The organism is Bacillus sp. 0102A, from assembly GCF_036765155.1.
Taxonomy (GTDB): domain Bacteria; phylum Bacillota; class Bacilli; order Bacillales; family Bacillaceae; genus Bacillus; species Bacillus subtilis_G.
Map to the genome: position 1 here is coordinate 510,491 of NZ_JBAIZW010000001.1, position 57,671 is coordinate 568,161.

The 57,671-nt window shown below is 44.1% G+C and carries 55 protein-coding genes, 1 tRNA gene, 1 pseudogene and 3 other annotated features (1 of these 60 cut by a window edge); of the genes and pseudogenes, 8 read left to right on the plus strand and 49 right to left on the minus strand.

Features of this window, described 5'->3' with window-relative positions; genetic code table 11:
- The 3 genes in view from nadA to nadB are tightly spaced (each overlapping or abutting the next) and all read right to left on the minus strand, a layout consistent with a single transcriptional unit that may run on beyond the window.
- Positions 1–967 carry the 5' portion of a quinolinate synthase NadA gene (gene nadA / locus V6D41_RS02940; RefSeq protein WP_333517225.1) on the minus strand. It extends 140 nt beyond the left edge of the window, so the window shows 967 of its 1,107 coding nt (coding positions 1–967); it begins with the start codon at positions 965–967; its stop codon lies off the left edge, out of view.
- Positions 954–1,823: a carboxylating nicotinate-nucleotide diphosphorylase gene (gene nadC, locus V6D41_RS02945; protein ID WP_333517226.1), complete on the minus strand. Its 870-nt coding sequence runs from the start codon at positions 1,821–1,823 to the stop codon at positions 954–956. Before nadC ends, nadA begins: the two co-directional genes overlap by 14 nt.
- The gene (gene nadB / locus V6D41_RS02950) at positions 1,777–3,369 is read right to left on the minus strand and encodes an L-aspartate oxidase (protein WP_333517227.1); all 1,593 of its coding nucleotides are present in this window, start codon (positions 3,367–3,369) and stop codon (positions 1,777–1,779) included. Before nadB ends, nadC begins: the two co-directional genes overlap by 47 nt.
- Positions 3,370–3,471: 102 nt before the next feature.
- On the opposite strand from nadB, the gene V6D41_RS02955 reads away from it, so the two are divergent.
- Together V6D41_RS02955 and V6D41_RS02960 are read left to right on the plus strand one after the other, a co-directional pair.
- On the plus strand, positions 3,472–4,659 hold the full coding sequence (locus tag V6D41_RS02955) for an IscS subfamily cysteine desulfurase (RefSeq protein WP_333517228.1): 1,188 nt from the start codon (positions 3,472–3,474) through the stop codon (positions 4,657–4,659).
- Positions 4,619–5,161 (plus strand): transcription repressor NadR, encoded by a 543-nt coding sequence (locus V6D41_RS02960; RefSeq protein WP_087992304.1) that lies wholly within the window; start codon positions 4,619–4,621, stop codon positions 5,159–5,161. The genes V6D41_RS02955 and V6D41_RS02960 overlap by 41 nt, the downstream gene beginning before the upstream one ends.
- 24 nt (positions 5,162–5,185) lie before the next feature.
- Here V6D41_RS02960 and pheA read toward each other — a convergent pair whose 3' ends face one another.
- From pheA to spo0B, 4 genes are read right to left on the minus strand one after another with little or no spacing between them, the layout of a single operon-like run.
- Positions 5,186–6,043 carry a prephenate dehydratase gene (gene pheA, locus V6D41_RS02965; protein WP_333517229.1) on the minus strand — a complete coding sequence of 286 codons (858 nt, stop codon included), beginning with the start codon at positions 6,041–6,043 and terminating at the stop codon, positions 5,186–5,188.
- Positions 6,044–6,059: 16 nt separating this feature from the next.
- A complete protein-coding gene (gene thrR, locus V6D41_RS02970) occupies positions 6,060–6,503 on the minus strand; it encodes a transcriptional regulator ThrR (RefSeq protein ID WP_088326658.1) in 444 nt (147 codons plus the stop codon).
- Between the two features lie 57 nt (positions 6,504–6,560).
- Positions 6,561–7,847: a GTPase ObgE gene (gene obgE, locus V6D41_RS02975; RefSeq protein WP_333517230.1), complete on the minus strand. Its 1,287-nt coding sequence runs from the start codon at positions 7,845–7,847 to the stop codon at positions 6,561–6,563.
- Positions 7,848–7,880: 33 nt separating this feature from the next.
- Complete coding sequence (spo0B, locus tag V6D41_RS02980; RefSeq protein WP_333517231.1) at positions 7,881–8,459, minus strand: sporulation initiation phosphotransferase Sop0B; 579 nt, start codon at positions 8,457–8,459, stop codon at positions 7,881–7,883.
- A 62-nt stretch (positions 8,460–8,521) separates the two neighbouring features.
- On the opposite strand from spo0B, the pseudogene V6D41_RS02985 reads away from it, so the two are divergent.
- A pseudogene (locus tag V6D41_RS02985) lies at positions 8,522–8,660 on the plus strand (hypothetical protein).
- A 117-nt stretch (positions 8,661–8,777) separates the two neighbouring features.
- Here the strand turns inward: V6D41_RS02985 and rpmA are convergent.
- The 16 genes from rpmA to valS form a co-directional block, all read right to left on the minus strand.
- Entirely contained in the window at positions 8,778–9,062 is a 285-nt protein-coding gene (gene rpmA / locus V6D41_RS02990) for a 50S ribosomal protein L27 (protein ID WP_003152662.1), read from the minus strand.
- Between the two features lie 12 nt (positions 9,063–9,074).
- Entirely contained in the window at positions 9,075–9,413 is a 339-nt protein-coding gene (locus tag V6D41_RS02995; RefSeq protein ID WP_003229669.1) for a ribosomal-processing cysteine protease Prp, read from the minus strand.
- A gap of 2 nt (positions 9,414–9,415) precedes the next feature.
- On the minus strand, positions 9,416–9,724 hold the full coding sequence (gene rplU / locus V6D41_RS03000) for a 50S ribosomal protein L21 (RefSeq protein WP_087992308.1): 309 nt from the start codon (positions 9,722–9,724) through the stop codon (positions 9,416–9,418).
- Positions 9,725–9,737: 13 nt separating this feature from the next.
- Positions 9,738–9,811, minus strand: a sequence feature (ribosomal protein L21 leader region).
- Positions 9,812–9,868: 57 nt separating this feature from the next.
- Positions 9,869–10,735, minus strand: coding sequence for a stage IV sporulation intramembrane metalloprotease SpoIVFB (gene spoIVFB / locus V6D41_RS03005; RefSeq protein WP_148962236.1), 867 nt, complete (start codon positions 10,733–10,735; stop codon positions 9,869–9,871).
- Positions 10,728–11,522, minus strand: coding sequence for a stage IV sporulation protein SpoIVFA (spoIVFA, locus tag V6D41_RS03010; RefSeq protein WP_333517232.1), 795 nt, complete (start codon positions 11,520–11,522; stop codon positions 10,728–10,730). Before spoIVFA ends, spoIVFB begins: the two co-directional genes overlap by 8 nt.
- 154 nt (positions 11,523–11,676) lie before the next feature.
- Positions 11,677–12,483, minus strand: coding sequence for a septum site-determining protein MinD (minD, locus tag V6D41_RS03015; protein WP_087992312.1), 807 nt, complete (start codon positions 12,481–12,483; stop codon positions 11,677–11,679).
- A gap of 1 nt (position 12,484) precedes the next feature.
- Positions 12,485–13,165: a septum site-determining protein MinC gene (gene minC, locus V6D41_RS03020; RefSeq protein ID WP_087992313.1), complete on the minus strand. Its 681-nt coding sequence runs from the start codon at positions 13,163–13,165 to the stop codon at positions 12,485–12,487.
- Between the two features lie 51 nt (positions 13,166–13,216).
- Positions 13,217–13,735: a rod shape-determining protein MreD gene (gene mreD / locus V6D41_RS03025; RefSeq protein ID WP_333517233.1), complete on the minus strand. Its 519-nt coding sequence runs from the start codon at positions 13,733–13,735 to the stop codon at positions 13,217–13,219.
- Complete coding sequence (gene mreC, locus V6D41_RS03030; RefSeq protein ID WP_333517234.1) at positions 13,732–14,604, minus strand: rod shape-determining protein MreC; 873 nt, start codon at positions 14,602–14,604, stop codon at positions 13,732–13,734. Before mreC ends, mreD begins: the two co-directional genes overlap by 4 nt.
- Positions 14,605–14,634: 30 nt before the next feature.
- A complete protein-coding gene (mreB, locus tag V6D41_RS03035; RefSeq protein WP_087992316.1) occupies positions 14,635–15,648 on the minus strand; it encodes a cell shape-determining protein MreB in 1,014 nt (337 codons plus the stop codon).
- Positions 15,649–15,739: 91 nt separating this feature from the next.
- Complete coding sequence (gene radC / locus V6D41_RS03040) at positions 15,740–16,435, minus strand: RadC family protein (protein WP_333517235.1); 696 nt, start codon at positions 16,433–16,435, stop codon at positions 15,740–15,742.
- Between the two features lie 36 nt (positions 16,436–16,471).
- Positions 16,472–17,041, minus strand: a complete 570-nt coding sequence (locus V6D41_RS03045; RefSeq protein WP_333517236.1) for a Maf family nucleotide pyrophosphatase — start codon at positions 17,039–17,041, stop codon at positions 16,472–16,474.
- Positions 17,042–17,192: 151 nt separating this feature from the next.
- Complete coding sequence (locus V6D41_RS03050) at positions 17,193–18,188, minus strand: SPOR domain-containing protein (protein WP_333517237.1); 996 nt, start codon at positions 18,186–18,188, stop codon at positions 17,193–17,195.
- A gap of 133 nt (positions 18,189–18,321) precedes the next feature.
- A complete protein-coding gene (locus V6D41_RS03055) occupies positions 18,322–19,068 on the minus strand; it encodes a prepilin peptidase (protein WP_333517238.1) in 747 nt (248 codons plus the stop codon).
- Between the two features lie 135 nt (positions 19,069–19,203).
- The gene (locus V6D41_RS03060; RefSeq protein WP_333517239.1) at positions 19,204–20,496 is read right to left on the minus strand and encodes a bifunctional folylpolyglutamate synthase/dihydrofolate synthase; all 1,293 of its coding nucleotides are present in this window, start codon (positions 20,494–20,496) and stop codon (positions 19,204–19,206) included.
- A gap of 59 nt (positions 20,497–20,555) precedes the next feature.
- Positions 20,556–23,198: a valine--tRNA ligase gene (valS, locus tag V6D41_RS03065; protein WP_333517240.1), complete on the minus strand. Its 2,643-nt coding sequence runs from the start codon at positions 23,196–23,198 to the stop codon at positions 20,556–20,558.
- Positions 23,199–23,257: 59 nt separating this feature from the next.
- Positions 23,258–23,480: a binding site (T-box leader), on the minus strand.
- A gap of 165 nt (positions 23,481–23,645) precedes the next feature.
- Between valS and V6D41_RS03070 the strand changes: the two genes are divergently transcribed.
- A complete protein-coding gene (locus V6D41_RS03070) occupies positions 23,646–23,837 on the plus strand; it encodes a hypothetical protein (RefSeq protein ID WP_087992323.1) in 192 nt (63 codons plus the stop codon).
- 18 nt (positions 23,838–23,855) lie between these two features.
- Here the strand turns inward: V6D41_RS03070 and cotN are convergent, their stop codons facing one another.
- From cotN to hemA, 8 genes are all read right to left on the minus strand, one after another.
- Entirely contained in the window at positions 23,856–24,881 is a 1,026-nt protein-coding gene (gene cotN / locus V6D41_RS03075) for a spore coat protein CotN (protein WP_333517241.1), read from the minus strand.
- A 32-nt stretch (positions 24,882–24,913) separates the two neighbouring features.
- Positions 24,914–27,040 (minus strand): LysM peptidoglycan-binding domain-containing protein, encoded by a 2,127-nt coding sequence (locus tag V6D41_RS03080; protein WP_333517242.1) that lies wholly within the window; start codon positions 27,038–27,040, stop codon positions 24,914–24,916.
- Positions 27,041–27,173: 133 nt separating this feature from the next.
- Positions 27,174–28,466, minus strand: coding sequence for a glutamate-1-semialdehyde 2,1-aminomutase (gene hemL, locus V6D41_RS03085; RefSeq protein ID WP_148962248.1), 1,293 nt, complete (start codon positions 28,464–28,466; stop codon positions 27,174–27,176).
- Between the two features lie 29 nt (positions 28,467–28,495).
- Positions 28,496–29,470 carry a porphobilinogen synthase gene (gene hemB / locus V6D41_RS03090; protein WP_148962249.1) on the minus strand — a complete coding sequence of 325 codons (975 nt, stop codon included), beginning with the start codon at positions 29,468–29,470 and terminating at the stop codon, positions 28,496–28,498.
- Positions 29,467–30,255, minus strand: a complete 789-nt coding sequence (hemD, locus tag V6D41_RS03095) for a uroporphyrinogen-III synthase (RefSeq protein ID WP_333517243.1) — start codon at positions 30,253–30,255, stop codon at positions 29,467–29,469. Before hemD ends, hemB begins: the two co-directional genes overlap by 4 nt.
- Complete coding sequence (gene hemC, locus V6D41_RS03100; protein WP_333517244.1) at positions 30,245–31,186, minus strand: hydroxymethylbilane synthase; 942 nt, start codon at positions 31,184–31,186, stop codon at positions 30,245–30,247. The genes hemD and hemC overlap by 11 nt, the downstream gene beginning before the upstream one ends.
- Before the next feature lie 36 nt (positions 31,187–31,222).
- Positions 31,223–32,053: a cytochrome c biogenesis protein gene (locus tag V6D41_RS03105; protein ID WP_087992330.1), complete on the minus strand. Its 831-nt coding sequence runs from the start codon at positions 32,051–32,053 to the stop codon at positions 31,223–31,225.
- A 7-nt stretch (positions 32,054–32,060) separates the two neighbouring features.
- The gene (hemA, locus tag V6D41_RS03110; RefSeq protein ID WP_148962252.1) at positions 32,061–33,428 is read right to left on the minus strand and encodes a glutamyl-tRNA reductase; all 1,368 of its coding nucleotides are present in this window, start codon (positions 33,426–33,428) and stop codon (positions 32,061–32,063) included.
- Positions 33,429–33,655: 227 nt separating this feature from the next.
- On the opposite strand from hemA, the gene V6D41_RS03115 reads away from it, so the two are divergent.
- Positions 33,656–34,153: a hypothetical protein gene (locus tag V6D41_RS03115; protein ID WP_333517245.1), complete on the plus strand. Its 498-nt coding sequence runs from the start codon at positions 33,656–33,658 to the stop codon at positions 34,151–34,153.
- 26 nt (positions 34,154–34,179) lie between these two features.
- On the opposite strand, the gene yihA is transcribed toward V6D41_RS03115, so the two are convergent.
- The 13 genes from yihA to ilvB all read right to left on the minus strand — a co-directional run bounded on the left by yihA (position 34,180) and on the right by ilvB (position 51,271).
- Positions 34,180–34,767, minus strand: coding sequence for a ribosome biogenesis GTP-binding protein YihA/YsxC (yihA, locus tag V6D41_RS03120; RefSeq protein WP_087992333.1), 588 nt, complete (start codon positions 34,765–34,767; stop codon positions 34,180–34,182).
- Positions 34,764–37,088: an endopeptidase La gene (gene lon, locus V6D41_RS03125; RefSeq protein WP_333517246.1), complete on the minus strand. Its 2,325-nt coding sequence runs from the start codon at positions 37,086–37,088 to the stop codon at positions 34,764–34,766. Before lon ends, yihA begins: the two co-directional genes overlap by 4 nt.
- Before the next feature lie 179 nt (positions 37,089–37,267).
- Positions 37,268–38,926 carry an ATP-dependent protease LonB gene (gene lonB / locus V6D41_RS03130; RefSeq protein ID WP_333517247.1) on the minus strand — a complete coding sequence of 553 codons (1,659 nt, stop codon included), beginning with the start codon at positions 38,924–38,926 and terminating at the stop codon, positions 37,268–37,270.
- 152 nt (positions 38,927–39,078) lie between these two features.
- A complete protein-coding gene (gene clpX, locus V6D41_RS03135; RefSeq protein WP_087992336.1) occupies positions 39,079–40,341 on the minus strand; it encodes an ATP-dependent protease ATP-binding subunit ClpX in 1,263 nt (420 codons plus the stop codon).
- Between the two features lie 271 nt (positions 40,342–40,612).
- Complete coding sequence (gene tig, locus V6D41_RS03140) at positions 40,613–41,887, minus strand: trigger factor (protein ID WP_333517248.1); 1,275 nt, start codon at positions 41,885–41,887, stop codon at positions 40,613–40,615.
- A gap of 227 nt (positions 41,888–42,114) precedes the next feature.
- Positions 42,115–43,119: a DNA damage checkpoint antagonist DdcA gene (gene ddcA, locus V6D41_RS03145; RefSeq protein ID WP_333517249.1), complete on the minus strand. Its 1,005-nt coding sequence runs from the start codon at positions 43,117–43,119 to the stop codon at positions 42,115–42,117.
- A gap of 118 nt (positions 43,120–43,237) precedes the next feature.
- On the minus strand, positions 43,238–43,837 hold the full coding sequence (leuD, locus tag V6D41_RS03150; RefSeq protein ID WP_333517250.1) for a 3-isopropylmalate dehydratase small subunit: 600 nt from the start codon (positions 43,835–43,837) through the stop codon (positions 43,238–43,240).
- A 12-nt stretch (positions 43,838–43,849) separates the two neighbouring features.
- The gene (gene leuC, locus V6D41_RS03155; protein WP_333517251.1) at positions 43,850–45,268 is read right to left on the minus strand and encodes a 3-isopropylmalate dehydratase large subunit; all 1,419 of its coding nucleotides are present in this window, start codon (positions 45,266–45,268) and stop codon (positions 43,850–43,852) included.
- 50 nt (positions 45,269–45,318) lie between these two features.
- Entirely contained in the window at positions 45,319–46,416 is a 1,098-nt protein-coding gene (leuB, locus tag V6D41_RS03160) for a 3-isopropylmalate dehydrogenase (protein WP_333517252.1), read from the minus strand.
- A 20-nt stretch (positions 46,417–46,436) separates the two neighbouring features.
- The gene (locus V6D41_RS03165; protein ID WP_333517253.1) at positions 46,437–47,993 is read right to left on the minus strand and encodes a 2-isopropylmalate synthase; all 1,557 of its coding nucleotides are present in this window, start codon (positions 47,991–47,993) and stop codon (positions 46,437–46,439) included.
- Positions 47,980–49,008, minus strand: coding sequence for a ketol-acid reductoisomerase (gene ilvC / locus V6D41_RS03170; protein ID WP_148962257.1), 1,029 nt, complete (start codon positions 49,006–49,008; stop codon positions 47,980–47,982). Before ilvC ends, V6D41_RS03165 begins: the two co-directional genes overlap by 14 nt.
- Positions 49,009–49,031: 23 nt before the next feature.
- A complete protein-coding gene (gene ilvN, locus V6D41_RS03175) occupies positions 49,032–49,550 on the minus strand; it encodes an acetolactate synthase small subunit (protein ID WP_003222543.1) in 519 nt (172 codons plus the stop codon).
- A complete protein-coding gene (gene ilvB / locus V6D41_RS03180; RefSeq protein ID WP_333517254.1) occupies positions 49,547–51,271 on the minus strand; it encodes an acetolactate synthase large subunit in 1,725 nt (574 codons plus the stop codon). Before ilvB ends, ilvN begins: the two co-directional genes overlap by 4 nt.
- Before the next feature lie 123 nt (positions 51,272–51,394).
- Positions 51,395–51,642, minus strand: a binding site (T-box leader).
- 423 nt (positions 51,643–52,065) lie between these two features.
- Between ilvB and V6D41_RS03185 the strand changes: the two genes are divergently transcribed.
- Positions 52,066–52,368 carry a hypothetical protein gene (locus V6D41_RS03185; RefSeq protein WP_333517255.1) on the plus strand — a complete coding sequence of 101 codons (303 nt, stop codon included), beginning with the start codon at positions 52,066–52,068 and terminating at the stop codon, positions 52,366–52,368.
- Between the two features lie 178 nt (positions 52,369–52,546).
- On the plus strand, positions 52,547–53,002 hold the full coding sequence (locus tag V6D41_RS03190) for a GNAT family N-acetyltransferase (protein WP_333517256.1): 456 nt from the start codon (positions 52,547–52,549) through the stop codon (positions 53,000–53,002).
- A 166-nt stretch (positions 53,003–53,168) separates the two neighbouring features.
- On the opposite strand, the gene V6D41_RS03195 is transcribed toward V6D41_RS03190, so the two are convergent.
- Positions 53,169–54,470 (minus strand): Kelch repeat-containing protein, encoded by a 1,302-nt coding sequence (locus tag V6D41_RS03195; RefSeq protein ID WP_333517257.1) that lies wholly within the window; start codon positions 54,468–54,470, stop codon positions 53,169–53,171.
- Between the two features lie 225 nt (positions 54,471–54,695).
- Between V6D41_RS03195 and V6D41_RS03200 the strand changes: the two genes are divergently transcribed.
- Positions 54,696–55,520 carry a YsnF/AvaK domain-containing protein gene (locus V6D41_RS03200; protein ID WP_333517258.1) on the plus strand — a complete coding sequence of 275 codons (825 nt, stop codon included), beginning with the start codon at positions 54,696–54,698 and terminating at the stop codon, positions 55,518–55,520.
- Positions 55,521–55,584: 64 nt separating this feature from the next.
- On the opposite strand, the gene V6D41_RS03205 is transcribed toward V6D41_RS03200, so the two are convergent.
- The 4 genes from V6D41_RS03205 to rph form a co-directional block, all read right to left on the minus strand.
- Positions 55,585–55,658, minus strand: a tRNA-Arg gene (locus V6D41_RS03205).
- Between the two features lie 136 nt (positions 55,659–55,794).
- Positions 55,795–56,304, minus strand: coding sequence for a YfcE family phosphodiesterase (locus tag V6D41_RS03210; protein ID WP_333517259.1), 510 nt, complete (start codon positions 56,302–56,304; stop codon positions 55,795–55,797).
- A 15-nt stretch (positions 56,305–56,319) separates the two neighbouring features.
- Positions 56,320–56,916 (minus strand): XTP/dITP diphosphatase, encoded by a 597-nt coding sequence (locus tag V6D41_RS03215; protein ID WP_333517260.1) that lies wholly within the window; start codon positions 56,914–56,916, stop codon positions 56,320–56,322.
- 12 nt (positions 56,917–56,928) lie between these two features.
- Positions 56,929–57,666 (minus strand): ribonuclease PH, encoded by a 738-nt coding sequence (gene rph, locus V6D41_RS03220; protein ID WP_333517261.1) that lies wholly within the window; start codon positions 57,664–57,666, stop codon positions 56,929–56,931.
- Positions 57,667–57,671 lie beyond the last annotated feature (5 nt).

A 57,671-nucleotide genomic window follows, 5' to 3' on the forward strand; every position in this document is an offset into this window, starting at 1 on the left:
TTGTCAAGCACGGGCACATGTTCGGATTGAGTGATTCGACTTGTTTATCAGGGTGCTCGTGAATGATCCGCTGAACAAGATTCATTTCTGTGCCGATTGCCCACTTGCTTCCCGCCGGAGCCTGATTGATCGTATCGATAATATATTTCGTTGATCCGCTGTCATCACTTAGCGTCACGACTTCATGTGAGCATTCCGGATGCACAATGATCCGAATGTCAGGGTCACGTTCTTTCACATCATGGATATTTTTTACGGTGAATTTTTCGTGAACAGAACAATGCCCTTTCCACAAAATCACTTTCACATTCTTATGCTCAGATTCAGCCGCTAATTCATCTTTTATCGGATCCCACACAGCCATATCCTCAAGCGCGATACCCAGGTCATAAGCCGTATTTCTCCCTAAATGCTGATCAGGCAAAAATAAAATTCGTTTTTTCTGTGTAAACGCCCATTCAAGCACCTTTTTCGCATTCGAAGAAGTCACAGTCGCTCCGCCATGCTTACCGACGAAAGCCTTGATCTCCGCAGTGGAGTTTACATAAGTTAAAGGTATGATCGTATCTCCGAATGTATGCTGAAGTTTCTCCCACGCCCTATTGGTCTGCTGCATGTCAGCCATGTCAGCCATAGAACACCCCGCTCTCATATCAGGCAGGATGACCGTTTGTTCCTCGCCTGTCAGCATATCAGCGGTCTCTGCCATAAAGTGCACACCGCAAAAAACAATATAATCCGCTTCTTTGTTTTTTTCCGCTATTTGGGCCAGCTGAAGGGAATCGCCTGTTTGGTCAGCAAATTGCACCACTTCGTCTTTTTGATAATGATGGCCTGGTATAAAGAGCCTGCTCCCAAATTTTTTCTTAATGGCTGCAACCCGCGTTTCCATATCCTTTCTTGACATTCCTTTATAACCTTCAGGCATCATATCATTCGATTGTTTGATCACATCAAGAATTGACATAATGGTATTCCTCCATAGATTCATTTGATAATGTAACATCCATGCTGATATCTAAACTTTTGACGGAATGCGTCAGGAATCCTAATGAAATATAATCCACACCCGTCCCTTTAAAAGCAGCTAAAGATTCTAACGTAATTCCGCCTGAAGCTTCAGTTTTTATATGGTCCGGTGTGAGATTTGCAAAATGGCGGACCGTATCAGGCGGACAGTTGTCAAACATAATAACATCCGCTCCTGCTTCAATTGCTTCTCGCAGCTGTTCCTCCGTTTCAATTTCCACCTCGATATTTACCATATGCCCGGCGGCCTGACGCGCTTTTTGGCACGCCTCTGCAATAGAGCCGCATGCTGCAATATGATTATCTTTAATCATGATGCCGTCATACAATCCGAATCGATGATTATATCCGCCCCCGGCTCTGACAGCGTGTTTTTCCAGCATTCTCAGCCCCGGTGTTGTTTTTCTCGTGTCACAGACTTTTATCTGTTCATCATCCAGCCGTCGCACAGCCTCGCTTGTCATCGTCGCAATTCCAGACAGCCTCTGAATAAGATTTAATACAACCCGCTCTCCTGAAAGAAGCGCAGCCGCCGGACCGCGTAAAACGGCAATCACTTCCCCTTTTCGCAACATGTCCCCATCTGATTTATGTAAATGGATTTGAACATTTTCGCCTAATAAAGCAAAGCCTGCTTTTATCACCGCAGCTCCGGCAAAGATGCCGTCTGACTTTGCAACAATCTCCGCTTCACAGCTCTGTTCTCCAAAGATAGCCTGCGATGTTAAATCCCCCGTACCTATATCCTCAAGAAAAAAGTGATTCAGCAATTTTTTCAGGTGTAAATGATTCATTTCTCCAAATCCCCCCGTTTTTTCTAATTTTCGTTCCTTTTTTTGTATGGACAATTTGTCTTCCTTGCCAGCGCTCATCAGCTTGAGGAAAATCGGTGCGAAAGTGCGCCCCTCTGCTTTCCTCCCGCAAAAGCGCGGATGATGTCATTAGCTTTGCAGCCTGCCATAAATGAGAAAGTTCCAGCTGAGATATTGTGATATTTTTCACATTCACTTTCTGAAATGAAAGCGTATGAAGCCAGTTGCTTAGCTCAACCAGGCTGCTTTGTTCCCGCAAGATGGACATGTGGTTCGTCATTCTTATTTGCAATTCATATACCTCTGTATTCGGTACCTCGAAGACTACAGTTTGTGCAGCTGTTTGATATTGGCTGTTATTAACCGGTTTTTGCATAATATGCTCCGCTGCTCTTTTTCCCAATACCAGTGCCTCCAATAAGGAGTTGCTTGCAAGCCGGTTGGCTCCGTGTAATCCAGTGCAGGAAGTTTCGCCAATTGCATAAAGGCCCGGCACTGTTGTTTCCCCCCATCGATTAACTGAGATACCTCCCATCAAGAAGTGCATCCCGGGGGCAACCGGTATTTTTCCACTTAGAATATCAATCCCTGCTTTTTCACAAATAGCGGTGATCGTAGGGAAACGCGCTTTGAAATCCGAAATCGCACTGCAGTCGATAAAAATGCGGTTGCCTTTGGCCATTTCTTCATGTATAACCCGCGATACAATATCCCTTGGGGCCAGATCGCCCAAAGGATGTCGTCCAGCCATAACCCGGCGGCCGTGTTCATCAACTAAACATCCGCCTTCCCCTCTTACAGCTTCTGAAACAAGCCCATAGGAAACACCGTTTTTCACAAGCAGTGTCGGATGAAATTGAGTAAACTCTAAATCAGTTAATTCCGCTCCGGCCCGGTAAGCTAAAGAAAGGCCGTCACCTGTGACGGATGGATCGTTCGTATGGTGAAGAAACAGGCTTCCGCATCCGCCGGCCGCCAGCACCACTTCATCCGTATGCCTCACCTTGATCCGCCCCTGGCTGTCTTTTGTCATGACTCCGATACAGCGTCCATTCTCCATAAGCAAATCTGCCGCTGTTTCATGCTCGATTAACTCAATTTTGCTGTTGATCTGTTTCAGCAAATACTCGACAAGCAGCCTTCCTGTTGCGTCTCCGCCTGCATGAAAAATGCGGTTGTACGAGTGAGCTCCTTCTCTGCCAAGACAAACATCGCCTTGCTCATTTCGATCGAATGGAAATTCATTCTCCAATAAGTTTTGAATCATGATTTTCCCATCGTGTAAAACGTCTGCTGCGATAGCTAGATCGTTATGTCCACACCCGGCGTATAACGTATCCTCCAGGTGGGCTTTAATTGAGTCAATCTCTGCATAAGCTGCAGCAATACCGCCTTGTGCATAGAATGAATTGCTGTTTCTGGCGCTTTTCTTTGTGATGACAGTCACTTCATATGAGGGCGGGAACGCTGACGCTAAGGAAAGTGCCGCCGCCCCTGAACCGATGACTGCAACCGTCTTTTTAGACATATGCCACCCTCCTGTTGTTTACACCTGTCTTGACACCTATATTTACACAAGGATAAAATAAACTCAAGAGTTTTTTATGGAGAACGGATGGAGGACGACCGGATGATTTATTTAGATTATGCAGCGACAACGCCTATTTGCAAGGAAGCCCTTAACGTATATCAGAAGCTCAGTATGGATATGTACGGAAATGCCAGCAGCCTGCATGACGCAGGAGGAAAAGCAAAGCACATACTGGAGTACTGCCGTGAAAAAATCGCTGACATCATTGGCGGAGATGCAAGTGGCATCTATTTTACCAGCGGCGGCACGGAATCCAATTTTCTGGCCATTCAATCATTGCTAAACGGCCTGCCAAAAACAAAAAGACATTTTATTACGACTGCCATGGAACATCAGTCCATTCATAACTGTGCCGCTTTTCTGGAACAGCACGGATTCGATGTAACAATCATTGAACCGAATGAATACGGTCTTATTACCGAGGAAATATTAGCAGCTCATATCCGCCCGGAAACAGGCCTGATATCTATTCAGCATGCCAATTCTGAAACCGGGATCATTCAGCCTATTCAACGGCTGTCTTCCTATCTGCACGAACAGGACATTCTTCTCCATTGCGACGCTGTGCAAACGTTTGGAAAAATCCCGATTCATACAGAACAACTGGGGGTGGCTACACTCTCAGTGTCCAGCCATAAAGTCCACGGACCTAAAGGAGTGGGTGCGGTCTATATACGGCCAGGTGTGCCTTGGAAACCCGTTTACCCTCTTACCGCTCACGAACAAGGATTCAGAGCCGGCACGGTGAATGTTCCAGGGATCGGAGCCTTCACTGCCGCTGCAGAGCTGATTATAAGCGAAATGGATAAACAGATATCCCGCAATGAGACATTAAGAACATTTTTTTTAGACCAAATCAGCATTCGGTCTCTCCCGGTAACCCTTGCGGCTGACACTTCACAAACGGAATGTCTTCCCCATATTGTCGGGTGTTTTTTTCACTCATTTGAAGGACAATATGTTATGTTAGAATGTAATCGGAGTAATATTTGCATTTCAACGGGCAGCGCTTGTTCTGCCGGTTATCACGGGCCGTCTGCAACGATGAAAGCATTAAGAAAAACAGAACAAGAAGCCCTGCAATTTATCCGCATCTCTTTTGGAAGGCATACAACGATTGAACAGCTGGATAAGTTATTACATACGTTTACAGCGCTTTGGGAACAAAAGAAAGGAGAATTTGATATTGACCGAAGAATTAAAGCTCATGGGCGCCAACAGGCGTGACCAGCTTCTTCTGTGGCTGAAGGAATCCGTATCACCGCTGACAGGAGGAGAACTCGCAAAAAAAGCGAACGTTTCAAGACAGGTAATTGTTCAGGATATATCGCTCTTGAAAGCGAAAAATGAACCAATTATCGCCACAAGCCAGGGATATGTGTACATGGATGCTGCTGCTCAGCAGCACCAGCAGGCAGAAAGAATCATAGCTTGTCTGCACGGTCCTGAACGGACAGAAGAGGAACTGCAAATCATCGTGGACGAAGGTGTTGCCGTAAAAGACGTAAAAATCGAACATCCAGTATATGGAGATTTAACTGCAGCCATCCAAGTAGGCACTCGGAAGGAAGTTAGCCATTTCATTAAAAAAATCAATTCTACGAATGCCGCCTATTTATCACAGCTGACTGACGGCGTGCATCTTCATACACTGACAGCACCCGATGAATATCGTATCGACCAAGCCTGTCAAGCACTCGAGGAGGCCGGCATTTTAATTAAAGATTAAAAAAAGCCCTTTATTGGGCTTTTTTTATAATTGATAAGACTGATATGCACCAAGAAGCCTCACTTTACAGCCGAGCGCTTCGAGCTCCTGCATGGCACCTGGAATCAATACCTCATCAAACGCTTTCTCAATATCAACAATAAAGAAATAATGGCCTAATCCGGTTTTCGTCGGACGTGACTCAATCTTCGACAAGTTTAAGTTTCTCCAAGAAAATGCAGACAGCACTCTGTGCAGCGCCCCAGATTGATCATCCTGCGGAAGCATTACCATCAGTGTCGTTTTGGGCCTTGAACTCAATTTTGAATTCACTTCAAATGATATGTTTTCATCAGGAGACAGGATAACAAATCTCGTATGATTGTCCCTGTAATCCTGTATATCTCGTTTCACGATTTTTAATTCGTATGTAGAAGCGGCCATGTCATTGGCAATTACCCCGATATTCAGCTCGGGATGGTCACTGACAAATTTCGCTGCCGCCCCGGTTGAATTGGTGTATTCATAAGGTACGGAAGGAAATTGACGATGGAGAAATTTATGGCATTGCGCGATCGCGTGTGAGTGCGAGTAAATTTTGTCGAGCTCTTTCCATGCATTCTCTCTTGAAGGATGGACGAGCAAGTGCTGATGAATCGGCAACGTCATTTCACCCACGATTGGCAAGGGCTGTTCATGTATTAAATAGTCTATCGTTAAATTGACCGATCCTTCTAATGCATTCTCTAAAGGAACAAAAGCGAAATCAACTTCGCCTGCAACTGCCGCATCTATACACTCCGGTATGGTGCGGTAGGCAACATGTTCGGCGCCGTTTTGAAAACAAGAGCTAACTGCTAGATGTGTGAATGTTGCTGCTGGACCTAAATAACCGACTTTCATGACGATATTCTCTCCCTTATGCACCTGAACCTAATATCTCAACCTTTTCTACAAAATCAAACTTCTTGAGTTTATTCATTAACGTATGAATGTCCTCTTCCATTGCAGACGTACTGATAGACAGTGTCACATTCGCCCTGCCTTGAAGCGGTATGGTCTGGTGAATGGAAAGAACGTTGCTTCCAGAATCAGCTACCGCCTGCAGGAGCTGAGATAACGCGCCCGACCTATCCTCCAAATGAAAGAAAAGTGTGATAATTTGTTCTTTAACCATAGTGTAGAACGGAAAAACAGCATCTCTGTATTTATAAAACGCGCTTCTGCTTAAATCCACCTTTTGAACGGCATCTGCCACTGAATCTGCTTTTTTTCGATCAAGCAGCTTTTTGACTTCCAATGTTTTTCTCATCGCATCGGGCAATACATCTTCACGGACAAGATAAAATGTCTCCTCTTTCATTTGCATCCCCCCTTTAAAATAGAGAGCCTGACATCCAGGCTCTCCTCTCAGTCATCATTAATCAATAAATTCAAATTCGAATTCCAGAAGCCTGATAATATCTCCATCCTTGGCTCCGCGTTCTCTGAGCGCTTCATCAACACCCATTCCGCGCATCTGTCTTGCAAACCGTTTAACCGATTCATCACGGGAGAAATCAGTCATCTTGAATAACCTCTCAAGACTGTCTCCTGAAAGCACAAATACACCGTCTGGATCCCGTGTAATGTTAAATGGCACTTCTTCATTCTCCATCGTGTACATGACACGGTTTTGTGTAAGCTCTTCCTCGTCATACAGTGGGAATTCCGGCGTGTTCTCCAGCTGATTGGCGACTTCAAACAGAAGCTCGCGAAGACCTTCTCTTGTCACCGCACTGATCGGGAATACCGGGTAATCATCCGTCAGCTTTTCTTTAAAGGCTTCCAGATTTTCCGCAGCCTGTGGCATGTCCATTTTATTTGCAACGATAATTTGCGGACGTTCAGTGAGACGCAGATTGTACTCGCTCAGTTCCTGGTTAATCGTGACATAATCCTCATACGGATCGCGGCCTTCCAATCCGGACATATCAATAACGTGAACAATAACCCGCGTCCGTTCAATATGGCGCAAAAACTGGTGGCCGAGTCCGACGCCTTGGTGTGCACCTTCAATCAGTCCCGGTAAATCAGCCATAACAAAGCTGCGTCCGTCATCCGTTTCAACCATGCCGAGATTCGGGACAAGCGTTGTAAAGTGATAATCCGCAATTTTCGGTTTCGCAGATGAAACAACAGAAAGCAAAGTGGATTTCCCCACACTCGGGAACCCAACAAGACCAACATCAGCTAGCACTTTTAATTCAAGAACAATATAACGCTCTTTTCCTGGCTCTCCGTTTTCTGAAAGCTGAGGCGCGGGATTAGCCGGTGTAGCAAAGCGGGAATTCCCTCTTCCGCCTCTTCCGCCTCTTGCGATGACAGCCTGCTGGCCGTGCTCTGTTAAGTCAGCAATGACCTGCTTTGTATCATCGTCTGTCACAACGGTGCCTGGCGGAACTTTAATAACCATATCATCGGCATTTCGCCCATGCTGGTTTTTGGACATGCCATGCTCGCCGCGAATCGCTTTAAAGTGTTTTTTGTACCTAAAGTCCATCAGGGTGCGGAGACCTTCGTCCACTTCAAAAACAACGTCTCCTCCATTTCCTCCATCACCGCCGGCAGGGCCGCCCTTCGGCACATATTTTTCACGGCGAAACGCAACCATTCCGTTGCCGCCGTCGCCGCCTTTTACATAAACTTTCACCTGATCTATAAACATAATGTCCTCCGTTCTAAACCGTTAAAAACTCCGCTAGTCCAACCCAATTTCAACCATACATTCGTGACTTGTGATCTCAAAACGCATGATATCAATGTCCACATATTCATTTTGCCGAATATCGTCAAAAGCAGATGAATCGGCAAAAGCGCCGTGAAAATCAAGATACAGAATGAGCTGTCTGTCAGGATGATCCGTTTGCAGTGAAACCGTTAAATGATTTTCGCTCTCTCTGCTGACTGCTTGATCAAACAGATAGAACAGCTTTCTCATCAGTTTCGTCAGCTTTTGATCATAAGCCGATAAATCCTTAATTTCTCCAAGAACTTCATATTCAAGCGTCATATAATGGGTTTTCCAATTAAACGTAAGAAAATCAAACGCCAAGTGCGGTGTTTTCAGGTTTGAGAGCTTTGATTCGTGCTTTGCGTCTATAACCATTTCTTCAATCATTTCAAAGACGCGGTCATACTTCTGCAAGCTTAAGTTTCCTTTAATCAGCTGCAGCTTATTCATCCAATCATGCCGGGAATGGGCAAGCAGATGAATCAGTTCATTTGTTAATGCCGTATCGCTTATATTTTCTTCTTGTTTTTTTGAAACATCCTTCATTTTCGCACTCCCAATCATTTAATTTCTTATTTAGGAGTCTGTATAAGTGTGTATTATGAATTATAACAGAGAAGGCTTTATTAGAAAAACAATTGTTTTTCCCAGAAATATCATGTTCCTTTTTTTCTGGCTAAGGTTGATTTGCAGCCAGGCAGAACATTTTATGTATTACTGCTTGGGGAACATATCCAGTGGGTTTGAGACGTTTATTCTCATTCTTGGCGGGGTCTGCTCGCACATACTCTGCATTTCATTCTTGGTGTTTACTCCGCATTATTGCAAAAAAAACTCCAGTCATCGACCGGAGTTTTTGAATCATTATTGAGCTACAGGATATACGCTCACTTTTTTGCGGTCACGGCCGAAACGTTCGAATTTAACAGTTCCGTCGATTTTCGCAAATAGAGTGTCATCTCCGCCGCGGCCCACGTTTTCACCTGGGTAAATTTTTGTTCCGCGTTGACGGTAAAGGATAGAACCGCCTGTTACGAATTGACCGTCAGCACGTTTAGCACCTAAACGTTTAGACTCAGAGTCACGTCCGTTCTTTGTAGAACCTACTCCTTTTTTAGAAGCGAAAAACTGAAGATCTAATCTAAGCATGTAGCTCACCTCCTATATTATGTTTGTGGTCACACGCAAGTTATCTTTGTAATCCCGTTCAATTGTCTCCAACGAAACAATCATGCCTTCAATCAGCAGCTGAGCTTTTTGGCGCGCCTCCGGATCAAGTGATTCAGGGAATTCAAAGTAAAAATAACCCCCGTCCTCCCCTATATCAAGAAGCGGCTCGAAGCCCGCGAGCACAATGACTGCGTTAACAGCTCCAAACACAACGGCTGTTACTCCGGCACAAACAAGATCTTGTCCATGTTCAGCAAAATTCGCATGGCCTGTCATTTCAAAAGACAATATGCCTTTATCATGAGACCTTCTGATTGTTGCCTGAATCATGCTTACGCGTTGATTTTTTCGATCGTCACTTTAGTGTAAGGCTGACGATGACCTTGTTTTTTATGAACGTTTTTCTTTGCTTTGTATCTGAAAACAGTGATTTTTTTCGCGCGGCCTTGTTTTTCAACTTTAGCCGTTACTGTCGCGCCTTCAACTGTAGGGTTGCCGACTTTCACGTTGTCTCCGCCAACAAACAAAACGTCTTCAAAAGTAACTGTTTCACCTGCTTCAACAGCAAGTTTTTCGATGAAAACAGTTTGGCCTTCTTCAACTTTGATTTGTTTACCGCCTGTTTTAATGATTGCGTACATTCTCTGCACCTCCTATTAGACTAAGACTCGCCAGATACCAGGGGGCTTTAAGCTCTTAACACCTGTACTGAGCGGTTGTAGCAATGGTGCTACATCCATAACATTAAAAAATATACCAAAACACAAGACGTTTGTCAATCCATTTTAGTAAGGCAGCAGCAGTTCTTCCATGGAGGAATTCGTCCGCTTATCGGCAAAATAAGCATGCAGCACTTCATTCTCGTCAAGCTGACTGAGTTTCTGCCCTGATTTCTCTATAATAATCGGATGTTTGCAGCCACGCTTGAACTCGGCCATCACATGATAGACTTTGTCCTCTGCCTTTACATTGAGCGGCAGCAGTTTTTCGAGCTCACGGTTTTTTCCGTAATACCGTTCAAGCAGAAATCTCACATGGATATAGTGCCTTTGCCTGTATTCCTCAAACAAAGAAACAGCCAGAAAGACAAACAAAATCCATGCACTGATTTGCAGAGGAACCACAAATAAAACCCAGCACCCAAGCAGCAGGCAGAAGCAGAGCGATGTTTTTAAATTCAGCCTGTGAGCTCTTTGAAAAGGAAGCTGCTTGGAAAACAACAAAAATAACAGCTTTCCGCCATCAAGAGGCCAGATCGGCAGCAGATTGACAAATAAAATAGAAAGGTTATAAAAGGTGAAGAGTTCAAAGGTATGCTGATGAATCAATGAGAATTCTGCAAACATCCAGGCTGCAAGCTGAAGCCAGATGTGCTGAAGAGGACCGGCAATAATCACCGCAAACTCTTCCTTTAACGGCCGATTCCCGTGCTCTTCCACTTCAACCGTCCCGCCAAACGGCAGCAAAAAAACTCGCTTGATTCTCCAAGAAAAAAACACGGCCAGAGCAGCATGCCCCAACTCATGGATCAGCACAATCAGAAGCAGGCATAACAATGCTTTCATATGGCCTGTGACTAGCCCCAGCGCAGCGATAATCCAAAGAAAAGGATGCACATGAATCTTCAAGATAAGGTCGAGCCATTTATTCAAATGAAATCACCTGAATCGGATCAATAAATTTATCGCCGTCTTTCATGGCGAAATAATAGACCCCTTTATTATGATCATCAAGTTTAATCGAACCGAGCTTTTTGCCTTTATCTACAAAATCATATAACGCAACTTCGACATCTTTGAGCTTGCCATAAATACTATAGGTGTTGTCAGCATGCTGCACCTTAACTGTCAGTCCCGTCTGGCTGTCTTTGCTGACTTCAACTACATAGCCTTCTTTTATGCTATCAATTGTATCGCTGCTTGTTTCAACTTTAATCCCTTCCCCATTGTCCTGAAAATCCTGTTGCACTTTCCCGGATGCAGGCGCGATCAGATCTTGGCCCACTGCGATCTGCTGTTCCTTATTTTTATGTTCAGGAGCCAGAAAAGCAAGCGGATTGCCAAATTTCGTTTCAAACCAATGGCTTGCTGAGGCAAATTGAAATTCAGTTTCGAAGGTTTTGGCAACGACGGGTTTAATCTGGCTGACAGGTCCAATATTCGTTTTATAGACTATGGCGGAAACGAGAACAAGGCAGGCCGACAGAAGACATTTTAGGATAATTGAATCTGTTTTAACCAAAGGGTGTTTTCCGTTGAATTTCGAAATGTTATCTTCATAGACCGGAAGAGTTCCATGCTTTTCCTGATCAGTTACCATCACCCAAGACGGGGGTTTCTGCTTTTCAGAAACTGTCTGAGTAGAGAAACGTTTTGAGCCGGAATGCTGTTTTCTTCTTTTCTCTAATCGTTTTCTGATTTCATCTGCTCTGTGACTCATTGCCATCATCCTTTGCATTCGTTGGGTTTGTACATCATATGTCTTGTCCATGGCAAATATTCATATTACTCTTACTCAAGCACAAAGCAGACAAAAACAAAAAAATCTGACACAGCATTTGCTTTGTCAGATTCTTCTCTTTGATTCTATCACATTAAGATCTTACTCCGAAAAACGACTTAATCTTAGCCATCATTCCTTTGTTTTGCTCTTCAAGCACCTGCAAAGGAACAGATTCGCCTAAAATGCGGCGGGCAATATTGCGATATGCAATGGAAGCGCGGTTTTTCGGGTCCATTGCAATCGGTTCGCCATGGTTGGAAGCTTTGATGACTTCATCATCATCAGCCACGATTCCGAGCAAATCGATCGACAAATGCTGTGCAATTTCGTCGATATCCATCGTGTCACCGTTTTTCATCAGGTGATTTCTGATTCTGTTTACAACGAGCCGCGGCGGTTCAATGTTTTCCTCTTGCTCCAGCAGCCCTATAATACGGTCAGCATCACGAACAGCTGAGATTTCAGGCGTTGTGACCACAATTGCTTTATCAGCTCCGGAAACGGCATTTTTGTATCCTTGTTCAATTCCGGCAGGACAGTCTATGATGACATAATCAAATTCCTGTTTGAGCTGTTGGACCATATTTTTAATTTGTTCAGGAGCAACAGCCGTCTTATCGCTCGTTTGAGCAGCAGGCATTAAATAGAGCAGATCATCGAAACGTTTGTCTTTTACGAGCGCCTGATGCATTTTACATCTTTCCTCTACAACGTCTACAAGATCGTAAATAATTCTATTTTCAAGCCCCATTACAACATCTAGGTTGCGCAGTCCTATATCAGTATCTACTAAGCATACGCGCTTCCCTAAAATGGCTAAGGCGGTACCGAGGTTCGCAGATGTTGTCGTTTTACCTACTCCGCCTTTTCCCGAAGTTATTACGATAGCCTCACCCAATTCACATTCCTCCCTCAAGCCTTGTTAGATCAGGTCTTAAATGAGCCAAATGTTGAAGGCGTTCAATGACCATATTTCCGTCTGTATCTAAGTAAGCACATTCCATTTCGTTCCCTTTTTGAATGTGGTCTGGGGAGCGATTTAACACGTGATTGATTCTTAATTGTGTCGGCAGCATTTCAGAGGCGGCGATGACCGCTTGATTATTTCCGTTAAATCCCGCGTGCGCGACACCTTTCAGTGAGCCCAGAACAAAAATGTTCCCTCCGGCCCTGACTGTCCCGCCGGGATTCACATCACCGATCAGAAGCAAGTCGCCTTTCACCTGCAGCACTTGGCCTGATCGGACAATTTTTGAAACAGAAATAATTTCAGCTTCCTCTTTCATACGCTGTGCTTCTTTTTTAGTAATGACTTCACTGTCAATAGAATGTACAAACAAATCCTTCTTTGACGCGATCAACTCGGTCAGCTGTTCCTCTTGCTCTTTATATAAAAAGCGATTTCCCAGCTTAACATGGACGCTGATTTTCTGGCCTTTACCATCCGTATATTGTTCAATTGACAGCATATTCTGAAGACCATCGAGAAGCTCATCAAAAGAACACGCATCATCTAGATGCAATGTTAACCCATTCTTTGTTCCTTTTATTGTTACATATTGCTGCTTTTTGGTCTTCACAATATCACCTCAACAACATACTTATTTCGTCAAAAAAAGATAAAATCCTTTTTACTCATCTCTCAATTCTTTCTTTAGACTCATAAAAAATAATCTAAATGGCAGAACCAGAATAAGAGCGGCTGCAATATTTAATAAAACTGTCGGTATAAACCGGTCAAGCACAAATCCGTTAAACGTCATGATGTCTTTATGAATCAAAGACTGGATGCCGAACACGAAAAACTCGAGCACGCAGACAGCGACAACAGCTATCAATATTACCACAAATGCATTTGTATGTAGTACTTTAAACGCTTTTGAAGCCAAATAGCATAACCCGGCAAACCCAAACATATAAACGCCTAATAGACTTGTATAGTTCATGTCATATAGAAAGCCAAAAATAAATCCGTAAATCATCGCGTGTTTTTGATTGATGAAAGCCGACATAAATATCAATACTAGCATCAGAAAACGCGGGACAAGCACCTGATCATCTGTAACGAACGGAAAATGCACCAGATCTGTAAAAATGCTTTCCGCAGAAAAAACAAGCATCATAACGAAAGGGAGAAGGAAACGTTTCACGATCCTTCCTCCTCTGTATCGACTGTCGGCACATCACGGTTAACAACGATCACATTATTTAAATCGGTAAGGTCAGCCGCAGGTTTTACATAAGCAATTTTCGTTAATCCATAGGAATCTGACTCAATATCCGTCACTTCACCGATTGTCAGCCCCTCTGGGAAAACTCCGCCTGTTCCAGATGTTTCAATAAGATCGCCTTTTTTCACGTCTTGTTTATCCTTGCGCTCAATAATTGACATCTTAAGCCGTTTCTTGTCTCTGTCATAGCCTTCGATCAATCCGTAGCCTTTTCCGCCTTTTTTTCCGGAAATTTTCGTCGCGACTCTGTTATTGCGGTCAGTATCGCTTAAAAGCTGAACAGCAGACGTAAAATTGTTAAGTCCGGAGCTTTTGATCTTGCCGATTAATGCGCCTTTTTCGTTTGTAACAGCCATATCTTTCGCTACGTTTTGCTGAGTCCCCTTATTAATGGTGACCTGTTTCGCCCAATTGTCTGGGCTTCTGGCAATAACCGTCGCTAAAATCGGCTTGTAATCTTTAATCGAATTGACATGGCCAAGCTCGTCACGCAAGGATTTGTTTTCTTCTTCAAGTTCTTGAAGTTTGGCTTCATATTGTGTCTGTCCGTCAAGCTTCTCTCTCAGACGCTCGTTTTCTTTGTATGTGTTTTTTAAATCATTAATGTTCTCAAATATTCCTGCAAAAAATTCGGCAGGCGTATGAAAAATATTTTGAAATACTCCCGTCGTATCGCCGATCACTTTCTCAGGCCAGGTGGTATTGCGGCCGCCCTTCAGCGAAAATCCAATCATAGCCACCAATATGATAATACACAGAAGTAATAGCATTAACCGTTTATTCGGCATCGTGTTACACCTCTTCTATTGAACTCCCGATTATCTAGTTTTCCCTTTGAAAAGATGGATGTGCTCCAGTGCTTTTCCTGTTCCGATCGCTACACAATCAAGCGGGTCTTCAGCGATAAGGACCGGCATTTTTGTTTCTTCGCTGATGACTTTGTCCAAGTTGCGAAGAAGCGCTCCGCCGCCGGTTAACACAATGCCTCTGTCCATAATATCAGCTGCAAGCTCAGGCGGTGTTTTTTCAAGTGTGCTCTTCACCGCTTCCACAATTGTAGATACAGTGTCGCGCAGAGCACCAGAAATTTCTTTTCCTGTAATTTCGATTGTTTTCGGCAGACCTGTCAATAAATCGCGTCCGCGGATTTCCATTTTATCGGATTCTTCAGGAGCTTCTGCAGATCCGATCTCCATTTTAATCGCTTCAGCCGTACGGTCACCGATCATCAGGTTGTAAGTTTTTCTGATGTAGTTGATAATCGCATCATCCATCTCATCACCGGCTACGCGGATTGACTGTGACGTTACAATGCCGCCAAGGGAAATAATCGCAACCTCTGTCGTACCGCCTCCGATATCAACTACCATGCTTCCAGTCGGTTCCCAAACCGGCAGATTGGCTCCGATTGCTGCGGCAAACGGCTCTTCAATCGGATACGCGTCACGCGCTCCCGCCTGTCTTGTCGCATCGATGACAGCGCGTTCTTCAACAGCTGTAATGCCTGATGGGACACAAACCATGACATATGGTTTTCTGGCAAACATGCCTTTATTTTTAATGGCTTGATTGATGTAATATTTCATCATTGTAGCCGTTGTTTCATAATCAGCGATAACGCCGTCTTTCATCGGGCGAAGGGCCACCACGTTGCCCGGTGTCCGTCCGATCATATTTTTCGCATCATTTCCGACAGCAACAATCGACTTCGTATCCGTTTGCAAAGCGACTACTGACGGCTCTCTCACGACAATTCCTTTTCCTTTTACAAAAACAAGCGTATTCGCAGTTCCAAGATCTATACCAAGGTCTCTTGCACCAATTCCAAACATATGTATGTATCTTCCTTTCTTAAAGCAAAAATACCCTAAAGGGAAAAACTCATAAACTCTATTATAGCTTAATTCGACGAAAAAAAAAGTGTTACAAATATCCTTTTTCCTTTAAACTCACAAATTTTTTATCCCCGATCACCAAATGGTCAAGCAGCTCGATGCCAATCAGGTTTCCGCATTCAAACAGGCGTCTTGTCACTTCAATATCTTCCCTGCTCGGCGTCGGATCTCCAGAAGGATGATTATGAACACAGATAAAGGAAGCGGCAGATCGTTTAAACGCTTCTTTAAACACCTCCCGCGGGTGGACAATAGATGAATTCAGGCTTCCGATAAATACGGTGCGTTTATGGATGACTTGGTTTTTTGTATTTAAGTATAAACAGACAAAATGCTCCTGGGTTAAAAAGCGCATATCCTCCATGACAAGATTTGCGCCGTCTTCCGGGGAGCGAATGACGAAATGTTCTTCGTTGGCTAATTTATGAATACGGCTTCCAAGCTCAACTGCCGCCAGTATTTGAACTGCTTTTACCATACCGATTCCCGGGATGCTCGACAGCTCTTCAACTGATGCTTCTTTCAGCAGACGCAGTCCGTCAAAAGTGAGCAGGAGCCGGTTTGACAGGTCCATAACAGATTCGTGTTTCGTGCCTGTCCGTAATAATATAGCCAAAAGTTCATGATTGGCTAAGTTCTCGGCTCCGACTTTCAGAAGCCGTTCTCTTGGCTTTTCTTTCGTTGGGAAATCTCTAAGTTTTAATGGCAGATCGTGTATGATCAAGCACTCCTTTTCTTTCCCTTCCCGTTTATAGAACCGTCATGCCTTTATATCAAAATGGCGAAGAGCTCTCATCGTTTTTGATATAGGCAGTCCCATGACTGAATAATAATCTCCGTCTATTTTCTTTACAAAAAGCGCGCCTCTTCCTTGGATGCCGTATGCACCTGCTTTATCCATCGGCTCTTTCGTTTCAATATAAGTCCAAACCTCTTCTTCACTGAGGGGCCAAAACGCAACTTCTGTCTTATCATAAAACGTCTCGCTGTGATTTTCAGCTTGTATACTGACCGCGGTGATTACTGAATGACTTCGGCCTGAAAGCCTCCGCAGCATAGAAGCAGCTTCTTCTTGATCTTGCGGTTTGCCGAGACATTCGCCGTCTAGGCATACCATTGTATCAGCACCGATAACGATTGCATGCGGGTGGAGATCAGATACAGCCTTAGCTTTTTGTTTTGCCAACCATTGGACGTTTTCTTCTGGTGAAAAGTTTCGATTTAATTTTCCCTCTACTTCACTGACAATAATGGAGTAGGGCAGCTGGAGAAGATCGAGGAGTTCTTTCCTGCGTGGAGATTGTGAAGCAAGTATTAGCGGTTTTGTCATGTTCGTCATCCTTTCAGGGTTTGCTTAAGAAAAAAAGATACTCGTTTATCCTATCAAATCATGAGGCTTGTCACAATTTCAGAAAAATAACTTTTTCATGACAAAATAAAAAAAGCCTGTCGCTAAAGGACGAAGGCTCAGGTACTTTCTCTTATTTAATGACGGCTAACAGCTGCTGCTGAGCCTTCCACCCGGCTTCAGCACTTGGGTCCTCTAATTCCTTTAATGCCTGCAAAATCGCTTTTTTCTCTCCTGCTCCTGATGCTTCTGTTTTACCAAGCGACTTTTCTATTTTTTCTACATTCGCTTTTGTAATGTCTTCGCCGAGAATCGCCTTTGCTGCAAGCTCAGCTGTTTCCTTGAAAGAATCTGTCATATCTGACTCTATTGATAAGGAAAGCTCCTTGCCTCCCCAGGCTTCAAAATCACTGTCGATTAAAAGCTGCCCTAATTGCTGTGAAACGTCCTTATCACTGGCTAAACCTGCGATGACATACGTATACCCGTCATCCTTTGACAGTGACACGGCGGAATAACCTTTTTCGGTCAGTTGTTCTGTTAACGTTTCGGCACCCTTTTCATTTGAGAATTTTCCGGCTTGTACAGCGTACGTTTCATATGTACCTTCAGCTGGTGCCGCCTGTTTTTCTGCGCCTGAGCTTTGTTTATCAGCAGAAGCATCTCCGGCTTTTGCCGTTTGGCTGCCTAGTGAATCATCTAAAGAGGCCGGGGCTGCCGCTTCTTTATTGCCCGAGATGTTCAACGCGAATAAGCCTAATCCGGTGCCTATGACAGCTGCAAAGGCAATCGTCGCCGCCACTCTTTTTACGGGTTTGACCGTCCCCGCTTTTCCTTTTGCATACAGCTTTGTTTTCTTCTTTTGATAGGGCGGAACGACTTTTGGATCCTCTTTAAACACCTTGTCCTCTTCGGAATTCCAGTTAAATTCATCTTCATCAGGATGTTCATGGGATGCCGCGACCTCTTGTTCTGCCTTTCTCTTTTCCTCCCAATTTGAAAATGTCATGTTTTTTTCCATCTCTACAGGCGTTTCTTGTTCGTAAACCGTCTCTTCTTTTCCATTAATCGTCACCTTGAGGGCTTTTTCTGCGGCTTTATTGTTTTTTTTATTCTTCCTTTTTTTCAATTCCGCTTCCTCCCTTCATTTGATTGACCGTTCTTGTCGGCTTTTCATGCTACACACTTTAGCACAGGCGAAAAAAAAAAGAACAAGACTTTTGTCGTCTTGTCCAAAAAACGTTCGTCAAATTTTTCAGCGGTCAGCCCAATGTCACCTTCATATAAAAAGAAACAATAGAGTCGCCGTATAAATAGGCTAAAATGCTCCCTGCCGCAATTGCGGGGGCAAAGGGAAGCGGCTGCCCTTTGGCGAGTCTTCCAGTCAGGACGGCTGCCGCTCCATACAATGCACCTATCAAAATAGAAAAGAAAAAGGCAGCTGCCAGCATTTTCACACCAAGCACGAATCCAATCACCGCAAATAATTTAATATCTCCTCCCCCTATTCCCCCATGGGTGATTAAGGCAATTAAGACCAGGAAAAGAAATCCGGCTCCCGCACCTAACAGGCCGGCATACCAGGAATCAAGCGGAGAAATCAATCTGGCTGCCGCTAAAAAGGGGAGAAAGAAAATCAATATTCGATTTGGAATCAGCATAAAATGAATATCTGTCACTGCAACAATGATAAGAAGAGAGGTAAACACAACAGCGGGAAACAGCTCCGGAGACGGGCCAAAGCGTATTCCTGAAGCGGTAAATAAACACGCTGTCACAAGCTCTGCCGCGGGATACATAAAAGAAATTCTATGCCCGCAGCTTTTACATTTGCCTTTTTGGAAAAGGAATGACAGGATGGGGATTAATTCTGCGGGAGTTAATGTCCGCCGGCAAAACGAGCATGCCGAACGAGGCTTGACAATAGATATACGCAAGGGGATACGGGACCCGGCCGTATAATAAAACGAACCAAGGATCAGCCCGAGGATAAATAGAATGGGAAGCATAGACAACACACCTTTACAAGATACTGGCATGGATTGTAGCAGAATGAGCGCCTAAACTCTAATCGGGAATTTTCGATTTTACGCGTAAAAAGCCCCGGCAAAATCTCATTTTCGATACTGCCGGGGCTAGACCTATTATTTTAACCTTTTGCGAATGTCAGAAATAAAATAGAGCGATCCGGTAATCAGCACAATTTCATTTGAGCCCTTTTTACTTTCTATGAATTCGATCACATTGTCCGGATCTTCATCCCAGCTTTTATTACTGATTTCACTTACATCATAGAGATCTTTTGCAAGAGAAGCACGCGGGAAATCAAAAGAAGCAAAATGAATCGCATGCGCTATGGTTTCCAATTTCTTAATCATATCGTGATACGGTTTGTCCTTTAACGCGCTAAACACCACAGAAATGCGGGAATCAGGGAAACGCTGTTTCATCGTTTCCGCCAGCTTTTCAACGCCTTCTTCGTTATGTGCACCGTCTAAATATACCGGCGGATGTTCTTGAACAAGCTCTAACCGTCCCGGCCAAGCAGCCTTTACCAGCCCGCTTCTTAACGCTTCATCACTGATATGAACAATATTCTCCCTATTGAGGCACTCAACAGCCAAAATGGACAAAGCCGCATTTTGTCTTTGATGGGTGCCGATCAGAGATGTCCGAATATCGTCATAGCACTTCTCGCCCGTTTTAAATGAAAACTGTTCTCCGGCAGGCAGAGCCAGTTCATTGAAAATAACACATGTATCATGTAATGACTGAAACGGCGCAGCATGTCGTTCAGCTTCATGACGAATGACCTGTAAGGCTTCCGGCTGGGTAACAGCTGTAACGATTGGAATACCTTCTTTAATAATTCCGGCCTTTTCTCCTGCAATTTCTTCAATGGTGTTTCCCAAAATGTTCATATGATCGTGCCCGATGCTTGTAATCACTGTTAAAAGCGGTTCAACCACATTCGTAGAATCGAATCTGCCGCCTAGACCTGTTTCAAAAATAACAAAGTCGACCTTATGAAACTCAGCAAAATATAAAAACGCACACGCCGTCATAATTTCAAATTCGGTCGGCTGTCCGTATTTCGTTTGATCAAGCGCTTCAACGTGCGGTTTCATCTGATTGACAACTGCTGTCCATTCCTCATCTGAAATCGGTGTCCCGTTAACGCTGATCCGTTCATTAAACGTAATGATATAAGGTGACGTAAACGTTCCAACCGTATATCCGGCTTCTTGCAGCATAGAACGGATAAAAGCGACAGTTGATCCTTTACCGTTTGTTCCTGCGATGTGGAACGCGCGGATTTTCTTTTCAGGATGCCCTAACCGCGCCATCAGCTGCTCCATTCGGCCGAGTCCGGGCTTCACACCGAATTTCAGCCGCCCGTGAATCCAGCTGCGCGCTTCTTCATATGCACTAAACAATGATAATCCCCTCTTTTATAAGACAAGGCGGTTTCTCTAGAAACCGCCCCGGCTTTTCATTAGCCCTTCAGCTCAGCCATTCGTTTTTGAACAGCGTCACGCTTTGCCACATAATCTTTTTCTTTTTCACGCTCTTCATCAATTACGTGGGCAGGCGCTTTTTTCATAAATCCTTCATTTCCAAGTTTCTTTTGGACGCGCTCGACTTCTTTTGTCAGCTTATCGAATTCTTTTTGCAGACGAGCAATTTCTTCATCAATATTAATTAAGCCTTCAAGCGGAAGAATAACCTCTGCTCCTGAAATAACAGCCGTCATCGCCTTATCAACAGCCTCGATATCCGTGCCGATTTTAAGTACGCTCGGATTCGTAAAGCGTTCAACGTATGAACGGTTCGCTTCGAGACGGGCTGCTATTTCATCTGTGCTTGTTTTAATATACAGTTCAACCTGCTTGCTCATTGGCGTATTGACTTCACTGCGGATATTGCGCACAGAACGAATCAGCTCAACAAGAAGCTTCATATCAGCTGCCGCTTCAGTATCGGTATGCTCCGGTACTGCAACAGGCCATTGGCTTACTGTAATGGATTCCCCTTGGTGAGGAAGGTGCTGCCAAATTTCCTCCGTTAAGAACGGCATAAACGGATGGAGCAGGCGCATCGTTTGATCCAGTACGTAAGCAAGGATGGAACGGGTTGTTTTCTTAGCCGCTTCGTCTTCTCCGTAAAGAGGAAGCTTCGCCATTTCAATATACCAATCACAGAAATCGTCCCAAATAAAGTTGTATAAATGGCGGCCGACTTCACCGAATTCATATCGATCAGCAAGCTGGGTCACGTGCTCGATCGTTTCATTTAATCGCGTTAAAATCCACTTGTCAGCAACTGATTTTTCGCCTGACAAATCAAGCTCATCGTATGTCATGCCATCCATGTTCATTAATGCAAAACGGGAGGCATTCCAAATTTTATTGGCAAAATTCCAAGTCGATTCCACTTTTTCATAGCTGAAGCGAAGATCCTGGCCAGGAGAGCTTCCAGTCGCAAGGAAATAACGCAGAGAATCGGCTCCGTACTTGTCAATGACATCCATCGGATCGACACCGTTGCCAAGAGATTTACTCATTTTCCGGCCTTGCTCGTCACGGATTAAGCCGTGGATTAAAACATCTTTGAACGGGCGCTCGCCTGTAAATTCAATGCCTTGGAAAATCATGCGTGACACCCAGAAGAAAATGATATCGTACCCTGTCACGAGAACGTCTGTCGGGTAGTAGCGTTTAAAGTCTTCAGCTGTTACATCAGGCCAGCCCATCGTGGAGAAAGGCCAGAGCGCAGAACTGAACCATGTATCCAGTACGTCTGTATCCTGTTCCCAATTTTCGCTGTCCTCAGGCGCTTCAAGCCCTACATATAACTCGCCCGTTTCTTTATGATACCAGGCAGGAATGCGGTGGCCCCACCACAGCTGACGGGAAATACACCAGTCGCGGATGTTTTCCATCCAGTGTAAATACGTTTTTTCAAAACGGTCAGGCACAAAGTTGACTTTTTCGTCTTTCTTCTGCAGCTCAATCGCCGCATCAGCAAGCGGCTGCATGCGCACAAACCATTGTGTAGATAGATATGGCTCAACAACAACCCCGCTTCGTTCACTATGGCCGACCGAGTGCATATGATCCTCGATTTTAAAGAGAACTCCCGCCTCCTGTAAATCTTTCACAAGCTTTTTGCGGCATTCAAAACGATCCATACCTTGATATTGCAGAGCGTTTTCATTCATCGTTCCGTCTTCATTCATGACAAGAATGCGTTCTAAATTGTGGCGGTTGCCAAGCTCGAAGTCGTTCGGATCATGAGCAGGCGTAATTTTCACAGCACCTGAACCAAATTCCATATCAACGTAGTCATCACCGACAATCGGGATTTCACGATTTGCAATCGGCAGAATTACCGTTTTTCCGATCAGGTGCTTATAGCGCTCATCTTCAGGGTGAACGGCAACGGCTGTATCACCGAGCATCGTTTCAGGACGTGTCGTCGCAATTTCAATTGAGCCTGAACCGTCAGCGAGCGGATAGCTCATATGATAGAACGCGCCCTGAACATCCTTGTAAATGACCTCAATGTCGGATAGGGCTGTTTTTGTCGCAGGGTCCCAGTTAATAATATATTCGCCTCTGTAGATCAAGCCTTTTTTATAAAGCTTAACGAAAACTTCACGAACCGCTTTGCTCAGGCCTTCATCCAGCGTGAAACGTTCACGAGAATAATCAAGGCCAAGACCTAATTTCGCCCACTGGCTGCGAATAAAGTCAGCATACTCTTCCTTCCACTTCCACGTTTCTTCGAGGAATTTCTCGCGGCCCAAATCGTAGCGGGATGTGCCTTCTTCACGAAGTTTCGCTTCCACTTTAGCCTGTGTCGCGATGCCGGCATGGTCCATACCCGGAAGCCACAGCACATCATAGCCCTGCATGCGTTTCATTCTTGTTACAATGTCTTGCAGCGTTGTGTCCCACGCGTGGCCAAGGTGAAGTCTTCCTGTTACGTTCGGCGGCGGAATGACAACAGAATATGGCTCTTTTGTCTGGTCACTGCCCGCTTCAAAAAATTTGCCTTTCAGCCAAAAATCATATCGGTCTTTTTCAATCGCTGCCGGATCGTATTTCGTCGGCATTGTTTGTTCATTCGTTTCCATGATAACCCTCCAGCATGTTTAAAAATGACTGAGAACGAAAAAAGAGCTCTTCATCCCTGTAAAAGGACGAAAAGCTCTTTCGCGGTACCACCTTTTTTCATGAACTCTATCAGTTCATGCACTTACAACGGATAACGGGTGTCTCCCGAATTTCTCTACTCTTCTTTCAAGAAATTATGCTCCCGGGCGACCTTCCAATCAGACAACATAAGAAGCCTCTCAGCAAACGGCTTCTCTCTCTGCATGCGCCTTTTTTGTACTCTTCCCGTTCTAAGCAGGTGTATTTATCAGCTCATTATATACATTATTTATGTTCTTTATTATAGTAAAAGTGTTTTTGATTCGTCAATCATCTTTTCCAAAAACGCCGCTTTCTATACAGATAGGCAGGCACCTATTGCCCAAGTTTACATATGATGCTTGTAAATGCGTAGAGGAGGATGCACCGTGAAGAAACGTTTTAGCTCTTATTCGCTGCCGCCGTGGGTCAAGCAAATTCGGCTTGTATCCGCGCAAGTGATTATCCCCATTACAATTTTTCAAGGAATCAGAACCATTTTCTTTCCGACAACTTTTGATGTTTTGCTGCTCGCAATCCTAATCTTTTTAGCTTGCGCCCTTCATTTAGAATGGATATAAACAAACAAGTCCGCGCCATTAAGACGTGGACTCGTTTTCAGCCTGGAATTTTTTCTCTTGCTCAATCTGATGAATTTTCATCACAAAAGGCTCTATATTTTTCATTTGCCAGTAAGCCTTTAATAATTGCGTACATTCATCTTTTTCAAGTTGTCTTTTCCCTGTTTGATAACGGTTAAGCACCTTGTACATGGCTGCCGGGTATGCCATATAGCTAAGAAAAAGGCTGACTTCCGCTTCACGCAAAGGGAATGATTTCGTATATGCATAAAACCATTCGGCGCATTCCGGACAAGCTTTTGGAAAGCCCCTGAACATTTTTGTATAAAAACCGAGCAAATCGTTTTGCGGCGGTCCGACAGACGCTCTTTCAAAGTTTGTCAAATACCCTGTCCCGGCATCATTATATAGAAAATGATGAATAGACAGACTGCCGTGGTTCATGACGACCCTTGAGACACCCTTTTCTTTAGCCGACTCATACCATTCCTCTATCCGCTCCAGTGCAAAGTTCACCGCGGAAATGGTTTCTGAAAAATAGGTTGCGGCCTGAAGTTCAAAAGGGGAAAGGTACCATTCCTTCTCCGCTCTGTCTACAAACTGTTCATAGAAAATTTTATCATGTTCCCACTTTTTTTTCGTTTGTCCGTAATAACGTTCAATATCATCACGACTGACCTTCATTTCCTGCGCGGTTCTCTCGTGAAGACGGGCTGTTTCTCTAAATAAATAATCATGTTTCTGATCCCGTTCTTCCTCCTGGTCAAATTGAAGCCAAGGCATTAAATAATAGGAATCTCCTGATTGTAAGCCGGCTGAGAAAAACTCTCCGCTATTTGTTCTGTAAACGGGTACAAATGAACGAAAACCTTTTTCCTCTATCGCCACCATGTGATCTGTAAACTGTTTGCCGCGAACCGATTTCAATTTTTTCAGGGCAAAGACGCCGTAGTCTGTATACACTTTCCACACAAGAGGACTGACAGGCTCAATAAATTGAGCAGTCAGTCCGTACTCCTGAAGAACCGATTGGGTATCTTCCATTCCATTCACCACATTTTCCGATCGCTTACGGCTTACGCATGGCTGTTGTTATATTGCGGAATATAGAGGATCTGTCCTGCTTTCAATTCATCGTCCAAGGCTAATGAATTCATTCTGATCAGCTGCTGGGAAGTAATTTCATACCGTTCGCATAAACGTTCGATCGTATCTTCCTGCTGAACAATGCATATTTTCATTCTCGAAAACTCATCCTCTTCTCTCGTAAAGAGTTTTGTTAAATAAAGAGAATTATCACTTTCCTTTGTTTGAGGTTCCTTTGTTTTAGCAGCAGGAGCAACTTTAGGAACATCATCCGCTTCCTTTCTTTCTGTCTCAGAGGTCTCAGGCAGCTGGAAGGAATGAAAAGGTGTTTCTTTCTCAGGCTCTTCAGCCGGAGGTGTTTTTCTCACTTCAATTTCAAAGCTTTCTTCCTCTTGTTCTTCCTTTTCCAACAGTTTTGGCGCTGAATAAAAAGAATCTTCCTCTTCTTGTTCGGACAGGAAGGTACGGTATACTGGTGTAAGCTCTTCTTGAGGTGTCTCCTCTGAGCTGGCTTTTTGATTGAAATGAAGGTGTGAAACGGATTCGTCATTCTCCACATATGCAGCTGACGCTGGTTCCTTCGTTCTGCTTTCTTCTATGGACAAAACTGTCTCAGAAACAGCCTCCGGAGCTTCTTCCGGTTCTTGACGAAGAAGTACAGATTCAGCGTACTCCGCTTGGTCTGCTTCTTCCGGTTCTTGACGAAGTGCGGGCTCAACGTGCTCCGCTTGATCTGCTTCTTCCGGTTCTTGACGAAGTGCGGGCTCAGCGTGCTCAGCTTGGTCTGCTTTTTCCGGTTCTTGACGAAGTACAGGTTCAGTGTACGCCGCTTGATCTGCTTTTTCCGGTTCTTGACGAAGTGCGGGCTCAACGTGCTCCGCTTGATCTGCTTTTTCCGGTTCTTGACGAAGTGCAGACTCGTCGTGCTCCGCTTGGTCTGCTTCTTCTGTTTCTTGACGGAATGCGGACTCAGCGTGCTCCGGTTGGTCTGCTTCTTCCGGTTCTTGACGAAGTGCGGGCTCAACGTGCTCCGGTTGGTCTGCTTCTTCCGGTTCTTGACGAAGTGCGGGCTCAACGTGCTCCGCTTGATCTGCTATTTCATTTTGAGCCTCTTGACGCAACGCATATTCAAGAATAGGAGCCACTGGTGTTTCTGCTTTTTCATCAGCAATCACAGTCTCTTTATGTTGCTCAGCTTGCAAAGCCGGCGATTCTTCCGCTCCAGAATTTCCACGAAGCTGAGCCTCCGCTGGAGAGACCGCTTCTTCACGAACATCTGCTATTGCAGCTGCTGGCTCTGGCGTTTCTTTTTTGGCATTAACACTCTCTTGAACCTCTTTTCCTGATGCATCAGATTCTGGCTCAGCTTCTTCTGTTTCCAATTCCGCACGAGTCGCTGCTTCCGGCACCGCAAGCTCTAGATCGTCTTCCCCTTTCACCTCTTCTCGCGCCTCTGGTTCTAAAGCAACTGATTCCGGCGGTGCAGATTCTGCTTTTTCTGTTTCCAGCTCTTCACGGAGCCCCGCTTTCGAGACAATAAGTTCTGGCGGCTCGGCTGGCGGTTCATCCTTTACAACTGCTTCTTCTGCCGGAGGTGCACTCGTTTCTAATACACTTTGGATCGGCGGTTCAGAAAGCTCTTCCTCCCTGAATGCCGCAGGAGCTTCATAAAGAGGAATCTCCGGCTCTTTATCTGCCGTATCATCCAATAGCCCTTCAATCGCTAAATCAGCCTGAATTGTTAAAATGCGCGAATCTGTTAATTGATAGTCAAATGCGTCAATAAAGACGAAGACATCCTGTAAATGGCTCACTTTATTTTTAGGAATAGTAATATCCACAGGAAAACAGTGAGTCAGTTCCGCGCTTCCATCCTCTCTCTTTCTGACTTCTTCAACAAACCGCTTATCGGTATAAAACTCTTCGGTATGTTTGTTTTGATCTATGTTGTACTCACCTGTAAGTTCGAGCGATCCTCTGATTGATACATAATCATTGACTTCCTGAACCCTAATGTCAGGATCTAATGAAATAGAAAGCAGTTCAGAAACTTCCTGTCCTTTTTGGAAATAGATCGATTCTTCTACAGAAAATTGCAATCGATGATTTTGCGGCAAGTTCATATCCTCCTTTCATCTAATCCTTAAAATTAGATGTCACTAAAGGTGTATGTATGAACTGGGGGAAATATGAGTGGGCGAGCACAGAAAAAAACCGATACAAGGATGTCCTTGATACCGGTTTTCACTCTTATCCGCGGCTGATCTCAGCGAATACTTTCTCAGCTGCCTCGATTGTTTTTTCAATATCTTCATCAGTATGGGCCGTTGAGAGGAAAAGACCTTCAAATTGTGAAGGTGGAAGAAATACACCTGCATTTGCCATCCCTTTATAATAGTTAGCAAACAGCTTCAAATCAGATGATTTGGCTGTTTCATAATTGATAACAGGTTCGTTTGTAAAGAAGAAACCGATCATTGAACCTGCGCGGTTAAAGGTATGCGGAATGCCATGAGCCTCGGCGGCTTTAGAAATGCCTTCTTCCAACCTGTCGCCTTTTTTGATGAAATTCTTGTAGGATTCAGGTGTCAGCTGCTTCAATGTTTCTAAGCCAGCCGTCATCGCAAGCGGGTTGCCTGACAATGTGCCGGCCTGATAAATCGGACCGCTCGGAGCGATCTGCTCCATGATTTCAGCCTTGCCGCCATAAGCGCCGACAGGAAGCCCGCCCCCGATCACTTTTCCTAAACAAGTCAGATCAGGCGTTACCCCAAAATAACCTTGAGCACAGTTATAATCAACCCGGAAGCCTGTCATGACTTCATCAAAAATCAGCAGGGAACCGTATTCCTCAGTGATATCACGCAGACCCTGCAGGAAACCTTCTTGCGGCGGAACAACTCCCATATTTCCGGCAACCGGCTCAACGATAACACCTGCAATGTCTTCACCGAATTGCTGGAAAGCAAGCTTTACACTTTCTAAATCATTGTACGGGACAGTAACGGTGTTTTTCGCAATGCCTTCAGGCACACCAGGGCTGTCAGGCAGACCGAGAGTGGCCACTCCTGAACCCGCTTTAATCAAAAGGGAATCGCCGTGTCCGTGGTAGCAGCCCTCAAATTTCACAATCTTGTTGCGGCCCGTATAGCCTCTTGCCAAACGGAGAGCGCTCATTGTGGCCTCCGTTCCGGAGCTGACCATTCGCACAATTTCTACAGATGGCACACGATCAATGACGAGCTTTGCCAGTTCATTTTCAACTTCAGTCGGAGCACCGAAGCTTGTCCCGTATTCAGCCACTTTTTTGAGGCTCTCTACGACGCGGTCATTTGTATGGCCTAAAATTAAAGGCCCCCATGACAAGACGTAATCAATATATTCATTTCCGTCAATATCGGAGATTTTTGAGCCTTTTCCGCGCTCCATAAAAATCGGGTCCATGTCTACCGATTTAAATGCGCGAACAGGACTGTTCACACCGCCCGGCATGAGTTTTTGCGCTTCTTTAAAAGCCGCTTTAGATTTTTCATAGCTTCTCATCTGCCTCAACTCCTGTCAACTGAATAAAATTACTCCGCAAGCCATTTCGCTGCGTCTTTCGCATGATACGTAATAATCAGATCGGCGCCTGCACGCTTCATGCTTGTTAAAATTTCTAACACAATTTCTTTTTCTTTGATCCAGCCATTCTGCGCTGCAGCCTTCACCATTGAATACTCTCCGCTTACATTATAAGCGACGAGCGGCAAAGTAAATTCATTTTTCACATCACGCATGATATCCATATATGAAAGCGAAGGTTTGACAATCAAAAAGTCCGCGCCTTCCTCGACATCTGATTGTGCTTCGCGGAGAGCTTCCATACGGTTGGCAGGGTCCATCTGATATGTTTTGCGGTCCCCAAATTGCGGTGTGCTGTTTGCTGCGTCACGGAACGGACCGTAAAACTCACTTGAATATTTCACGGCGTAAGACATAATCGGAATATTGACAAACCCTTCTTTATCAAGCGCTTCTCTGATAACCGTAACAAATCCGTCCATCATGTTTGACGGCGCAATGATATCCGCACCTGCTTTCGCTTGACTGACAGCTGTCTGCGCCAAAAGTTCCAGCGATTCATCATTGAGGATGACCCCGTCTTTGACAAGTCCGCAATGGCCGTGATCTGTATATTCGCATAAGCACGTATCAGCGACAACAACCATCTCAGGGAAGTGTTTTTTAATTTCTGTGATGGCTTCTTGGACGATGCCGTGATCATGGTACGCTTGTGTACCGCAATCATCTTTTTCTTCCGGGATGCCGAACACGATAACAGATTGGATGCCCAGTTTGACGAGTTCTGCCACTTCATCCTTCAATACATCCAATGATACATGGTAAACATCAGGCATTGACGGAACAGCTTTTTCACCTTCCAGCCCTTCAACGACGAAAATCGGATAAATAAAATCGGATGGATGCAAACGTGTTTCCTTTACCATCTCCCTCATTGCTTTTGAAGACCGCAGGCGGCGGTGTCTGTTAAATGATTGACTCATATTCTCTCTTCCTCTCTTGACATGCTGCACATTAACTCAAGCATGCCATCTATTGTAAATGTATCAGGCGTATGCGATGTGATGCCGTACGTCATCAGGGCGTCCCTTGTTAAAGGTCCGATGCTGATACAGGCCGTCCTGTTCATCTGCCACTTTTTCAATTCTTCTTTTAAGACATGCATAAACGTATGTACGGTAGATGAACTCGTAAAAGTCACATAATCAAATGAGTATTGACTCGCAGCCTCTTTCAGTGCCTTGATGCCTTCTTCATCCGGAATCGTTTCGTAGACAACCCATTCCTTCACTTCAAAACCAAGCGGGATAAGCTCTTTTTTCACCACATCACGTGACAAATTACCTTTAATCACAGTAATCCGTTCCTCGGGTTCAGCGTGCTGCTTAAGGGTCTCTGCCAATTGTTCAGCGATATAATCCTTAGGCATCACATCAACCGATACGTTATGCGTTTCCAACCGGCGGGCCGTTTTTTCACCGACTGCCGCAATTTTTTTATGCGCAGGAAGAATAAGCTGATTTTCCTTTAGGTAAGAAAAAAAGAAGTCCGCTCCGTTCACGCTTGTAAAAACAAGCCAGCCAGACGCGGCAAGATCCTCTTGTACCTGTTTCGCAACATCGTTTGGCAAAGCGCGGCGAAACGTAATTAAAGAGGTCAAAACCGCTTTTCCGCCAAGTGCCTCCACTTTTTGCTGAAACGATTTTGCCTGCGCCTTATTCCGAGTGACTAGCACTGTTTTTCCCTTCAGCGGAAAATCATTTTTCATCCTCATCAAGCTCCCGTTTTACACGATCAATTAATTCTTTGGCTCCTTTGGCAGCCATAAGAGCGGCACAGCGCTTTCCGACTTCTTCCGGATCGTTTCCTGTAACGGTTTCTTTATAAATGATTTTGCCGTCCGGAGAAGCGACAAGACCTGTCAATTCAATTTCATCCTGCTCGTTTAAGACGGAGTAGCCTGCGATCGGAACCTGGCAGCCGCCCTCCAACGCGTTTAAATAAGCACGTTCCGCCAACACAGTCCGTTTTGTATATTCATCTGTAAACTGTGAAAACAATGCCAATAGTTCTTCATCCGATTCTCGGCACTCAATCGCCAGTGCCCCCTGGCCCACTGCAGGCAAACAGCGTGCAGGCTCGAGGAATTCGGTTACAACGTCTTGCTTCCAGCCCATTCTGGAAAGTCCGGCAGCAGCTAATATAATCGCATCATAATCCTCAGTTTCCAGCTTATGAAGTCTCGTATCTATATTACCTCTAATCCATTTAATTGTAATGTCAGGACGCTCAATCAAAAGCTGCGCGCTTCTTCTTAAACTGCTTGTGCCGATGACAGCGCCTTCCTTCATTTCTGAAAGCTTTACGCGATTCTTTGAAATAAGGGCATCACGAGGGTCTTCTCGTTCAGGAATACAGCCGATCACAAGGCCTTCAGGCAAAACAGCAGGCATGTCCTTCATGCTGTGTACCGCCATATCAATCTCTTCGTTTAAAAGCGCTTGTTCAATCTCTTTGACAAACAGCCCTTTTCCACCCACTTTTGATAGTGTAACATCGACGATTCGGTCGCCCTTTGTCACAATTTCTTTAATTTCAAAAGCAAATGAAGGATTGATTTCCTTCAGTTTTTGAATGACCCATTTTGTTTGAGTCATAGCGAGTTTGCTCCGTCTGGAACCTACTTTAATCGTTCTCATATTTTTCTTTCCTCCCGAATCTGCTTGGGACATCATTTAACTGAACCAATGGAATTGCGACAGGCTTCCAAGCAGGAAATAATTGATCATCAGCACAAGAAAACAAGCCGTATTCCACAGTGCAGCGACCTTTCCTTGCAGCTCTTTAATCAGCCTGATATAAAGATAATAGCTGTACAGCAGCAGGACGACAAACGAACCAAGCACTTTGGCGTCGAACCAATACAGCGTTTCTAGTGAGACATACGCCCAAATGACGCCGAGAATCAAACTCAGCAACAGCATCGGGACCCCGATGACATTCAGAACATACGCCATATAATCAAGCTTAGACAAATCTTCTATTCTCAACAGCCATTTCCCCCATTTTTTCTTTTTCAGCAGACGATATTGAAACAGATATAACACTGAAAAAACGAAGGAAAGGGAAAAAGCGCCGTATGAAAGAATCGCCATTGTAATATGAATCACCAACAGCTCGGATACAAGCTGCCCGGAAAAAGCGGCTGACTGCTGCTCTGTCGGTGAAAATGTGTGAATGGCGATCATAGAAAATCCTATTACATTTGTGAAAAACACAATAAAGTCAACTCGTAAAAGCTTTGTCAGTACAAGTGACAGCGTGACAAGAACCCAGGCATAAAAATAAAGCGCCTCCGTCACATTTAATACCGGAAACCGCCCCGTCACCCACATAAAGTAGGCCAAATACACAGTTTGCAGAGTCCAGACAATAGAAAGCAACCAGAAGGCCATTTTTCCAGCCTTCCGGTTGTGTTGAAGAAAATCTATAAAATAAAAGAGTACACTTAATGCGTAAATGACGATTGTCCCCTCATTAAGTCTAGCCATTGCAGTATCAATCATTCAGCTTTCACTCACTTACAAGTGGGGCAAAGCCCGCTTTTGATTCAGCCTTTTTAAAAGAATGGACCTTTTGGCTGCTTTCAACAGTATTCATCATTTGACGGCCCGCAGCTTCCTCAATGTCAAAAATCTGCATAAACAAGGCCAGCTTTTCTTCAGAATCAGCATCTGCCGCAAGCTCTTTCACCTTTAATATCGGATCTCGGAGCATTTGGTTAATGATACTTTTGGTATGTTTGTTCAACAGTTTTTTCTCTCTTGTACTCAAGTGAGGCAGCTTCCGCTCGATGCTGTCCATCGTTTCTGACTGGATGGCAAGCGCCTTTTCGCGCAATGCGGAAATAACCGGAACGACACCAAGTGTATTCAGCCATTGTTTAAACTCCACAATGGTTTCTTCAATTAACAGTTCAACTTTTTCAGCGGTTTCTCTGCGCTCTTTCATGTTCGCCTCTACAATGCCTTCCAGATCGTCGATATCATAAAGGAAAACACCTTCTAGATCATTCAGCGCCGGATCAAGGTCTCTAGGAACGGCAATGTCCACCATAAATAGCGGACGCCCCTTGCGAAACTTATTCGCATTTTCCATCATCTCTTTGGACACGACAAAATCACTTGCACCGGTTGAACTGATTAAAATATCGGCCTCTGCCAGCGCGCTTTCAAGCTGATTTAAGCTTCTCGCCTCACCAGAGAAACGGTCTGCAAGCTCCTTTGCTTTCAAGTACGTTCGGTTAATGACAGTGACCTTGCCAATTCCCTGTCCGTGCAAGTTTTCCGCAGCAAGCTCGCCCATTTTTCCTGCACCAAGAATCAATATGTGCCTGCTTGAAAGGTTTCCGAAGATTTTTTTCGCAAGCTCAACGGCCGCATAGCTAACAGACACTGCATTAGAGCCAATGTCTGTTTCGGCGTGAGTCCGTTTACCCACTGTAACCGCCTGCTTAAACAACTCATTAAAAATCGTGCCGATCGTTTTTTCTTGCTGAGCTGTTTTAAAGCTGTCGCGCACCTGGCCGAGAATTTGCGTTTCACCGATAACCATAGAATCCAATCCGCAGACTACACGGAACAAATGCTCAACAGCCGCATCGCTTTCGTAAAATCTTAAAAACGGTGAAAGGTCTTCTTTGCTTAATTGAAACCAGTCAGCTAAAAACTTCTTTATATAATAACGGCCGGTATGGAGCTGGTCGACGACCGCATAAATTTCAGTACGGTTGCAGGTTGAAACAATGATGTTTTCAAGAATGCTTTTCTCCGCTTTCAGCTGCACCATCGCTTCTGCCAGCTCTTCCTGCTGAAAGCTTACTTTTTCACGTATCTCAATAGGGGCGGATTTATAATCTACTCCCACAACAAGTATATGCATAGCTTAATTACACCCCCTACACCCAATCTTTATTTATAATCATTCTAACATAGAATTCATTATTTATAATAATTATAACATAGTTTCTTTCGCAAAATGTGAACAGATTTTAAAATTCTTATGCTATATTAGAAAAAGCTTCCCGTGCAATAAGCATTCCTATTGACAATACCAAAAACAGCAGAAATTTACTACACATCAGCTCTAAAAATAAGAAGGTGATATGCATGAAACAAAAATCAATTTTATTCCCTTGTCTGCTGCTTGCCGCTTCTATATATGCATGGCTTGAAAGCGGCCAAGCCGAACTGTTTTCAGGGCAGGATCAATGGCCTGTTCTCCTCATGCTCTTAGGCGCAGCCTTTATATATCAAGGAAAAAAAGAAGCCGTCACACCCCATTTTTTTATAGGTTTGCTTCTTTTGGGGATCGGTTTGCACTTTTTCGCCAAGCCGAAATGGGTATGGTGGCCGGATGATTTTGAAATGCTTCTATTTATGATCGGCTTCTCGCTCTTCGTTTCAGCCGTTCAGAAAAAAGAATATGTATATGAAGCTGTATCAATGATTTGTTTTTCCCTGTTTTTGTACTTTTTCAAACACATTATGGCGTGGCTTGAGTCTGCACATATTCCGACAGCGCTTCTGAAAGAGTATTGGCCGTTTGTCTTTATTGGAATCAGTTTATTGTTATTATTGATAAAACGAAAAAAATCTATGCGATAAAACAAAAAACCGGCAGAGAAAACTCTCTACCGGTTTATCATTTTTTTGATCGCTCCCCAAGCCTCGTCTTTCCCCTTTTTCGTTTCTGAGGAGTAGAGAATCAGCTCATCTTCAGGATCAATATTTAATGTCTGGCGGACAACTTTTGCGTGTTTGTCCCATTTTCCTTTCGGGATCTTATCCGCCTTTGTAGCGATAATAATGACAGGGATGCCGTAATACTTTAAGAATTCATACATCTGCACATCATCATTAGACGGCGCATGCCGCAAATCAACGATCTGCACCACTGCTTTCAATTCCTCGCGTGACGTAATATAAGTTTCAATCATTCTGCCCCAAGCTTCACGCTCAGACTTTGACACTTTGGCAAAACCGTAACCCGGTACATCCACAAAATGCAAAACATCATTGATAATATAAAAATTCAGCGTTTGTGTTTTTCCCGGTTTTGATGATGTTCTCGCAAGATTTTTGCGATTGATTAATGAATTGATAAAAGACGATTTTCCCACGTTCGATCTTCCGGCCAGTGCAATTTCCGGAAGTCCCCCCCCAGGGTACTGTTCCGGCTTAACCGCACTGATCACGATTTCTGACTTTGTGACTTTCATTTTTTCTCTCCTACTAAGGCATGTTCCAAAACTTCGTCTAAGTGGGACGCCAATATAAATGTCAGGCCCTCTCTGACGCTTTCCGGAATATCCTCTATATCTTTTTCATTCTCTTTAGGCGCAATAATGGTCTTTAATCCCGCTCTATGCGCGCCAAGCGCTTTTTCCTTTAATCCGCCGATTGGAAGCACGCGTCCGCGAAGCGTGATTTCCCCAGTCATGCCGACTTCACGTGAAACTGCCCGTCCAGTTAAAGCAGAAACAAGAGCTGTCGCCATCGTAATACCGGCTGACGGACCATCTTTAGGCACCGCACCCTCAGGTACATGTATATGAATATCATACTTCTCATGAAAGTCAGGTTCAATGCCAAGTTCTTCTGTTTTTGAACGCACATAGCTGAATGCAGCCTGAGCTGACTCTCTCATGACATCTCCGAGCTTTCCTGTCAGGATCAATTTCCCTTTACCCGGAGAAAGCGATACTTCAATCGACAGCGTATCTCCGCCGACGGTTGTATAAGCAAGCCCTGTAACTACACCTATTTGATCTTCTGTTTCGGCTTGTCCATATCTGAAAATGCGCTTTCCGATAAAGTCCTGAAGGTTCTTCTCAGTAACCGTAATCCGTTTTCGCTCTTCAGCAACAATGGTTCTTGCGGCCTTACGGCAAATCGCGGCAAGCTGGCGTTCAAGGCTTCTGACACCCGCTTCTCTCGTATAGTAGCGGATGATATCGAGAATCGCCTGATCACGCAGCTGCAGGTTGCTTTTCTTAAGCCCGTGTTCCTTGATCTGCTTCGGAAGCAGGTGGTCTTTCACGATTTCGAGTTTTTCTACTTCTGTGTAACCTGCAATATTAATAATTTCCATTCTGTCTCTGAGCGGACCCGGAATCGTCGCCAAATTGTTTGCCGTTGCGATAAACAGCACTTTTGATAAATCAAAGGTTTCTTCAATATAGTGATCACTGAAGGTGCTGTTTTGCTCTGGATCTAGCACTTCAAGCATAGCAGATGACGGGTCGCCTCTGAAATCAGATGACATTTTGTCAATCTCGTCTAATAAGAATACCGGATTCAGCTTGCCCGCTTTTTTCATACCTTGAATAATGCGTCCAGGCATTGCTCCGACATAAGTTCGTCTGTGTCCGCGGATCTCTGATTCGTCACGCACTCCGCCGAGTGAAACTCTGACAAATTTCCGCTCCAAGCTTTTTGCAATTGATTTCGCTAAAGACGTTTTCCCGACACCTGGAGGTCCCGCCAAGCAGAGAATCGGGCCTTTTAGGGATTTTGTCAGCTTCTGGACAGCCAAATATTCTAAGATCCGTTCTTTCACTTTCTCTAGTCCGTGATGCTCTTCGTCCAAGAGGCGTCCTGCCTCTTTCAGATCAAGCTTATCATCTGTCTCATCCGTCCACGGGAGAGCGATCAGCCAGTCGATATAATTGCGGATCACAGAGCTTTCCGCGGAACTTGACGGAATTTTTTCATATCTGTTCAATTCCTTTAGCGCGGTTTCCTTCACATGGTCAGGCATGCCCGCTTCTTCGATTTTTTCCGTCAGCGTTTGTACTTCGCCTGTTTTGCCTTCTTTATCGCCAAGCTCTTTTTGGATTGCTTTCATTTGCTCACGCAAGTAGTATTCCTTTTGCGTACGCTCCATCGAACGTTTAACGCGCTGGCCGATTTTTTTCTCGATCTCCAGCACTTCTTTTTCATTATTAATAAAATCAATAACCTTGTTCAGTCTGTCTTTGACGTCAGACGTTTCTAAAATATCCTGCTTATCCTTTAGTTTAAGGGGCAGGTGAGAAGCAACGATGTCTGCCATTCTCCCTGGCTCTTCGATATCTGTAACCGCGGCGTATGTTTCGGCAGAGATTTTTTTGGAAATTTTTATGTACTGATCAAAGTGGTCTAACAAAGTCCGCATCAATGCTTCGTCTTCTGTATCTTTTGATTCATCTTCATGAATCAGCTGAATGTCGACCGACGTGTAATCCTCATACTCATTGTATTTGACGATTTGAGCGCGTTTGAGGCCCTCAACCAACACACGAATCGTACCGTTCGGAAGCTTCAGCATTTGCTTAATTTTTGTATAGGTGCCGACAGTGAAAATCTCGTCTTCACCCGGTTCGTCTATCGAAATATCCTGCTGAGTGGCTAAAAATATCATATGATCATGCATCATTGCCTGTTCAAGGGCTTGAACCGACTTGTCACGTCCTACATCTAAGTGTAAAACCATCGTCGGGTACACTAATAAACCTCTTAAAGGGAGGAGCGGGATGCTGCGTTTTAATTCTTCTGCCATATGACTGACACCTCCGTGACTTTAGTATGAACCATTATAATACAACTTTTTCATCCTTGTACAATAAACGGCATGGTTCTATTTTCTATAATACAGTCTCCTCGTAGTATACCCTTTCTTTCCGATATGAAAAAGGAAAAGATGTCCTTCATAGAAAAAACCCTATTTTACAAATAGGGTCAGACGGATTCTTTATTGATTTGCATATTAAACGGTTTTTGTTCTGTTGGCGGATTCACTAAAATTTCATCAAGCACTTCCTGGAACGTCTTCACTGCAATAATTGTGATTCCGTCAATCTGCTTTAGGATCGCCTGCTGATTTTCATACGGGATGATCACTTTTTTCGCACCGGATTGCTTAGCTGCTTTTATTTTCGGAATCACGCCCCCAATGGGTTTTACAAGACCATTCAGGCTGATTTCGCCCGTCATGGCAACAGTATTGTCAATTGGGATTTTGTGAATCGCCGAGAAAATTCCTGCTGCCATGGCGATGCCTGCCGACGGCCCATCAATCGGAATCCCTCCTGGGAAATTAACGTGTATATCATAATCAGATGGCTTCATTCCCATTGTGCGGAGGACGGTTAACACGTTTTCAACCGACCCCTTCGCCATGCTTTTTCGCCGGATTGATTTTGATTGGCTGCCGATACTCTCTTCTTCAGCTATTCCTGTGATATTAATGGATCCTTTGTCCTGAGCCGGACTTACACTCACTTCGATTTCCAGCAGCGACCCGCTATTAGGTCCATATACCGCAAGCCCATTTACGATACCGACTTGCGGTTCAGCGCCGATTTTCTGCTCGTGCTTCGGAATAAGCTGGCTGGAATGAATAACCCATTCAATATCCTCAATCGTAATGTCTTTCCGATTCTCCGTTACCGCCATTCCCGCCGCGATTTGAATCATGTTAACAGCTTCCCGCCCGTTTCGCGTAAAGCTGGTCAGCAGATCCAAACCTTCAGCAGAAATGTTTTTTTCAATTTTATCTGCTGCTGTTTTGGCAACTGTTTTCAGTTCATCCTTTTCAAGCTCACGGAAAAATACCTCTAAACAGCGGGATCGGATAGCTGGCGGAATTTCGTTCGGCATTCTTGTCGTTGCGCCAATCAGGCGAAAATCAGCCGGCAGCCCATTTTGAAAAATGTCGTGAATATGATTCGGGATTTGTGTGTTTTCCTCGCTGTAATACGCGCTGTCTAAAAAGACTTTTCTGTCCTCAAGCACCTTCAGCATTTTATTCATTTGAATAGGATGCAGCTCACCTATTTCATCAATAAACAGCACACCGCCATGAGCATGGGTAACAGCACCCTGCTTCGGCTGCGGAATCCCCGCCTGCCCCATCGCTCCTGCCCCTTGGTATATGGGATCATGGACAGAGCCGATGAGCGGATCGGCAATTCCTCTTTCATCAAAACGAGCTGTTGTCGCATCGAGTTCCACAAATACAGCCTGCTCTTTAAACGGCGATTGTTTATGTTTTTTCGCTTCTTCTAACACAAGCCGTGCAGCAGCTGTTTTTCCGACGCCCGGAGGCCCATAGACAATGACATGCTGAGGATTGGGCCCGCACAAAGCGGCCTTTAATGCTTTAATGCCGTCTTCCTGTCCAACGATATCTTGAAAACTTTTGGGGCGGACCTTTTCAGATAATGGCTCGGACAAGCTGATGGCACGCATTTTCCGAAGCTGCTCCATTTCCTTCTTCGATTCCTTATCTATCGTGACCTTTTGTGTCCTTTGATTTTTAAGCAAATTCCAAAAATACAAACCGATGATGATCCCAAAAAACAGCTGAATAAATAACGCGATCCCTGTCCAACTCATGGTGGTCCCTCCTGAAAAACAATTTATGTATCCAATTCATTCCTCTGAATGCTAGTATCTCCCACAGAAGACGGGAATAAACGTTTTTCTGGAAGAGTTTGCACGACAAAAAACCTCCTGAATGTCACCACTCAGGAGGTTTGTGCTTATCTTTATGCAGATGTTTTATCTTGGCTTACCTCAGTGCCGTCTTTTAATAAAAGGCGGGGAAGCTCTCCGTGTGTCACAGTTGCCCCGGTAATCACACATTTTTCAATGTCATCACGAGAAGGCAGATCAAACATCACATCAAGCATGATGCCTTCAATGATAGAACGGAGTCCGCGCGCTCCAGTCTTACGTTCAATTGCTTTTTTAGCAATTTCAGAAAGCGCTCCTTCTTCAAACTCAAGCTCAACATTGTCAAGCTCAAGCATTTTCTTGAATTGCTTAACAAGAGCGTTTTTCGGTTTTGTTAAAATCGCAACCAATGCTTCTTCGTCAAGCTTTTCAAGGCTCGCAATAACCGGAAGACGTCCGATAAATTCAGGAATTAACCCGAAGCGGAGCAAGTCTTCAGGAAGCACTTTTGAAAGAAGATCTTCTTTCTCAAGATCAGCAGCTTTATTGTCCCCACCGAATCCAATCACTTTTTGACCTAAACGGCGTTTGATGATTTGCTCGATACCATCGAAAGCACCGCCGCAAATGAACAAAATGTTTGTTGTGTCAATTTGAATGAATTCTTGATGAGGGTGCTTACGTCCTCCTTGAGGCGGCACGCTTGCCACTGTACCCTCAAGAATTTTAAGCAATGCCTGCTGTACACCTTCACCTGACACGTCACGTGTAATAGACGGGTTTTCTGATTTTCTTGCCACTTTATCGATTTCATCAATATAAATAATGCCTTTTTCGGCTTTTTCTACATCATAATCAGCAGCTTGGATGAGCTTCAAGAGAATATTCTCTACATCTTCACCCACATATCCAGCTTCAGTCAAAGACGTAGCGTCCGCAATCGCAAACGGCACATTTAAAATGCGGGCCAATGTTTGCGCCAGAAGGGTTTTACCGCTTCCTGTAGGACCGATTAATGAAATATTACTTTTTGAAAGCTCAACATCATCAACTTTACTGTTGGAGTTAATGCGCTTATAGTGGTTATACACAGCAACAGCGAGTGATTTCTTCGCTTGATCCTGTCCGATGACATACTCATTTAGAATTTCGCGAATTTCCTGAGGCTTCGGTACGTCTTTAAATTCTACTTCTTCTTCAGTTCCGAGTTCTTCCTCCACAATTTCAGTGCAGAGTTCGATACATTCGTCACATATATATACACCAGGTCCGGCTACAAGCTTACGAACCTGATCTTGTGTTTTTCCACAAAACGAGCATTTTAATTGTCCTTTTTCCTCGTTAAATTTAAACATTCTTTCACCCCTTAATCTTGTCTCACTTTTTCTTTTACCGGCAGAGCAAAAGAAAATGGTTCTTGAAACGAACGAGTATGTATTGCATTTTACCATACTTTCCAAAAAGACGGTAACAATGTGTTTCTGACTTGCACATTCTATATGTATGACAAAAAACTGCCCTTCATTAACTATCTTGCCCCAAGAAAAAGAGATATATCATAATTGTACAAAACAAGGCACGAATGATTCGCGCCCTGTTTTATTATTACTATTATTATGCACCATATTAACGGTTTTCTACAAGAAAATCAATCGCTTTGCGAACTTTTAAATCTTCTTTCATCGCGTCAGTAGAACCGATGGCTTGTTTAATATTTTCAACAGGCATGTTGTATGCTTCAGCCATTTTAGAAAGCTCAGCATCAACTTCCTCATCTGACACTTCAAGGTTTTCCGCTTTCGCAATCGCCTCAAGAGTCAGGTTAGATTTAACGCGTTTTTCAGCATCTTCTTTCATTTGCTCTTTTAACGCAGCTTCATCTTGGCCAGAGAATTGAGTGTAAAGCTCAAGGTTCATCCCTTGCATTTGCAGACGCTGTTCGAATTCTTTCAGCATGCGGTCAAGCTCAGTGTCGACCATTGCTTGCGGTACATCGATTTCAGCATTTTCAGAAGCTTTCAGAACAAGCTCTTCACGCAATTTAGCGTCAGCTTCGTTTTCTTTCGCTTCTTCTAAACGTTTCTTTGTTTTTTCAGTTAATTCGGCAAGTGATTCCACTTCTTCATCGATATCTTTTGCGAATTCATCGTCAAGCTCTGGAAGCTCTTTCGCTTTGATTTCGTGAATTTTCACTTTGAACACAGCTGGTTTGCCAGCAAGCTCTTCAGCGTGATACTCTTCAGGGAATGTCACTTCAACATCCTTCTCAGCGCCTGCTTCAAGGCCGACTACCTGCTCTTCGAAGCCAGGGATGAATGAACCAGAACCTACTTCAAGAGAGTAGTTTTCTGCTTTTCCGCCTTCGAACGCTTCGCCGTCAACGAAACCTTCGAAATCAAGAACAACTGTGTTTCCTTCTTCAACAGCGCCTTCTTCTTTTACAACAAGCTCCGCTTGACGCTCTTGAAGGGCTTTTAGTTCGTTTTGAACATCTTCGTCAGTTACAGTTGCATCGTCTTTTTCAACGCCTAGGCCTTTGTATTCGCCAAGCTTCACTTCAGGTTTCACTGTTACTTTAGCTGTGAAGATTAAGCTTTCGCCTTTTTCGATTTTTTCAACATCGATTTCAGGACGGTCTACAGGCTCGATTCCAGCTTCTTCAACCGCTTTCGGGTATTCTACAGGAAGAAGAATATCCAAAGCATCTTGGTAAAGAGCTTCTACGCCAAAGCGCTGTTCGAATAATCCGCGAGGAATTTTTCCTTTACGGAATCCAGGAATTGAAACTTGTTTTACTACTTTTTTAAATGCATCATCAAGTGCTGTTTTAAACGTTTCAGCATCAACTTCAACCGTTAAAACGCCTTCGTTGCCTTCTTGTTTTTCCCATTTTACAGACATGTGTTTCCCTCCAAAAATCTATTCAGGTTGTGTCGGTCTTCCATTCTAAAGCAATCATTCGGCTTCGTCCAACAAAAACAAAGCTGCCAAAGATCAGAATCATTATGTATAGATGTTAATAATGAACTGCAAAGCCTGTCCAACCGTATTTCTTATAACCCGTTATACACAAATACAACCATTATATTATAACATAACACATACCGCTTTCAACTATATGGCGCGATTTACAAATAAGAAATTTCTTCAATATCTTTTATCATCGTGCACGCTTCATCGAGTTCTCTGTCGGTAAACTCATACATCATATGAAGTTCTTCTCTTTCAATTTCAATCCCATGCATCTCGTAACCGACTTTATGCAGGGCAGCTGCCCAAAGGTCAGCCGAAAGCAATTTCGGCTGGAACGGATATAAAACATATAAATGTCTTCTCCACACTTCTTCAACTGCCGCATATAAGGTTGGATTTTCATTTCCAAGTGTCTCATCCAGCACCCGAAGAACACGGTGTAAAATCGGTGCGGCGTCAGGCGGGACAATCTCAGACGGTTCAATTGTCAGCGACTCGCCAAATTTAGTAATGTGCACAGGTTTGCTATACTCATGCTCAGCCAACAGCATGACGATCATCGTTTTGATATTCGGGTGAGCTGAGGGGTCTTGAAGGATTGTTTTGAGCAGACCTGTATACTTCGCTACATTCCGGTCTTTTAAAGAATGAATTAAATTCATTTGCTCCTCAGGGCTTGCCAGCACTTTCTCCGTGTCAATTGTATCCTCATATTCCTCGGCCCAAGCCTCGTCTTCACGTTCCGGATCGGTCATTTTACGGCTGAAATCAAGCAGCTTATAAAATTGTTCGGCACTTTCCGCAGGCAGCTGGTTTTCTTCCAAAACAGCTTCAATCGTGCTTTTGACTTCTTCGTATTTTTTGAGCTGAATTAAGATGGTCATGTACACCTGTAAAACCGTAAAATAATGGCCGTAACCTTCTTTTAGCATCTTCTCGCATACGCTTTCTGCCTCTTCCAATTCGCCCAGCTCTAAAAAGCAGATGGCCATCCCTAAGTGAAGATCAGATTCAGTATCATCATATTTCATCGCTTCTGAAAACAGATCAAGCGCTTCTTGATACTTTTTTTCCTTCAGTGATGACATCCCTTTTTCCACAAGACGGTCTTTCAGATGAGGAAAAGGAATAATTTTTGCGTTTTTCTTGTCATGCGTCATACCTATATTCCTTTCAGGCATTTATTTTGTTCAAGTGTATCAACACCTGCGAACAAAAACAAGGAATGAAAGGTTTCGCCAGGCTAAAAAAGCCGCCGGACAAATGCCGGCAGCTTTTTCAGGCTTGAAGCCAAGAGCTTCTTTGTGATTCAAACTGCTTGATTTCATCTTCCAGCAAAAGCGTTAATGAAATTTCATCATAGCCGTTGATGAGCATCTCTTTCCAATGCGGATCAACTTCGAATGAAATTTGATTGCCTTCACTATCACGAATAAGCTGATTTTCAAGGTCAACAGTCATTTGCAATGACTGGTTTTCATACTGACCGACAAGCGTTCTCCAATTGTCATATGGCATACGAATCGGCAGCATACCGTTTTTAAAGCAGTTCTGGTGGAAAATATCAGCAAATGACGGCGCGATAATGATTTTAAACCCATAATCATCAAGCGCCCATGGAGCGTGTTCACGTGATGAACCGCACCCGAAGTTTTCTCCCGCTATTAAAATGGAAGCCCCTTGATAAGCAGGCTGGTTTAATTCAAATTCAGGGTTCAGTTCACCTTTCTCATCATATCTCCAATCAAAGAATGCAAATCGGCCGTAGCCTGTTCTTTCAATCCTCTTCAAAAATTGCTTAGGAATAATCTGGTCTGTGTCAACATTGATTCGATTTAATACGGCCGCTTTCCCCGTATGTGTTTTCAAAGGTTCCATCTCGCGCACTCCTTACACAACTGTTTTTTCCTGATAAAACTTTCTGACATCAACGAAGTGTCCGTGAATGGCAGCCATTGCAGCCATTGCCGGGCTGACGAGATGTGTTCTTGCACCTTTTCCTTGTCTGCCCTCGAAGTTGCGGTTAGAGGTTGACGCACAGCGCTCTCCCTCAGGAACAACGTCATTATTCATGCTTAAACACATACTGCAGCCTGACTCTCTCCATTCAAATCCAGCTTCCAAGAAAATCTGGTCAAGCCCTTCTTTTTCAGCCTGAAGCTTTACGCTTTGAGATCCGGGAACGACGATGGCTCTTACGCTGTCAGCTACCCTCTTCCCTTTGATCATATCAGCAGCCTGGCGAAGGTCAGTCATGCGGGAATTTGTGCAGGAACCGATAAATACGTGATCCACTTTGATGTCTTCAATTTTCTGATGGGGGGTCAGCCCCATATATTCATAAGCGCGAATCGCTTCTTTTTTGTCATCTTCTGCGGAAAAGCTTTCCGGCGCAGGAACTTCAAAATCGACAGGAAGAACCATTCCCGGGTTGATGCCCCATGTCACCATAGGAGAAATTTCGTTGCCGTCAAGGACGATAGATTTATCGTAAACAGCGCCAGAATCTGTGCGCAGCGCCTTCCATTCCTCTACGGCTTTGTCAAATTCTTCGCCTTTTGGCGTGTATTTGCGGCTTTGGCAATATTCAAATGTCACTTCGTCAGGTGCAATCAACCCTGCTCTTGCCCCTGCTTCAATTGACATGTTACACACGGTCATTCGTTCATCCATCGTCATATTTCTGAATACTTCCCCAGTGTATTCAATGACGTAGCCAGTGCCGAATTTCACCCCGTATTTACCAATGACAGCAAGAATGACATCCTTTGCCGTTACCCCTTTTTGAAGCGTTCCGTCTACGCGCACTTCAAGTGTTTTCGGACGCTGCTGCCAAAGTGTCTGTGTGGAAAGGACATGCTCAACTTCACTTGTCCCGATCCCGAATGCAAGGGCGCCGAATGCGCCATGGGTTGATGTATGGCTGTCGCCGCATACGATCGTTTTCCCCGGAAGCGTTAAGCCCAGTTCAGGACCGACGACATGGACAATCCCTTGATCCACACTGTGAAGATCGGCAAGGCGCACGCCAAATTCTTCACAGTTTCGTTCAAGCGCCGTCACTTGGCGTTTCGCAACTTCATCCTTTATCTCAAAACGATTGACGGTCGGGATGTTGTGGTCCATTGTCGCAAATGTGTTTTGGGGTCTTCTGACCTTTCTTTCCTTTTGTCTCAACCCTTCAAATGCCTGAGGAGACGTCACCTCATGAATAAGATGCAAATCAATATAGAGAAGATCCGGTTTCCCTTCACCATGTTTGACAATATGCTGATCCCAAATCTTTTCGATGATTGTTCGAGGCATCATCTTTTATTTCCTCCCTCTACCTATGAACTAAGACCGCTTAACGTAAGCTGTCACACATTAGAAATTGTATTTTCACTCATAATTAATGTCTTAACTTCCTTTGTAATGGCCTGAGTGCTGCTGAACTCTTCGCCTCGTGCCAAGTCTCTTGTTCTTTTTCCGGAAGCCAAGACTTTATTAACCGCATCTTCTACAGCTTTCGCTTCCTCTTCAAGCCCGAAAGATGTCCTCAAAAGCATTGCCGCTGACAATATGGCCGCGAACGGATTTGCCATCCCTTTACCGGCTATGTCAGGCGCGGATCCGTGAACAGGCTCAAAAAGATGAAGACCTGAACTTGACAGGCTGGCTGACGGGAGCATTCCGAGTGAGCCTGTAAGCATGGATGCTTCATCGCTTAAAATATCGCCGAACATGTTTTCAGTCACCACGACATCAAATTGATTCGGTGCATAAATCAGCTGCATGGCCGCGTTGTCCACAAGCATATGCTCCAGCTTCACATCAGGAAAGTCTTTTGCAACGTCCTCTGCCACTTCACGCCACAGCCTGCTTGATTCAAGAACGTTCGCTTTATCAACAGAGGTCACTTTGCCTTTTCTGGCCGCCGCCATTTTAAAGCCCTCTCTGATCACGCGCTCAATTTCCGTCCGCTTATAAAACAGTGTGTCTACAGCTTCCTGCTCACCTTCAGTGTTTACATAACGTTTGCTCGGCTGGCCGAAATACAAGCCGCCTGTCAGCTCACGGACGATAACGAAATCAACGTTATCAATATATTCTTTTTTCAAAGGTGAAGCGTCAGAGAGGCTTTCAAACACCTTCACAGGCCGCAAATTCGCAAATAAATCTAGCTGTTTTCTGATGCTGAGCAGCCCTTTTTCCGGTCTCAGCTCCGAAGGATTTTGATCCCATTTCGGTCCGCCTACAGCGCCAAGCAATATAGCGTCCGCATTTTTACAAGCCGAAACAGTTCCCTCCGGGAGGGGGTTGTTATGTTCATCAATCGCCGCCCCTCCGATCAGGCCATATTCAAATTCAAAATCATGTTTAAAGCGTTCGGCAACACTTTTCAGTACGTCTGTCGCTGATTCTAATACCTCAGGGCCGATCCCGTCTCCAGGCAATAGAGCAATTCGTTTCTTCAAGTTAACCGTTCTCCTTTCTTTTATGACCCGACAGCTGTATGGTTTTTAAGTCCGCTCATATTCGACTGGAAAACCAATTGACGGTTGACTGCGTTCAAATAAGCTTTCGCTGAAGCTTCTAATACGTCTTGCGCTATGCCCCGCCCTGCTGATTCTTTTCCGTTCAATAAAACTCTTACATACACCTGGGCAAATGCGTCTTCGCCTTTTCGATTTGACTGAATGCGGTAGTCCAAGAGCTCCACGTCTTTATCGATGCAGCGCTCAAGCGTGTTGTAGATCGCTTCCACGCTTCCTGCTCCAGTTGCCGCTTCCTGAATAAGCTCTGCGTTTTCTTGATTTTTCAAAGAAAGTGTAGCCGTAGGAACCTGGCTTGTTCCGTAATGCACTTGTAAGGAAAGAAATTCATACCCAATCTTGCGGTCTGTTACTTTTTCTTCTAAAATAAGAGAAACAAGATCCTCATCAGTGATTTCTTTTTTCTTCTCAGTCAACTCTTTGAACATCGTAAAGAATTTATTAATCTCTTCACTATCAAATTGAAATCCTAAAGCAGTCAGCCGGTCTTTAAATGCGTGGCGTCCGGAATGTTTACCCAGGACAAGTGCATCAGCTGTTACACCGACAAGCTCCGGTGAAATAATTTCATAAGTCGATTTTTCTTTTAAGAAGCCGTCCTGATGGATGCCTGATTCATGAGCAAATGCATTATCGCCCACAACCGCTTTATTGCGCGGAACAGCCATACCTGTCAGCTTGCTTACTAAATCGCTTGTTCGCTTAATCTCGTTCAATGTAATGCCTGTTTCAACTTGATAGAAATCTTTTCTGATATGGAGGGCAACGGCAATCTCCTCTAATGCCGCGTTTCCGGCTCTTTCACCGATCCCGTTCACAGCGCATTCGATTTGATCAGCGCCATTTTCAATCGCAGCAAGAGAGTTTGCGACTGCCATTCCCAAATCATCATGACAGTGGGCTGAAAGCTTTGCTTGATGAATGTTCGAAACGTTTTCCTTCATATATTTAAAGATATTTCCGTATTCCGCTGGAGCCAGGTAGCCGACCGTATCTGGAAGATTGATAACACTGGCGCCTGCGTCAATGACTTTCTCGACGATTTCCGCTAAAAACGGCAGTTCAGTCCGGCATGCATCTTCAGCTGACCATTGCACAACCGGAAAACGCTCTTTTGCGTATTTCACCATTTCAACCGCTCTTTCGATGACTTGCTCACGAGTCATTTTCAGCTTGTGTTTCAAGTGAATGTCCGATGTGGCGATAAATACGTGAACTCTCGGGTAAGCACCGTCCTTTAACGCTTCCCAAGCAGCATCAATATCACCTTTTACACAACGGGCAAGACCAGTCACTGAACAATTTTTAATGGTTCTTGCAATTTCCTGAACAGCTAAAAAGTCACCTCGGGACGAAGCGGGAAATCCCGCTTCAATGATATCTGCCCCGAGTCTTTCGAGCTGCTTTGCTATGGCAAGTTTCTCCTGTGTATTTAAGTTCACGCCAGGGGACTGTTCACCATCACGAAGCGTCGTGTCGAAAAAATTAATTTTGCGCAACGGAGACCACCGCTTCCTTCTTCTTGCCTTGTTTCACAAACGGCATCATTTCACGAAGTTTTCTTCCCACCACTTCGATTTGATGTTCGTTTTCGCTCGCATTGATGGCGTTGAAACGAGGACGGTTTACTTGGTTTTCGACGATCCACTCTTTTGCGAATGTCCCGTTTTGGATATCTTTTAATACTTCTTTCATAGATTCTTTTACTTTAGCGTCCACAACGCGCGGCCCTGATACGAAATCTCCCCACTGTGCTGTGTCAGAGATTGAATATCTCATGCCTTCAAGTCCTTCTTCGTACATAAGGTCTACGATTAATTTCAACTCGTGCAGACACTCGAAGTACGCAAGTTCAGGCTGGTAACCTGCTTCAGTTAATGTTTCAAAACCTGCTTTTACAAGCGCGCTTAATCCTCCGCAAAGAACTGCTTGCTCACCGAACAAATCTGTTTCTGTTTCTTCTTTAAATGTCGTTTCCAAAACGCCCGCTCTAGCGCCGCCGATTCCTTTTGCATACGCAAGGGCTTTGTCTCTTGCTTCTCCAGTCACATCTTGGTAAATCGCGAACAATGCCGGCACGCCAGCTCCTTGCTCATATGTTCTTCTTACCAAGTGCCCCGGGCCTTTAGGCGCTACCAAGAATACATCTACATCCGCAGGAGGAACAATTTGATGGAAATGAACGTTAAATCCGTGAGCGAATACCAATGATTTTCCTGCTGTCAATTCATCTTTGATTTCAGCTTCGTATACTTTTTGCTGCTGTTCATCCGGAAGCAGAACCATGATGATTTCAGCTTGGGCTGCCGCTTCTTTTACTGAAAATACTTTATGTCCGTCTTCTTGAGCTTGCGTGAAAGATTTCCCTTGTCTAACACCGACGATCACGTCAACTCCGCTTTCTTTAAGGTTCAGGGCATGTGCGTGACCTTGCGAACCGTACCCGATAACCGCTACTGTTTTCCCACTCAATACGTTTTCTTTGATATCACCGTTATAATATACTTTTACCATTTCAATCTCTCCCTTGTTATGTTTTATACAATAGATATTGTTTTATTGGATGACGCCTTTTGCTGGGTTCCCCTCGCAAAAGCCGTTGTACCTGTTCTCGCGATTTCTTTAATGCCATAAGGTTTTAACAATTCAATAAGCGCTTCAATTTTGTTAGATTCGCCTGTCACCTGAACAACGATGCTGTCTCTGCTGACATCAACGACAGAGGCTCTGAACGGTTCTATAATTCCATTAATCTCTGATCTCGTTGACGGTGCGGAAACGACCTTGATTAAGGCCAGCTCCCTCTGGACAATCGATTGATTCGTGATGTCTGTGACTTTCAGGACATCAATCTGTTTGTTGAGCTGTTTTGTCAGCTGTTCAACATCATTTTCTCCTTCAACGTGAACGACAAAGGTGATTCTGGAAACGCCGGTTGTTTCTGTGTGGCCAACTGTAATGCTTTCAATGTTGTAATGTCTTTTTGTAAATAGACCGGTGATCCGGTTTAATACGCCGGAACGATTCACCACAGTCAAAGTGATAATTCTTTTCAAGGTTTCACCCCCACCATTTCATGCAGCCCTTTCCCCGGAGCCACCATCGGGAATACTTTTTCTTCTCTGGCAACCCGCACGTCAATGACAACTGGCTCTTTTGATGTTAATGCCTCTTCCAGCTTTTCTTTCGCTTCCGCATCCGATGAAATTCTGATGCCTTTAATGCCGTATGCTTCTGACAATTTGACGAAGTCAGGCTGAGAAGCAAATTTAGATTCTGAATAGCGTTCTTCATAGAAAATTTCCTGCCACTGTCTGACCATTCCGAGACAAGCGTTATTTAAAATGATGACTTTGACCGGAAGATTCAATTCGCGAATGACATCGAGTTCTTGGAGCGTCATTTGAAAACCGCCGTCCCCGAGAACCGCCACTACAGTAGCAGCTTTATCCGCCAGCTGTGCGCCAATCGCTGCCGGAAGGCCGAATCCCATCGTTCCAAGTCCGCCTGATGTGACCCATTTATCTGCTTTTTGGAACGGATAGAATTGCGCTGACCACATTTGATGCTGGCCGACATCCGTTGCGACTATAGCCTCGCCATTTGTAAATTGATGAATATATTCAATTAATTTCTGTGGTTTAAAGCCTTCTTCTTCATTATCTACATACCAGAGCGGGTACTCTTCTTTCCATTCGGAGAGCTGTTTTTTCCATTCACCTGAATCGCTTTGTCTGCCGTCTTGTTTGATCAGCTCCTGCAGGACAATTTTGCTGTCTCCGACTACAGGAATCTGTGTTTTCATGATTTTTCCGATTTCAGCCGGATCAATATCGATGTGGGCAATCTTTGCGTTTTTTGCAAAGTACTTCAGGTTTCCTGTGACGCGGTCATCAAAACGGGCACCGATACTGATTAAAAGGTCACAATCATGGAGGGCCATATTGGCTGTATAAGTGCCATGCATTCCCGCCATTCCCAGGAAAAGCGGGTGATCAGCCGGGAAGCCTCCGAGTCCCAAAAGGGTGTGTGCCACAGGGATTTGCTGCTGTTCTACATAATTTTTTAATTCTTCTGACGCTTTTCCGTGCAGTACGCCTGCACCCGCCAGGATCACCGGTTTCTTCGCGCTGCTTACGGCTTCCACAAGCTTGCGGATCTGCAAATAATTCGGATCTATTGTCGGCTGGTATCCCGGGAGATTCATCTCATGTTCGTAGCTGAATTCCCCTTCAATTGTTGCTACATCTTTCGGAATATCAATCAATACAGGTCCGGGTCTTCCAGTTGTTGCAATATGGAACGCTTCTTTAATGATGCGCGGCAGATCTTCCGGCTGGCGAACCTGATAGCTGTGTTTTGTCACCGGCATGGTAATTCCTAAAATGTCCGCTTCCTGAAATGCATCGCTCCCAATAACGGATGTGGCCACCTGCCCTGTAAAGACGACTAATGGCAATGAATCAATCATGGCATCCGCAAGGCCTGTAACAAGGTTTGTCGCTCCCGGGCCTGACGTGGCAATGACGACACCCGGTTTTCCGGAGACTCTTGCGTATCCTTCCGCTGCATGGATCGCACCTTGTTCGTGACGGGGAAGGATATGTACCAACCCTGAATTGTAAAGCTTATCGTAGATCGGAAGCACAGCCCCGCCCGGATAACCGAATATCATGTCTACTTTCTCTTTTTTCAATGATTCAATCAGCATTAATGCTCCGCTCATCGTCTGTGTACATTTGGCAGACGCCGAATCCACCTGTACATTAGTCCCCATTTTCAGTTCCTCCTTTTGGATTTCCATCCTCTAAAGATCAATCTTTTTATTAGCTTGATAGCTGATTATTCAATAAAAAAAGCCCTTCCACCCACAATCAGCCGCGCAGTGAATGCGATAGCTAAAAGGGGCGAAAAGGCTCTTCTTTCCGCGGTACCACCCTTGTTTACGGCCTATTGAATCAGCCGTCTCATGGATATTTCTATCCGCTTTAATAACGAGTGAATCAGTTCACCCGGCCAAGTCCTACTATGATTTCAGACTGGCACTCTGAGGCGAGTTCACCTTGTAAAGCTTCACCGGTTCTCAGCTAACCCGGTTCTCTGTGGAAAGCTTTTATCAAGGCTACTTATCCTCATCTGCGCTTTTCATATTCAGTCTCCGGAACAGCACTTCAGCTGTTCAAGAAGGTCGTTTGTTTTTATTGTTTAGAAATCATATTGCGATCATTTTTGCTTTGTGAAGCTTGCATTTATCTTTTGTTGAACTCATATTACGCCGCTTTGGACGCAGTGTCAACAGCATTTTTTAAAATTATTAGACAATTTTGATTAATCAATTATATTGAATACGCTTTCATTATTGGCGTATAAGGAATCGCAAATGTTAAAAGTTTTTATAATTTTTTTATTAATCTATCAATAATACACCAGAATTTTTCAATCTGATAGAAACATGTTATAAAATTTGACATGCTATTGTTCCGACTGGATATATGCACAAGAAATCAGATAGGCACTTCCATTATTCCTCTGGCATACATTGAATGTATCTTGGATAGAAAAGGTGATACGATGAATAAATCATTAGCTGACATGCAAGGATTCCCCAGCTTACCACAGACATTTTATCCGACAGCTCCTGTCTTTTATCAGCAAAACACTCATCCTTTTGGCGGCTATGGATACAGTCAGCCATACAGCCCGATAAGCACTCCATCTGCTATGTACTCCTCATTCCCATATGCATCAGGATTTTACGGGCAGCAATTCGCAGGTGCCGGTTATAGCGGCCATGGAGGCGGTTTCAGTATCCCGGCGACGCACGTCGGCGTATTCAGCGGAGCACCCGGCGCCCACGTAGGTTTTCGATATTAAAAGGACACGAGGGCCGAACTATGTTTCGGTCCCTTTTTTGCTTTGAAACGCCTTTCTCAATTCATTTCATTCCTTAGCGGCAGATTTTCTGTCTTTCTATTTGGAAAAAGGACGGAATATGAATATGATGAAATCAATTATGTTCTGAAAACTTGCAAATTTTTGAGGAGGTATAGAATTGTTTATAAAAATAGATGATGTAACTGGACATGAAGTGATCTCATTTGTAAATGAGCATTTACATAGCATGGCGCTCATGTCCCCGCCAGAAAGCATCCATGCCTTACATGCAGAAAGGCTGAGAGGGCCTGAAATAACATTTTGGAGCGCATGGGAGGGCAATGAACTAGCTGGCTGCGGAGCGCTTAAAGAATTGGACAGCAGCCATGGAGAAATCAAATCGATGAGGACGTCTGCATCCCATTTAAGAAAAGGAGTTGCCACACGAGTTCTCCAGCACATCCTTAAGGAGGCTGGGAAGCGGGGCTATGAACATGTAAGCTTAGAAACAGGTTCAATGGCTTCATTTGAGCCGGCAAGAAAATTGTATGAAAGCTTTGGTTTTCAGTACTGTGAACCGTTTGCCGACTATGTGGAAGATCCAAACAGTGTGTTTATGACGAAGAAGTTGTGAGATATTTTTTCTGATGGTAAAGTGCAGAGGACATTTCGTGTTATCTCTTTTGTATATTTCATCAATTTCCCCGTTAAAATTCAATAGAGCAGAAGAAGAGCAGAACAAAATCGGTTATTGCTTTATCATACAAAAACCATCCAGCACTGGATGGTTTTTGTATGAATTATTTATATTTATTTACTTCATACATCAAAATGTTTTTAAACACAACATAATCCTTTTTACTTTCAAAAGGCCCTTTGTTGTTGTCATGCTCATCTATTTCATAAAAGCCTGGTCCCTCTCCCGCATCACGCTGCTTATACCATTTGAGGAATCCGTTTACTTCTTTCATGGACAGCTGATACTCTTTTTGCAAACCATTTACCATGGTGATAACTAGGAGAGCGTCTCCGTCTTCTGTTGCTGAATGATCCTCAGAAGGGGTTGTTGACCCTTTATCTTTATCTCCCGAATTGTCTTCAGAAGGGGTTGTTGATCCTTTATCTTTATCTCCCGGGGTTTCCTCCGCATCAGAAGGTACGTTTAAATCCTTTAATGAAATTGACATAACTGATTTAAAATTAGAGGATGCATTCCCAGTAAAACTGGATGTTTCCTCTCTTCCACCGATTACGTAAAGAGTATCATCAATAATGGCAGATGAATGAGCCATTCTGTAAGGGGCTTTAGGATTAGTTACTCCTATAACCGATTGATTTTTAGGATCATACACCCTGATTCGAGTTACACCTCCTGTCATCAGTATTTTTCCTTTATAAACAAGTGCAGAATAATATCCTGCTCTGAATCCCTTACCATTTTTTGTCCAGCTATCATTTTCTGGATCATAGACATAAACAATTCGACCAATGTATTGCGTTCCGCCAAGGATATATAGTTTATTATCGATTACTGCTGTAATACCCGCATAGATTTCATCATTTAACTTTTGTTTTTTCTCCCATTTCTTCGTTTCGAGATCATAACTGTAAGTCGTTGCATATCTTGTATTTTCATAGGCTACAACGTAAATTTTCTTTCCAATAGCTTCTGCATAAATTCTATAAGCTGGAACTTTTTTTTCAAAGGGGAGATCATCCGATTTTTCCCACGTATCTTTTTTTGGATCATATACTTCTACTGTCTTTACAACCCCATCGTTTGACATTCCACCCATGACATAAATTTTACCGTCAACTGTAACAGTCGCAGCTCCTCCCCTCTCTGTTGGCATGTCGGCTTTTTTCGTCCATTCATTTGTTTTAGGATCATAGACAAACGTTTGGTTCCCATAAGTACCTTGTTTTTGCATCCCGCCACCAATCACGTATATCTTTCCATCTACTACGCTGCTGCTTGCGCCCACACGCGCCTCAGGCAAATCTGCTCTTTCTTTCCATTCAACTGTTTCCGCGCTAACTGTTTGAAGCGATTGAAACAGCGTAATAACGAATAAGAAAAAAACAATGAACCATTTTTTCAAAAGAAAACACTCCCTTTATTTAATTGTTTCACATAACAAATATCGGCATGACTATGATTTTTTTCATATTATTTCCGGAATATTCATTTTTCAGGAAATTCATATAATAACAGGTTTGTTACTGAAAAACTTCGGATGCTTTCAATTTTGTTTATTTCAAAGTTCAGCGGGAATTAAAAACGACATGAACGATAAAATGCAAAATTGATAAAGGAGGAGATTAATATGAAAAGCATAGTTGGTGTATACGAAACGCCGCAGGAAACCATTGCAGCGATTGAAGGCTTAATAACAAAAGGTTTTGATTCTGACGATATTTCGGTTGTGACAAGCCGGCGAGATACAGATTATCTTGAGTCACGGACAGGAACAGAGGTCAATCAAGCCGTCGATGCACATGAGGATGAATCCGAATCATTTTTTGATAAGCTGAAAGATTATTTTACAATGGATGATACTGCCGCACACAGCAAGACATTATCAGATTTGGATATTACGACTGGCGAAATAGAAAATTATCAAGAGGATCTGGATGATGGGAAACTCCTTGTGGCTGTTGATACAGATGCAGAAGTCAATCCGCCTATTGATAACGGCAATGCTCTTTCAGGCGGCTTTTCAAGCACAAACGAAATGGCGGATTATACAACGAAAGAAGAAAAAACAATGCCGCTGAGGGAAGAACAACTGAAAGTCGATAAGGAAGACGTTCAAACTGGAGAAGTAGAGATTGGAAAAGAAGTGAAAACAGAACAAAGAGATATGGACATCCCGGTGAGACGCGATGAAATTTATGTTGAACGCCGCCCAGTGGATGAAAACACAGCGGACGCTTCTCCCGTCAATGATTCGGAAGAGATCAGAGTGCCAATCGTTGAGGAGAAGCTGGAAGTGACTAAAAAACCGGTTGTCACTGATGAAGTGGTTGTCGGAAAACGGACTGTCGAAGAGAATGAGCACATTTCCGACACCGTGAAAAAAGAAGAGCCTCGTTTCAATAAAGAAGGAAAAGTTGACGGCTTGGATGATGATACGTTAAATAACAAATAAAAAATCATAAACCAACAACAAAAAACCTCAAATCCTTAAAGGATTTGAGGTTTTTCTTTTGGTACGTCCCAGGAGAGATTCGAACTCCCGACCGACGGCTTAGAAGGCCGTTGCTCTATCCAGCTGAGCTACTGGGACATGTTTCGTTTTTCGTTTTTCGTTTTTCGCTTTAACTATCAGCGACAAGATTTATTATATAAGGGATGCAACAATAAGTCAACGGTTTTTTAGAATTTTTTTCATGAGGAAGAAAAATTTCTTCCTCATGACTTTTTCATAGTGTGACACGGTTTTGCAGATCCTCAATTTCATGGCCTGCTTGGTCGTAAAAACGCACTGTCGCGGCATCATTTTCTAACGTCAGTATAGCATAGCTTTCTATCCTGCGCACCCTCGGAAGCCGGATGCTGCCTGGGTTAATCATCAGTTTTCCGCGCAGCACTTCACTTCCCGCGATGTGCGAATGCCCGAAACAGATGATATCCGCTCCGAGCTCCTCTGCACGATAGTATACGTTTAACAAGGTCTGCTTTATACCGTGAAGATGGCCGTGCGTGACCAGTATTTTCTTTGAACCGGCATTCAGAAGAAGCTCGTCCTTAAAATCGCCTGTAAAATCGCAATTGCCTTTTACAACCGCATAAGGATCCAATGCCGGATGCCCGGTTTCAAGTTCAGAATCTCCGCAATGAATCAGGAGATCAACTTCTGCTTCATGTCTTTTTGCGATGGTTTGGAGTTCTTCTTCAAGCCCATGGCTGTCACTGATAATCAGCACGTTCATGTACAAGCTTCCTCCTTATGCCTCTAAAAGCTTAGACAGCTTTTTAAGCGCGTCAGCCCTATGGCTGATTTTATTTTTTTCATCACTTGTCAATTCAGCCATTGTCTTATCTTTATCTTTCACGATAAAGATTGGGTCATAGCCAAAGCCGTATTCTCCTCTCGGTTCTTCAGCGATATATCCTTCAACATGGCCTTCGACTGTTTTTGTTTCCTCACCGGGGATACTCACAGCCAGCGCGCAGCGAAAACGGGCGGTACGCTGTTCTTTTTCAATTCCTTTCAGTTCGCCGAGCACTTTAACGATATTTGCCTGGTCGTCTTTCTGTTCCCCTGCATAGCGCGCGGAATAAACGCCGGGGCTGCCGCCAAGATTATCGATGGACAGGCCGGAGTCATCCGCAATCACCATTTTATTCACTGCTTTTGCAACAGCTTCCGCTTTCAAAACGGCATTTTCTTCAAACGTATGGCCTGTTTCCTCGATCTCCTCTGTGTATCCGATTTCAGCTAACGATTTGACATCATAGCCTTTTGGCTCGAGGATTTCTTTGAATTCCTTCACTTTTCCCGGATTATGTGTCGCAATAATTGCTTCTTTCATGATGATCAAGCCTTTCTGTCTTTATTTCAGTTCTGGCAGAGAATCACCCAGCACTTCTTTTTGCTTGTCAATCAGTTCCTGAATGCCTTTTTCCGCAAGACCGAGAAGACCGTCCAGATCCTCCCTTGAGAAAGTCGCCTCTTCCCCGGTTCCCTGCAGCTCCACAAAGCGGCCGCCGCCTGTCATAATGACATTCATATCAACTTCAGCGGAAGAATCTTCTTCATAATTTAAATCTAACAAAATTCCCTGTTCCTTATCAATTCCGACAGAAATCGCAGCAAGAAAATCAGTAATCGGATTTGCCTTGATCGTTCCCGCTTTGAGCAGCTTGCCAATCGCAATTGCCATGGCTAGAAATGCTCCTGTAATAGAAGCAGTTCTTGTTCCGCCATCAGCCTGAATGACATCGCAGTCAATCCAAATCGTCCGTTCACCGAGCTTGTCTAAATCAACGACTGCCCGAAGCGCGCGGCCGATCAGGCGCTGGATCTCCATTGTTCTGCCGGTAATTTTCCCCTTAGAAGACTCTCTGATTGTTCTTTGGTTTGTTGCCCGCGGCAGCATGCTGTATTCAGCTGTAATCCAGCCTTTTCCCCCGCCCCGCAAAAACGGCGGCACGCGATCCTCAACAGACGCGTTGCAGATTACTTTTGTATTTCCCGCTGTTATTAGAACAGAACCTTCCGGATGGCTGATAAAATCCAAATCAAATGTGATTGGACGCAGCTCATCATGTTGTCTTCCGTCATGTCTCATGTTTT

Excerpts from the sequence above, each read along its gene's own strand:
- spoIVFA (WP_333517232.1), bottom strand. The coding sequence starts at position 11,522 with ATGAGTCACAGAGCAGATGAAATCAGAAAACGATTAGAGAAAAGAAGA.
- leuD (WP_333517250.1), bottom strand. The coding sequence starts at position 43,837 with ATGGAACCTTTGAAAACACATACGGGGAAAGCGGCCGTATTAAATCGA.
- hemD (WP_333517243.1), bottom strand. The coding sequence starts at position 30,255 with ATGAAAAATGATTTTCCGCTGAAGGGAAAAACAGTGCTAGTCACTCGG.
- lonB (WP_333517247.1), bottom strand. The coding sequence starts at position 38,926 with ATGAGTTGGACAGGGATCGCGTTATTTATTCAGCTGTTTTTTGGGATC.
- rpmA (WP_003152662.1), bottom strand. The coding sequence starts at position 9,062 with ATGCTTAGATTAGATCTTCAGTTTTTCGCTTCTAAAAAAGGAGTAGGT.
- V6D41_RS03105 (WP_087992330.1), bottom strand. The coding sequence starts at position 32,053 with ATGATTGATACTGCAATGGCTAGACTTAATGAGGGGACAATCGTCATT.
- valS (WP_333517240.1), bottom strand. The coding sequence starts at position 23,198 with ATGGAAACGAATGAACAAACAATGCCGACGAAATACGATCCGGCAGCG.
- V6D41_RS03200 (WP_333517258.1), top strand. The coding sequence starts at position 54,696 with ATGAAAAGCATAGTTGGTGTATACGAAACGCCGCAGGAAACCATTGCA.
- V6D41_RS03185 (WP_333517255.1), top strand. The coding sequence starts at position 52,066 with ATGAATAAATCATTAGCTGACATGCAAGGATTCCCCAGCTTACCACAG.
- lon (WP_333517246.1), bottom strand. The coding sequence starts at position 37,088 with ATGGCAGAAGAATTAAAACGCAGCATCCCGCTCCTCCCTTTAAGAGGT.
- nadB (WP_333517227.1), bottom strand. The coding sequence starts at position 3,369 with ATGTCTAAAAAGACGGTTGCAGTCATCGGTTCAGGGGCGGCGGCACTT.
- rph (WP_333517261.1), bottom strand. The coding sequence starts at position 57,666 with ATGAGACATGACGGAAGACAACATGATGAGCTGCGTCCAATCACATTT.
- V6D41_RS03045 (WP_333517236.1), bottom strand. The coding sequence starts at position 17,041 with ATGACAAAACCGCTAATACTTGCTTCACAATCTCCACGCAGGAAAGAA.
- V6D41_RS03055 (WP_333517238.1), bottom strand. The coding sequence starts at position 19,068 with ATGCTTCCCATTCTATTTATCCTCGGGCTGATCCTTGGTTCGTTTTAT.
- pheA (WP_333517229.1), bottom strand. The coding sequence starts at position 6,043 with ATGAAAGTCGGTTATTTAGGTCCAGCAGCAACATTCACACATCTAGCA.
- mreC (WP_333517234.1), bottom strand. The coding sequence starts at position 14,604 with ATGCCGAATAAACGGTTAATGCTATTACTTCTGTGTATTATCATATTG.
- hemA (WP_148962252.1), bottom strand. The coding sequence starts at position 33,428 with ATGCATATACTTGTTGTGGGAGTAGATTATAAATCCGCCCCTATTGAG.
- hemL (WP_148962248.1), bottom strand. The coding sequence starts at position 28,466 with ATGAGAAGCTATGAAAAATCTAAAGCGGCTTTTAAAGAAGCGCAAAAA.
- clpX (WP_087992336.1), bottom strand. The coding sequence starts at position 40,341 with ATGTTTAAATTTAACGAGGAAAAAGGACAATTAAAATGCTCGTTTTGT.
- ilvC (WP_148962257.1), bottom strand. The coding sequence starts at position 49,008 with ATGGTAAAAGTATATTATAACGGTGATATCAAAGAAAACGTATTGAGT.
- nadC (WP_333517226.1), bottom strand. The coding sequence starts at position 1,823 with ATGAATCATTTACACCTGAAAAAATTGCTGAATCACTTTTTTCTTGAG.
- yihA (WP_087992333.1), bottom strand. The coding sequence starts at position 34,767 with ATGAAAGTCACAAAGTCAGAAATCGTGATCAGTGCGGTTAAGCCGGAA.
- thrR (WP_088326658.1), bottom strand. The coding sequence starts at position 6,503 with ATGAAAGAGGAGACATTTTATCTTGTCCGTGAAGATGTATTGCCCGAT.
- hemC (WP_333517244.1), bottom strand. The coding sequence starts at position 31,186 with ATGAGAACGATTAAAGTAGGTTCCAGACGGAGCAAACTCGCTATGACT.
- spo0B (WP_333517231.1), bottom strand. The coding sequence starts at position 8,459 with ATGAAGGATGTTTCAAAAAAACAAGAAGAAAATATAAGCGATACGGCA.
- ilvB (WP_333517254.1), bottom strand. The coding sequence starts at position 51,271 with ATGGGGACTAATGTACAGGTGGATTCGGCGTCTGCCAAATGTACACAG.
- obgE (WP_333517230.1), bottom strand. The coding sequence starts at position 7,847 with ATGTTTATAGATCAGGTGAAAGTTTATGTAAAAGGCGGCGACGGCGGC.
- ddcA (WP_333517249.1), bottom strand. The coding sequence starts at position 43,119 with ATGACGCATGACAAGAAAAACGCAAAAATTATTCCTTTTCCTCATCTG.
- rplU (WP_087992308.1), bottom strand. The coding sequence starts at position 9,724 with ATGTACGCAATCATTAAAACAGGCGGTAAACAAATCAAAGTTGAAGAA.
- tig (WP_333517248.1), bottom strand. The coding sequence starts at position 41,887 with ATGTCTGTAAAATGGGAAAAACAAGAAGGCAACGAAGGCGTTTTAACG.
- V6D41_RS03210 (WP_333517259.1), bottom strand. The coding sequence starts at position 56,304 with ATGAACGTGCTGATTATCAGTGACAGCCATGGGCTTGAAGAAGAACTC.
- V6D41_RS02955 (WP_333517228.1), top strand. The coding sequence starts at position 3,472 with ATGATTTATTTAGATTATGCAGCGACAACGCCTATTTGCAAGGAAGCC.
- V6D41_RS02995 (WP_003229669.1), bottom strand. The coding sequence starts at position 9,413 with ATGATTCAGGCAACAATCAGAAGGTCTCATGATAAAGGCATATTGTCT.
- hemB (WP_148962249.1), bottom strand. The coding sequence starts at position 29,470 with ATGAGTCAATCATTTAACAGACACCGCCGCCTGCGGTCTTCAAAAGCA.
- mreB (WP_087992316.1), bottom strand. The coding sequence starts at position 15,648 with ATGTTTGGAATTGGTGCAAGAGACCTTGGTATAGATCTTGGAACTGCG.
- V6D41_RS03115 (WP_333517245.1), top strand. The coding sequence starts at position 33,656 with ATGAAACAAAAATCAATTTTATTCCCTTGTCTGCTGCTTGCCGCTTCT.
- cotN (WP_333517241.1), bottom strand. The coding sequence starts at position 24,881 with ATGGAAGATACCCAATCGGTTCTTCAGGAGTACGGACTGACTGCTCAA.
- leuC (WP_333517251.1), bottom strand. The coding sequence starts at position 45,268 with ATGATGCCTCGAACAATCATCGAAAAGATTTGGGATCAGCATATTGTC.